The organism is Candidatus Binataceae bacterium (genome assembly GCA_035500095.1).
Classification (GTDB): Bacteria; Desulfobacterota; Binatia; order Binatales; family Binataceae; genus JAKAVN01.
The window spans coordinates 1-50,386 of the sequence record DATJXN010000148.1; the positions used below are offsets into that span (position 1 = coordinate 1).

General features: G+C 65.0%; 46 protein-coding genes. 27 read left to right on the top strand and 19 right to left on the bottom strand.

The features are described 5' to 3' along the window. From VMI09_16660 to VMI09_16670, 3 genes are all read left to right on the top strand, one after another. Positions 1 to 227, top strand: a 227-nt coding sequence (locus tag VMI09_16660) for a hypothetical protein (GenBank protein HTQ26322.1), incomplete at its 5' end; no start/stop codon positions are given. A 1,056-nt stretch (positions 228 to 1,283) separates the two neighbouring features. Continuing rightward, positions 1,284 to 1,736, top strand: coding sequence for an SRPBCC family protein (locus tag VMI09_16665; protein ID HTQ26323.1), 453 nt, complete (start codon positions 1,284 to 1,286; stop codon positions 1,734 to 1,736). Next, the gene (locus tag VMI09_16670) at positions 1,733 to 2,479 is read left to right on the top strand and encodes a glucose 1-dehydrogenase (GenBank protein HTQ26324.1); all 747 of its coding nucleotides are present in this window, start codon (positions 1,733 to 1,735) and stop codon (positions 2,477 to 2,479) included. The genes VMI09_16665 and VMI09_16670 overlap by 4 nt, the downstream gene beginning before the upstream one ends. Before the next feature lie 265 nt (positions 2,480 to 2,744). Here VMI09_16670 and VMI09_16675 read toward each other — a convergent pair whose 3' ends face one another. The 4 genes from VMI09_16675 to VMI09_16690 form a co-directional block, all read right to left on the bottom strand. Further along, positions 2,745 to 3,134, bottom strand: coding sequence for a hypothetical protein (locus VMI09_16675; protein HTQ26325.1), 390 nt, complete (start codon positions 3,132 to 3,134; stop codon positions 2,745 to 2,747). Between the two features lie 217 nt (positions 3,135 to 3,351). Further along, a complete protein-coding gene (locus VMI09_16680; GenBank protein ID HTQ26326.1) occupies positions 3,352 to 4,011 on the bottom strand; it encodes a glutathione S-transferase N-terminal domain-containing protein in 660 nt (219 codons plus the stop codon). 89 nt (positions 4,012 to 4,100) lie between these two features. Continuing rightward, complete coding sequence (locus tag VMI09_16685) at positions 4,101 to 4,682, bottom strand: ABC transporter substrate-binding protein (GenBank protein ID HTQ26327.1); 582 nt, start codon at positions 4,680 to 4,682, stop codon at positions 4,101 to 4,103. 84 nt (positions 4,683 to 4,766) lie between these two features. Further along, on the bottom strand, positions 4,767 to 5,330 hold the full coding sequence (locus tag VMI09_16690; GenBank protein HTQ26328.1) for a VOC family protein: 564 nt from the start codon (positions 5,328 to 5,330) through the stop codon (positions 4,767 to 4,769). Between the two features lie 280 nt (positions 5,331 to 5,610). Here VMI09_16690 and VMI09_16695 point away from each other — a divergent pair, with 280 nt between their 5' ends. Continuing rightward, entirely contained in the window at positions 5,611 to 6,573 is a 963-nt protein-coding gene (locus tag VMI09_16695) for a methyltransferase (protein ID HTQ26329.1), read from the top strand. A gap of 25 nt (positions 6,574 to 6,598) precedes the next feature. Here VMI09_16695 and VMI09_16700 read toward each other — a convergent pair whose 3' ends face one another. Both VMI09_16700 and VMI09_16705 read right to left on the bottom strand, forming a co-directional pair. After that, complete coding sequence (locus VMI09_16700) at positions 6,599 to 7,957, bottom strand: MFS transporter (protein ID HTQ26330.1); 1,359 nt, start codon at positions 7,955 to 7,957, stop codon at positions 6,599 to 6,601. Between the two features lie 111 nt (positions 7,958 to 8,068). Then, complete coding sequence (locus VMI09_16705) at positions 8,069 to 9,322, bottom strand: HAMP domain-containing sensor histidine kinase (GenBank protein ID HTQ26331.1); 1,254 nt, start codon at positions 9,320 to 9,322, stop codon at positions 8,069 to 8,071. Between the two features lie 395 nt (positions 9,323 to 9,717). On the opposite strand from VMI09_16705, the gene VMI09_16710 reads away from it, so the two are divergent. Beyond that, entirely contained in the window at positions 9,718 to 10,434 is a 717-nt protein-coding gene (locus VMI09_16710) for an alpha/beta hydrolase (protein ID HTQ26332.1), read from the top strand. Between the two features lie 3 nt (positions 10,435 to 10,437). Here the strand turns inward: VMI09_16710 and amrB are convergent, their stop codons facing one another. Continuing rightward, a complete protein-coding gene (amrB, locus tag VMI09_16715) occupies positions 10,438 to 11,703 on the bottom strand; it encodes an AmmeMemoRadiSam system protein B (protein HTQ26333.1) in 1,266 nt (421 codons plus the stop codon). Between the two features lie 111 nt (positions 11,704 to 11,814). Here amrB and VMI09_16720 point away from each other — a divergent pair, with 111 nt between their 5' ends. Then, complete coding sequence (locus VMI09_16720) at positions 11,815 to 12,255, top strand: Rieske 2Fe-2S domain-containing protein (protein ID HTQ26334.1); 441 nt, start codon at positions 11,815 to 11,817, stop codon at positions 12,253 to 12,255. Positions 12,256 to 12,294: 39 nt separating this feature from the next. Continuing rightward, positions 12,295 to 12,774: a hypothetical protein gene (locus tag VMI09_16725; protein HTQ26335.1), complete on the top strand. Its 480-nt coding sequence runs from the start codon at positions 12,295 to 12,297 to the stop codon at positions 12,772 to 12,774. A gap of 217 nt (positions 12,775 to 12,991) precedes the next feature. Here VMI09_16725 and VMI09_16730 read toward each other — a convergent pair whose 3' ends face one another. Both VMI09_16730 and VMI09_16735 read right to left on the bottom strand, forming a co-directional pair. Next, complete coding sequence (locus VMI09_16730; GenBank protein ID HTQ26336.1) at positions 12,992 to 13,243, bottom strand: hypothetical protein; 252 nt, start codon at positions 13,241 to 13,243, stop codon at positions 12,992 to 12,994. Positions 13,244 to 13,297: 54 nt separating this feature from the next. Beyond that, positions 13,298 to 14,536, bottom strand: coding sequence for a methyltransferase domain-containing protein (locus VMI09_16735; GenBank protein ID HTQ26337.1), 1,239 nt, complete (start codon positions 14,534 to 14,536; stop codon positions 13,298 to 13,300). A 171-nt stretch (positions 14,537 to 14,707) separates the two neighbouring features. On the opposite strand from VMI09_16735, the gene VMI09_16740 reads away from it, so the two are divergent. Beyond that, positions 14,708 to 19,483, top strand: a complete 4,776-nt coding sequence (locus VMI09_16740) for an NAD-glutamate dehydrogenase domain-containing protein (protein ID HTQ26338.1) — start codon at positions 14,708 to 14,710, stop codon at positions 19,481 to 19,483. On the opposite strand, the gene VMI09_16745 is transcribed toward VMI09_16740, so the two are convergent. Beyond that, on the bottom strand, positions 19,480 to 20,394 hold the full coding sequence (locus tag VMI09_16745; GenBank protein HTQ26339.1) for a hypothetical protein: 915 nt from the start codon (positions 20,392 to 20,394) through the stop codon (positions 19,480 to 19,482). The two genes, VMI09_16740 and VMI09_16745, sit on opposite strands and share 4 nt — an antisense overlap. 179 nt (positions 20,395 to 20,573) lie before the next feature. On the opposite strand from VMI09_16745, the gene VMI09_16750 reads away from it, so the two are divergent. The 4 genes from VMI09_16750 to VMI09_16765 all read left to right on the top strand — a co-directional run bounded on the left by VMI09_16750 (position 20,574) and on the right by VMI09_16765 (position 24,162). Next, complete coding sequence (locus tag VMI09_16750; protein HTQ26340.1) at positions 20,574 to 20,825, top strand: hypothetical protein; 252 nt, start codon at positions 20,574 to 20,576, stop codon at positions 20,823 to 20,825. A gap of 18 nt (positions 20,826 to 20,843) precedes the next feature. Then, positions 20,844 to 21,956 (top strand): N-acetylglucosamine-6-phosphate deacetylase, encoded by a 1,113-nt coding sequence (nagA, locus tag VMI09_16755; protein ID HTQ26341.1) that lies wholly within the window; start codon positions 20,844 to 20,846, stop codon positions 21,954 to 21,956. Between the two features lie 73 nt (positions 21,957 to 22,029). After that, positions 22,030 to 22,884, top strand: coding sequence for a MaoC/PaaZ C-terminal domain-containing protein (locus VMI09_16760; GenBank protein HTQ26342.1), 855 nt, complete (start codon positions 22,030 to 22,032; stop codon positions 22,882 to 22,884). Positions 22,885 to 22,902: 18 nt separating this feature from the next. Further along, positions 22,903 to 24,162: an ABC transporter substrate-binding protein gene (locus VMI09_16765; GenBank protein HTQ26343.1), complete on the top strand. Its 1,260-nt coding sequence runs from the start codon at positions 22,903 to 22,905 to the stop codon at positions 24,160 to 24,162. 10 nt (positions 24,163 to 24,172) lie between these two features. On the opposite strand, the gene VMI09_16770 is transcribed toward VMI09_16765, so the two are convergent. Beyond that, positions 24,173 to 25,453, bottom strand: a complete 1,281-nt coding sequence (locus VMI09_16770) for an alkyl sulfatase dimerization domain-containing protein (GenBank protein HTQ26344.1) — start codon at positions 25,451 to 25,453, stop codon at positions 24,173 to 24,175. Positions 25,454 to 25,648: 195 nt separating this feature from the next. On the opposite strand from VMI09_16770, the gene VMI09_16775 reads away from it, so the two are divergent. The 9 genes from VMI09_16775 (at position 25,649) to lptE (ending at position 35,789) form a co-directional block, all read left to right on the top strand. Beyond that, on the top strand, positions 25,649 to 26,356 hold the full coding sequence (locus VMI09_16775) for a riboflavin synthase (protein ID HTQ26345.1): 708 nt from the start codon (positions 25,649 to 25,651) through the stop codon (positions 26,354 to 26,356). After that, complete coding sequence (locus VMI09_16780) at positions 26,353 to 26,838, top strand: Rrf2 family transcriptional regulator (GenBank protein HTQ26346.1); 486 nt, start codon at positions 26,353 to 26,355, stop codon at positions 26,836 to 26,838. Before VMI09_16775 ends, VMI09_16780 begins: the two co-directional genes overlap by 4 nt. Positions 26,839 to 26,915: 77 nt before the next feature. Then, complete coding sequence (locus tag VMI09_16785; GenBank protein ID HTQ26347.1) at positions 26,916 to 28,076, top strand: GNAT family N-acetyltransferase; 1,161 nt, start codon at positions 26,916 to 26,918, stop codon at positions 28,074 to 28,076. Between the two features lie 14 nt (positions 28,077 to 28,090). Beyond that, complete coding sequence (locus VMI09_16790) at positions 28,091 to 29,650, top strand: glycosyltransferase family 39 protein (GenBank protein HTQ26348.1); 1,560 nt, start codon at positions 28,091 to 28,093, stop codon at positions 29,648 to 29,650. Between the two features lie 173 nt (positions 29,651 to 29,823). Continuing rightward, the gene (locus VMI09_16795; protein ID HTQ26349.1) at positions 29,824 to 30,384 is read left to right on the top strand and encodes a hypothetical protein; all 561 of its coding nucleotides are present in this window, start codon (positions 29,824 to 29,826) and stop codon (positions 30,382 to 30,384) included. A gap of 307 nt (positions 30,385 to 30,691) precedes the next feature. Continuing rightward, the gene (locus tag VMI09_16800; protein HTQ26350.1) at positions 30,692 to 31,108 is read left to right on the top strand and encodes a hypothetical protein; all 417 of its coding nucleotides are present in this window, start codon (positions 30,692 to 30,694) and stop codon (positions 31,106 to 31,108) included. A 13-nt stretch (positions 31,109 to 31,121) separates the two neighbouring features. Continuing rightward, positions 31,122 to 31,853, top strand: a complete 732-nt coding sequence (locus tag VMI09_16805; GenBank protein ID HTQ26351.1) for a hypothetical protein — start codon at positions 31,122 to 31,124, stop codon at positions 31,851 to 31,853. Between the two features lie 786 nt (positions 31,854 to 32,639). Beyond that, positions 32,640 to 35,072, top strand: coding sequence for an LPS assembly protein LptD (lptD, locus tag VMI09_16810; protein ID HTQ26352.1), 2,433 nt, complete (start codon positions 32,640 to 32,642; stop codon positions 35,070 to 35,072). 69 nt (positions 35,073 to 35,141) lie between these two features. Further along, a complete protein-coding gene (gene lptE / locus VMI09_16815; GenBank protein HTQ26353.1) occupies positions 35,142 to 35,789 on the top strand; it encodes an LPS assembly lipoprotein LptE in 648 nt (215 codons plus the stop codon). Positions 35,790 to 35,974: 185 nt separating this feature from the next. Here lptE and VMI09_16820 read toward each other — a convergent pair whose 3' ends face one another. From VMI09_16820 to mnmE, 7 genes are all read right to left on the bottom strand, one after another. Then, positions 35,975 to 37,054 (bottom strand): hypothetical protein, encoded by a 1,080-nt coding sequence (locus VMI09_16820; protein ID HTQ26354.1) that lies wholly within the window; start codon positions 37,052 to 37,054, stop codon positions 35,975 to 35,977. Between the two features lie 130 nt (positions 37,055 to 37,184). Then, positions 37,185 to 37,880, bottom strand: a complete 696-nt coding sequence (locus VMI09_16825; GenBank protein ID HTQ26355.1) for a TetR/AcrR family transcriptional regulator — start codon at positions 37,878 to 37,880, stop codon at positions 37,185 to 37,187. A 72-nt stretch (positions 37,881 to 37,952) separates the two neighbouring features. Continuing rightward, positions 37,953 to 38,912 (bottom strand): ParB/RepB/Spo0J family partition protein, encoded by a 960-nt coding sequence (locus VMI09_16830; GenBank protein ID HTQ26356.1) that lies wholly within the window; start codon positions 38,910 to 38,912, stop codon positions 37,953 to 37,955. Further along, on the bottom strand, positions 38,909 to 39,814 hold the full coding sequence (locus tag VMI09_16835) for a ParA family protein (protein ID HTQ26357.1): 906 nt from the start codon (positions 39,812 to 39,814) through the stop codon (positions 38,909 to 38,911). The genes VMI09_16830 and VMI09_16835 overlap by 4 nt, the downstream gene beginning before the upstream one ends. Positions 39,815 to 39,943: 129 nt before the next feature. After that, positions 39,944 to 40,696 carry an RsmG family class I SAM-dependent methyltransferase gene (locus VMI09_16840; protein ID HTQ26358.1) on the bottom strand — a complete coding sequence of 251 codons (753 nt, stop codon included), beginning with the start codon at positions 40,694 to 40,696 and terminating at the stop codon, positions 39,944 to 39,946. Between the two features lie 22 nt (positions 40,697 to 40,718). Continuing rightward, on the bottom strand, positions 40,719 to 42,614 hold the full coding sequence (gene mnmG, locus VMI09_16845; protein HTQ26359.1) for a tRNA uridine-5-carboxymethylaminomethyl(34) synthesis enzyme MnmG: 1,896 nt from the start codon (positions 42,612 to 42,614) through the stop codon (positions 40,719 to 40,721). Between the two features lie 71 nt (positions 42,615 to 42,685). Beyond that, positions 42,686 to 44,068 (bottom strand): tRNA uridine-5-carboxymethylaminomethyl(34) synthesis GTPase MnmE, encoded by a 1,383-nt coding sequence (gene mnmE, locus VMI09_16850; protein ID HTQ26360.1) that lies wholly within the window; start codon positions 44,066 to 44,068, stop codon positions 42,686 to 42,688. A 261-nt stretch (positions 44,069 to 44,329) separates the two neighbouring features. Here mnmE and rpmH point away from each other — a divergent pair, with 261 nt between their 5' ends. The 6 genes from rpmH (at position 44,330) to VMI09_16880 (ending at position 50,012) form a co-directional block, all read left to right on the top strand. Beyond that, complete coding sequence (gene rpmH / locus VMI09_16855) at positions 44,330 to 44,488, top strand: 50S ribosomal protein L34 (GenBank protein ID HTQ26361.1); 159 nt, start codon at positions 44,330 to 44,332, stop codon at positions 44,486 to 44,488. A 20-nt stretch (positions 44,489 to 44,508) separates the two neighbouring features. Next, complete coding sequence (gene rnpA / locus VMI09_16860; GenBank protein HTQ26362.1) at positions 44,509 to 44,946, top strand: ribonuclease P protein component; 438 nt, start codon at positions 44,509 to 44,511, stop codon at positions 44,944 to 44,946. A 49-nt stretch (positions 44,947 to 44,995) separates the two neighbouring features. Continuing rightward, entirely contained in the window at positions 44,996 to 45,226 is a 231-nt protein-coding gene (gene yidD, locus VMI09_16865; protein HTQ26363.1) for a membrane protein insertion efficiency factor YidD, read from the top strand. A 9-nt stretch (positions 45,227 to 45,235) separates the two neighbouring features. After that, positions 45,236 to 46,996: a membrane protein insertase YidC gene (gene yidC / locus VMI09_16870; GenBank protein HTQ26364.1), complete on the top strand. Its 1,761-nt coding sequence runs from the start codon at positions 45,236 to 45,238 to the stop codon at positions 46,994 to 46,996. Then, positions 46,993 to 48,114: an RNA-binding cell elongation regulator Jag/EloR gene (gene jag, locus VMI09_16875; GenBank protein HTQ26365.1), complete on the top strand. Its 1,122-nt coding sequence runs from the start codon at positions 46,993 to 46,995 to the stop codon at positions 48,112 to 48,114. The genes yidC and jag overlap by 4 nt, the downstream gene beginning before the upstream one ends. A 392-nt stretch (positions 48,115 to 48,506) precedes the next feature. Next, on the top strand, positions 48,507 to 50,012 hold the full coding sequence (locus VMI09_16880) for a hypothetical protein (GenBank protein HTQ26366.1): 1,506 nt from the start codon (positions 48,507 to 48,509) through the stop codon (positions 50,010 to 50,012). A gap of 46 nt (positions 50,013 to 50,058) precedes the next feature. Here VMI09_16880 and VMI09_16885 read toward each other — a convergent pair. Next, positions 50,059 to 50,386 (bottom strand): hypothetical protein (locus VMI09_16885; protein HTQ26367.1); only part of this gene is annotated, 328 nt, incomplete at its 5' end.

Sequence of the window (50,386 nt, forward strand, 5' to 3'; positions counted from 1 at the left end):
ACCATGTCGCGCGGGCCGTCGCCGAAAACGCGATAAGCGATGTGAACGTCACCGCTCTTGGCGTATTTTACCGGACTATCCATCGTCTACCTCCGGATCTTTTATTAAGGAGACGAATCGTCGCATCGATTAAACACCGGAGTGAAAAAATACATGCGCGCATCGGCGCCGCGCAAAGTTTGGTCCTATACCCGAATCAGCCACTTCGCAACCCACGCACCGAGTAACTCCGCCGTCGTCCGACCGCGCGGCGCGGTTGCCCAGTTGCGCCGCCAACACGGCCGCGTGATCGATCCGTCTCCGACGGACCGTCGCCGCCGTCGGCCTCGACGGGACGCGCGCCCGGGCCGACCGGACCGCGCATCGGGACGGGAGCGGGTATCACGCGCTCGACCTCGATCGGCCTCGCGGGCTCCCGCGGCGGCGGCACGAGCCCGGGATAAGGCGAGGTGGGGGGCACGCCGGCGATCGTTCGTTCGCTCATATCATCCTGAGCAACGCGAACAGGGCCGCCCCGAACGCGATCGCGACGGCGATGTCGGCGGCGATCAGCTTAATCCGCTGCATCGATCTTCTCGATCTCCTTGCGCAGGCGCAGCCGCTCCTCGAGCTCCCCCTCTTTGTATGGGTCGAGCGACTCGATCTTATTGAGGAGCAACGCTCTGCTGGTATGCTGGGTCAGGGCTCGCACGTGTTTCTATGGTTTGCTGGTCGGCTGCAAACATTGCCTGTTCAGCCTGGCAGGCCTGAGGGTCGCTTTGATGCGTCGCGAGGCAGGTACGCTGCGCCACTCGCGAGGTGTCCAACTTTCGCACATCCTCATCCATGGCGGCGGTGCGTGCGCCGAGCACAACAGCCACTGGCACCAACGCTAGGTACATCGTCAAACGCTTCAAAGTGCGTCTCTCTTTGCGTAGCCTACCGCGCTATCCTCAGCCTCCCCGAGCTGGCAAGCCTTCATTCGCAGCTGTTCGGCAAACTCAGGGTCGCGCTCTCTCCAATGATTGGGCCAGCAGCCATGCCGACCTCGCGAGTTGCGTCTCGAACGCTCGGTCTTGGAAGCCCGCTCCTCATCCTCCTCTACGGTTTTTATACCCCCCGGATTCGCTGAACGTGAGTCCAGCGGCATCCGCCAGATTCCTTGGCGCGCGATCTACAGGGCCGTCCAGTAATTTCACAATTCTTCTCTTCGCGGGGTTCTAGCTTCCAGCGGGACGGATGCCTCGCTTTCGAGCCAAGGGCTCGGGGCTGTCTTCGCGAGATTAACCGACAGGAGAGCGGCGATGACGCGAGTTTATTACAGCACCGTCTTCGAACAGACGGCCGACCAGGTGTGGCGCGCGATCCGCGACTTCAACAGCTATCCCGAGTGGGTGGCGAGCGTCAGCGAAAGTCACATCGAGGACGGCAAACCAGGTGACGCGGTCGGGGCGATCCGCAACTTCGTCGAATACGGCACGCGCATCCGGCAGCGCCTGCTCGCCCACTCGGATCTCGACCGCTCCTACACCTACGAATCGTGCGGCCCGCTCGGAGCTATCAGTTATTACCGGGGTACCGCGCGCGTGACGCCAATCGTCGATGGCAACAGGGCCTTCGTCGAATGGTCGGTCGGCGTCGAATGCCCCGACGCGGAACGCGAGCACTCCGCGGCGTTGCTCGAGCAGGCGATGCCGCAATGGCTGAACTCGCTGCGGGCGATGCTCCAAGGACGAACGGCGGAGGAGCGCGCATGAGCGAGCTTGCGGGGAAGGTCGCCGTAGTGACCGGAGCGTCGCGAGGTATCGGCCGCGCGACCGCCGAGCGCCTCGCGCGCGACGGCGTATCCGTGGTGATCAACTATGCCGTCAGCGGCGAGGAGGCTAAGGCGGCGGTGCGTGAGATCGAGGGGCAGGGCGGCAAGGCGATCGCCATTCAGGCCGACATCGCGCGCCTCGATGACATCGCACGTCTCTTTCGCGAGACCGTCGCGCGCCTGGGCAGGCTCGATATCCTGGTCGCCAACGCGGGTTACGCCTGTTTCAAGCCGTTCGCGGAAATCACCCCGGAGGATTTCGATCGAACCTACGCGCTCAATGCCAGGGGAACTTACTTCTGCCTCAAGGAGGCGCTGGGTCATATGGCGGACGGCGGCAGAATCGTCTGCGTATCGACGATCGGTACCGTCCTGAATGTTCCGGGCGGCGCGTGCTACTTCGGCAGCAAGGCGGCGGTCGAGCAATTCTGCCGCACGCTCGCGAAGGAGGTTGCGCCGCGCGGAATCACCGTCAATGTAGTTTCGCCGGGCTTCACCGAGACAGCGATGCTGCTCGCGAACATCGACGACGCGGCGCGCCGCAGCCTGATCGAGACGACGCCGCTCGGCCGTCTCGGACAGCCCGAGGAAATTGCCGACGTCGTCGCGTTCCTGGTCAGCGAGCCGGCGCGTTGGATCAACCGCCAGAATATCGCCGCCGACGGCGGAATCGTCAGCCGGTAGGCTGGGGAGAACGTGAGACCGCCCGCTTTCGCCTGATGGCTTTCGATCGCGACGCCACGAAGGACGCCGCGGCGTCGCCTCAACCTCCAGACGACACCGCTCGGCTGTCTCGGGGCAATCTGATTGGTAGCTTTGAGACCTTAGTCCTGGGCAGCGGCGTGATTCACCTGCTCAGCAACGACCGCTCGCGGCAGCATCATCTTGTTCTCCAGGCCTATCGTCCAGTTGGCATGATGCGCGGCGATTCCGCGAGGGCTGTGCGGGACTATTCCAGGTTCCACAAGCCCAATCCATGCAAGCCGTATGTCCAGACGATGGATGGCGGAAGCAGGATTGCCTCGGACCTCGTGATAACCTGATTCAACGCGGGCTGATCGGATTTCGCCTCAGGCAAGCGCGATTTGACCGATTCCAGCACTCCGAGAGCAACCTCTCTCCTCTCAAACAACATGAAGCCAGCGCACATCCCACCCGCTCCATCGTCCTGGAACGCATACTCCGTGCTTGTTTTTTGCATATGTTCGACAACGTCGTCCTCGAAGTGGCGGAACACCGTAATATCCACGTCGAGACAGGCGATGCTGCCTGAAGATGGCATGCTGCCCGCCAATTCGAGCAGTGCGTCTATCTTACCGGCGATTTGCGTGTCTTCCATCCGGGCTCGAAATAAGTCCCGCATTCACAAAGTTGCGGTACATGAGCGGCAGATAGGGTATCTCCCGGCCTCATCGGCAGATGGGTTACGAACCAATCGAGCAGTTGCCGATGTGTCGCCGAAAATGTAGTCAGCCAGTGCAACGCAATTCTCCTCCATCGAAGCCCTTAGAGCGCGCCGTGCGATCGACGTTCTCCCAACCCATGCGCTGGATTGCCTATGCAGCCGGCGAGGATTCCGGTGAAGATTTCGGCGACAATTCCTGCTCGAGCGCTCTCTTCACGGCGGGACGCTCGGACATGCGCCCAAGATGGCCGTTCACTTTAGGGAAGCGCGCCGAATCGACGCCATCGGCTTCCAGCCACCGCGCCAGCGTAAAGAGGTAAGGATCGCAGACCGTGTAGTCCTTCCCCATCACCCACGGGCCGGCGAACATCTCGCGCTCGATCAGATCGAAGCACTCGGCGACCGATTGCGGCACTTTCTTCTGCATCGCCGCGATCGCGGCGGCGTCGTCCGCGTCCACCCAGCGATAGCCGCGGACGCGGTGCGCATGGGCGACATGGACGGTCGAGCAGAGGTAGCTGTTGAACGCCTGCACCTGCGCGAACGCGAACGTGTCGACGAGCGGCGCGAGCCGGGCTTGCGGAAAAGTTTGGGCGACGAAAGCCAGAATTGCCGGAGTCTCGGTCAGGATGCCGCGATCGGTCACGAGGGCCGGCACGCGGCCTTTGGGATTGATCGCCAGGTAGTCCAGCTTTCGCTGATCGCTGGCGCGAAAGTCGAGCCGCACGGTTTCGTAGCGGGCGCCGGCCTCTTCCAAGGCGATGTGCGAGGCCAAGGCGCAGGTGCCGACGGCGTAAAACAACTTGAGCATATGCAACTCCTTCGCGCGCGAACGGCCGATTCGCGGCCGCCATTCGCGGGCCGAAGCGGCGCTCGCGGCATTAGTGCAGACGTCTCGCGTTACTCGCCGAGCATCGCCTCGAGCTTGGCCTGTTTCATCCTGAGCGTGGCTTCAAGCCCGCCAAGCCCCTCGGTGCGGATCACGCGATCGAACTGCGCTCGGTAGTTTGAAACCAGTGCGATGTCATCGACCACGACGTCGTACATCAGCCAGCCGCGCGGCCCGCGCTCCAGCAGGAAGCTGATTTCGATCGGATCTTCGCCCGGCTGGAGCACGGTGGCACCGACTCGGGCGAAATCGGCGCCCTCAAGCGTTTCCGCCCCGATCTCGATTTTGAGCTTGGAGTACTCCTGGATCTCGCCCAGATAGGCATCCTCCAGGAACGCTTCGAATAGCGGCACGAACTCCTGCTGCTGCGTGGGCGTCATCTCCGTCCAATGCGTTCCGAGCACGTTCTCGGCCATCCTCGCGAGGTCGAGGTTGCGCTCGGCGAGCGCGCGCAGTTCGCGTCTGCGCTGCTCGATGGGCATCGCGGTGTTATGGAGAAGCGCGACGGCGTCGTCGATGGCGCTGGTGACCGCGGCGCGCGGCGTCCCGACATCAGCGGGCGCGGCGACCGCGCCGGCACGCAGCGCTGGCAACGAAAATAACAGCGCCATGGCGAGCGCAGTCGCCCGGCTCATCATAAGGCGTGCGGCGGCTGCGGGGCGTGCCCCGCGATGCGCCTACTGCAGATGCTTCGCCTTTTCGTGGTCCGCACGGGCCGACGTGATCTCGTCGGCGTTGGCGATGTCGAGTCCGAGCGCCTTTATCGAAACCTCGAACCGCTCCTGCATCGTGGCGTCGTCCTGAGTGAAATTGCGGACCAGGCAGCAGTACTCGAGCGACATCCCGTTCGGATCCTTGAAGTAGATCGAGTGCGCCCATCCGTGATCGACCACGTCGGTCACCTGTACGCCCTTGTCGATGAGTTCGCGGCGCTTATCTTCAAGCCCGGCGATCGACCCGGCTTCGAAAGCGAAGTGATAAAAGGCCGCCGGCGTGCCTAGTCCGCGGTTGATGCCCGCGTCGTACTCGACTGGAACACCGGGAATGCCGCGAGGCTCCATGAAGGCGAGCAGCTGATCGCGGCCGGTATCGAAAAAAATGTGGCGGATGGCGCCGCCTTCCTTGATCTTGATCGTATCGGCAACCACGACCTTGAAACCGAGCACTTTCTCGTAGAACTCGCGGGTCTTGTCGAGGTCGAGCGTGGAAAGCCCGACGTGAGAAAATCCCTTGTTGGTCATCGCTGTTTCTCCTCGCAATACGATCGGGTACGGCGCCAGGCGGGTCAAGCTCCCGCCCGCTCGCAGTAGTCATCTCTTAACACTCGCGCTACGCTCCAACAAGCGCCGAGCCATATCCAGGCCGCGCCGCCCGTTGATCATAGGCGCCAGCTCGATGCTAATCATTCGCTTGGACTGAGCCATCGCTCACGCCGCAAGGGAGGACCCAACGATGCCATCGAGTCGGTCAACTTCGCGGTCAACTTCGGGTCCATCGCCCTTGCAGATATACGAAGAACTGATGAACTTCGCGTGGAGAGGCCTCGCGCTCGGCGCCGCAGTCGAACTCGACCTCTTCAGCCATATCGCGGCCGGCAAGACCGGCGCCGCGCAGATCGCGGGCGCGGCCGGCGCCTCGGAGCATGGAACGCGCCGCCTGCTCAACGCGCTCTGCGGCATGGGGTACCTGAAGAAAACCGCGAAGAACTACCGCCTTCAGCCGAGCGCCGCCGAGTATCTGGTGCGAACCAGGCCGCTCTACATGGGCGACGCGGCGATGATCGGAAAGATGCTGATGGGCCCCTGGTCGATGCTCGCCGAGGCGGTCAAAAGCGGCCGTCCGCTCCAGACCGGTGCGACCGCGGAGGAGCGCGCCGCGTTCTTCTCGAAGCTGGTTCCCGCGATCTTTCCCGCGAGCTTTCTTTCCGCCACCGCGGCCGTCAAGCGCCTGCCGGCTGCGGCGCGGCGCAGGATCGGCCGCATCCTCGATATCGGCGCGGGCGCGGCGCCATGGTCGATTCCCTTCGCCAGGGCGCTCAAACGCGCGCGCGTGACCGTGGCCGATTACCCGGTGGTCGCACAGGTCGCTCGCCAGTACGCCGAACGGTGGGGCGTGGCCGACCGCTTCGACTATCTCGAAGGCGACTTCCGCGAGCTCGATTTCGGAACAGGGTTCGACCTGGCGATCCTGGGCCATATCGTGCATGGCGAGGGCGCCGATTGGGGCAGGCGCCTGCTGAGGCGCGCCTGCGACGCGCTCGGCGACGGCGGGATGCTGCTCATCGGCGAGTTCGTTCCCAACGACGAACGCAGCGGACCGGCGTCAGCGCTGCTTTTCGGCCTCAACATGCTGATCAACACACCGGCGGGGGACGTCTTCACGATGCGCGAGTATCGCGAATGGCTGAAGGAGGCCGGCTTCAGGAAAGTGACGGCGATGCCGGCGCCCGAGCACGTGTCGCCGCTCATCCTCGCGACCAAGTGACGGCTGCGAATCCATCGAATCGCGCTCAGTGCGCCGATGATAGCGGCGCGGCGATTTTCTCGAGGCTCATCCGCTCCGCCGCGATCCCGAAAATGGCCTCGACCGTCGCCGCCGCAAGCATCAGGGCCGCGGCGACCAGGTAGCCCCACAAGAGCGCGGTGCGCGATTGGGAATCTATCAGGCGCCCGAAGAACCATGGCGCGACCACGCCGCCGACGGCAGTTCCGGCGGAGTAGAAGATCGCGATCGCCAGCGCGCGCATCTCGAGCGGAAAGATTTCGCTGACCGTGAGATACGCCGAACTCGCCGCCGGCGAGGCAAAAAAGAACATCACCGACCAGAGGATCGCCTGGGTGGTCGCGGTCAGGTCGCCGCGCGCAAATAGCCATCCGGTCAGGATCAGCAGGATAGCCGCGAGCGCGAAGGTCGCGCTGATCATCTGCCGGCGGCCGATGGTGTCGAAGAAATGGCCCAGGGTCACCGGCCCCAGGAAATTCCCCAACGCAAACGGCAGCAGGTAGAGCCCGGCCGCATGCGGCGACACGCCGTAGTAACGCGTCAGCACCAGCGCGTAGGTAAAGAAGATCGCGTTGTACATGAAAGCCTGCGCGACCATCAGCACAAGGCCTAGCATCGAGTGCGAGCGGTACTGCGTCACCATCGGCCACAGCACGGTGCTCAGGCCGAAGTGCCGCCGCTCATGCAGCCGCAGCGCCTCGTCGGCCGACGGATCCTCGAGCCGCGCGCCGGTCTCGCTCGCCACGGTCCGCTCGATCTCGGCAACAGCTGCGTCCGCCGCCTCGCGCTGGCCGTGAGTCACCATCCATCGCGGACTTTCCGGGATATAGCGGCGCAGATAGAGAATGCACGCGCTGAGAATCGCTCCGACGCCGAAGCCCAGACGCCACCCGAGATTGATCGGCAGGATCCGCGGATTCAGCAGGACCACCGTCGACGCCGCTCCTGCCGCGGCTCCCAACCAGAAACTGCCATTGATCATGAGATCGACGCGGCCGCGAAACCGCGCCGGGATAAGCTCGTCGATAGCGGAGTTGACCGCCGAGTATTCGCCGCCGATGCCGGCGCCGGTCACGAACCTGAACAGCGCGAAACTCCAGAGATTCCACGAAAACGCGGTCAGCCCGACGCCGGTAAGGTAGATGGCGAGACTTATGAAAAAGAATTCGCGCCGCCCGTGCCGATCGGTCAGATGGCCGAAGACCAGCGAGCCGAGGACCGCGCCTGCGAGGTAGGCCGAGCTTATCCCGCCGATCTGCGCCGCGCTGAAGTGCAACACTTCGGGGCTTTGCAAGACGGCGCTGATCGCGCCCATCAGCGTGACCTCAAGGCCGTCGAGCACCCAGGTGATGCCAAGACCGATCACCAGCAGCCAGTGGAATTCGCTCCACGGCAGCCGGTCGAGGCGCGCCGGAATCAGGGTTTCAAAGCTCTGGTCGATGTCGAAGCTCTCGTCGCCGATATCGATGCGTTGTTGTCAGGCGCTGCGAACCGCCTCGGGTGCAAACCGGATAGTGAACGTGGCGCCCTTGTCCTTCTCGCTCGCGACCGCGATCGCTGCGCCGTTGAGTTCGAGATATTTTCTGACCAGCGAGAGCCCCAGGCCAACGCCCTCGAATTTGCGGGTCAGGCCGGGGTTTTCCTGCGAGAAAGCCTGGAAGATGTGCGGCAGATAGCGGGGGTCGATTCCTACGCCGGTATCGCGCACCTGCAGGCGGAGCGCGGCGTCCTCGCCACGCCAGAGCCGCAGCGTCACCGCTCCGCGTTCGGTGAACTTGATCGCGTTCTGCAGCAGGTTGGTCAGCGTGTTCGAGAGACAGACTTCATCGAAAGTCACGACTGCCCCGGGCTCGGCGATCTCGGCGCCGAGCGAAAGGCCTTTTTTGGCGGCCAGGATTTTGAACTCGCGGAGCAGCCCTTCGATGAATTCGCCGAGCGCGATCGGCTTCGGATCGAGCCGGTACTCGCCCGCCTCGATCCTGGAGATTTCCAGGATCGAAGCGATGGTGCCGAGCAGCCGCTTGCCGGCGCGGCGCACCGGTTCGGCGTAGTCGCGCGCCCTGTCATCGCCGAATTCGGCCAGCCGCTCGGCCATCAGGTCCGCGTAACCCAGGATTATGTTGAGCGGAGTGTGGATCTCGTGGGTCACGTTGGCCACGAAGGCGGACTTGATCCGCGATGCCTCGAGCGCCGCGTCGCGCGCCTCTCGGGCTTCCTTGGCCATCAGCCGAAAGCGTTCTTCGCTCTCGCGCAGCTTCTCGGCGGTTCGCCGCGCATCCTCATACAAATGGCGCAGACGGTCTTCGCGCAGCCGAACGTAGACGCGGCCGATCGATTCGATCGCTTCGCTCCATAGCCGGTTGAACGGCAGTAGCGCGCCGATTTGCCCCTCGTCGCCTTCCAGGCTGCGGCCGATCTCCTGCACCAGCAGGCCGCGCACCGCGTGGGCGGAAGCGAATAGCGCCTCGATCGTGGCGCGCTGGCGTTCGGGTTCGTCGAGCTGGCTGCGGACTACGTTTTCGATGAATCTCTCATGAGCGGCGAGCGCACCCTTCGGATCGCGCTCGGCCAATCGCTCGAAGAACGCGTGCAGAAAAGGAACCGTCATCCCGCGCAACGTCTGGCGCATCCGCGGGATCTTGTCGGAAGGCGCGCTGAGTTGAATGCTTTCGGCCCATCGCTCCGCGGTCCTTTCGAGATTGGGAAGCAGGCGGCGCGCGACCTGCGCCATCACGTCGCATTCGCGGCTGGTAAATTCAGAGGATGGATGCTCTACGTTGTCCAAGGGCCGAACCAAGAAGACACAAAGTAGAGTGTGCCTTCAAAATTAGAATGTCTATGCGAACCGATCAACTTGATTGATGTTAAATTGACGAAGCAAAACAGAGACGGCCAATAGAGCTAAGTCATGCATCTCTGTGCCAATATTTAGCAATCTAAGCGTGATGCTTAGCGAGGTATCGAGTTAACGACCCAAGCGATGGAACGGCCTCGGCGCGGAATTGACGGCCGCGTCTCCGATCCGCGATTGCGGCTGCTATACCTTCTGCTATCGAGGACAAAGACCCGGGGCTATCTTGGCTTCGTCCCTGGGGGAGCCATTCCAGCTCAACGGGAGGTGAAATCATGCCGCTTTTCGAACGTGCGAACGTTTCGCTCTACTACGAGGAATACGGATCGGGGTATCCGCTGCTGCTGTTCGCACCTGGCGGGATGCGCTCGAGCATCGACTTCTGGCACCGCAGCCCCTTCGATCCGACCGCCGAGCTGGCGCAGGACTTCCGCGTGATCGCGATGGACCAGCGCAACGCCGGCCGCTCGCGTGCGCCCGTCGGCGCGGCCGATGGATGGGAGACCTATGCCGCCGACCATCTCGCCCTGCTCGACCATCTCGGAGTGCGCCGCGCCCACCTTCTCGGGGGATGTATCGGCTCCTCATATTGCCTGGGCCTTACCCGGCTCGCACCCGAGCGCGTTGGCGCCGCCGTGCTGCAAAACCCGATCGGCCTCAGCGACAACCGCCCGGCGTTTTACGAGATGTTCGACGGATGGGCAGGCGATCTGAGGAAGGAACGCCCGGAGCTAAGCCGGGCCGCGTTCGATTCCTTCCGCGCACGGATGTACGACGGCGACTTCGTCTTCTCGGTGTCACGCGAGTTCGTACGCGGCTGCCGCACGCCGATGCTGATCCTGGCGGGCGACGATCTCTATCATCCGGCGCCGATCTCCGAGGAGCTCGCGCGCCTGGCGCCCGACTGCGAACTCATCGCGAAGTGGAAGACGCCCGACGCGACGCCGGCGGCCGTCGCGCGCGTCCGCGCCTTCCTCAAAGCGCACCAATAGCGCTCAGTCGATGGCGAGGCTGGCGAAGGAGACCAGCGAATCGGTCTGCGGCTCGAGCGCGATGTCGTAGTGGAGCAGGCGCGCGCGCCGGCCGCTCAGCAGTTCGAGCTGCGTGTACATCGGCGCGAGGCCGCAAATCTTGCGCTGATCGCCGTCACGCGCGATGTCGGCGAAGAAGGCGCCGGGATCGCCCCCCTTGATGGTTTCGATGAGCGCAAGGTCCTCGCGCCGCACGCGCTCGGCCACGCCGTCGTCGAGGCCGAAGGGATCGCCGAACTTGCGCCCGACGTGGGCAAAATCGACACCGGCCAGAATCAGCACCCGGCGGCGCTCGGCCGCAAGCTCCTCGCGCAGCGCGTCGAGAAAGCGGGCGACTCGCGCCGCGCCCGCAGGACGCTCGTTCGCGCCAACCATCCGATGGAACGAGCTGACCAGGATCGGCGCGACCTGGTAGCCGCGCACCCCCAGCGCCCAGGCCAGAAAGAGCGCCTGGAACTCGATCGAGTGTTCGTTGCGATGGAGCATCTCGTCGGCGAAGAGATCGCCGCCGCGCGAACCCGCGTAGCGCGCCGCCAGCCGCTCTACAAAGGCGCGATCGGTCGGCACCGCACCGAGCGGAGTGACGTAATCCTTGCGCGTGGCGCTGAACAACTCGGGTCCCGCGCCGTAGTGCGAAGTACCCAGGATGACGATCAGCTCCGGGCGCTCGCACCGGCGAAGCTCGTTATAAGCCCATGCGTAAGCCGCGGCGCCCCGGCGCGGATCGATATGCGGCGCGATGAGGCCGGCGAGTGATGCGGCCTGCACCGTGGACGAAGGCGACGCCGCCGCCGGCGCAAGCGCGTCGCGGCCGGGCGCATGCGGACGTTCGAAGAACGACTCGATCTCGGCGCGCAGCCGCGAGGCCTCGGTTTCATAGCATAGCCCTGCGAACGCCGGCGCCCGCGACGGGCTTTGCCCGAACTCCTCGCGCATCGCACCCATCCGCTCCGCGAAGACCGGCGAATCGAGAAAACCGGCGCGGTCGAGCGTGGCGATGAGCTCGCCGATCTTCTCGGACGGGATGATCTCGCCGAAGCGGCGGCTGAACGCGGCCTGCAAATCGAGCGTCGAGTTGGTCCCGTCGAACAGCGTCACCAGGAAATAGGCGCCCATCCCCAACATGATCGGCTCCGGCGCAAGGCCTGACGGATCGCGCAGACAGATCAGCGTCTGGTCCTGTTGTTCCATCGGAAAGGCTTCGACCGGGCGAATTATCGGCTTGTCCATCGGCCTTGATGCTCCGCGGCGAGCGGCGCGGCTCGGTTAAGACTATATAATGATCGGCGCATCTGCCGATGGAAAGGCCGCAAACACCTGGATCGGGATCGGACGCGAGCGATGACGCACGGCAATAGCCGGGGCCGGAGCCTCAAAGGCACGGGAGGCGCCCGCGCGCGCCGCGTCGCGAAACGCGGCGCGGTCCGCTTCCGCGTATGCCGGGCGGATGCGCTTAAGCCCGGCGAGTCGATGAAATTCATGCTGCCCGTGCGGGGCGCGGATGAGGAATGTTTCCTGATTAATTTCCGCGGCGATTTTCACGCCTACGTCAACCGCTGCCGCCACGTGCCGATGGCGATGGACTGGATCGACAACCAGTTCTTTGCCGGGCAGGGGCGGTACCTGATGTGCCAGACGCACAACGCCTACTTCGAGCCGGCGAGCGGCGAATGTATCGCGGGCCCGCCGAGTGCCTGCGGAAAATTCCTATATCGCGTACCGCTCGAGATCGACGGCGGCCTTATCTATGCGCGTCCGCCCGAGCAGGATATCCAGGATTAGGACTTCGAGGACTAGCCGCGCCGCGCACTGGCCGCTCACGTGCTCGCGGGCCTTAATCGCGCCCGCATCCTTTATTATTCGGTAGTTGCGCCGGATCGAGTTGCGCCGGATCAGGGCTTTTTGGATAATGGCATCCGAAAAAATCTGCCGCCTGAACCGGGGAGGATCTACGGGATGAAATCCTGGAAGTTAGCGCTCTTGGGTGTCATGGCAGGAGCCTGCGTTACCGGTGCGTATTCGGTCCCCGCGCTCGCGCAGGCGGAAACCACCGCCGCGCCAACCGCTCCGCCGCCCGCGACGCACAAATTCCGCAGAGAAGATGTTTTCAACACGATGACCAAGGTGTCGCGCGACGTCTGGCGCGCCAAGATCTCGGGCGCCAGCGCGCAGCATATGCAGGAACTGTTTCTCGACGGCCAGCGCGCCTACTTCAAGGGCGACTACGATGCGGCGATGAGCGATTTCACGGCCGCCGAGAAGATCTACAAAAAGTACCCGAACGCGATCACTCCGGATTAGTTCCCTCGCGCCGGGTTCACCGCGTCCTGCCGAATCGGTTCCTCTTAGCCCCGCGGGCACCCGCGCCGCATCGGAACACTCGGCTGCGCGGCTCCATCTTCGCGTTCACCGGATCGATCTCGAGCTAAAGCTGTTGCACAAGACCGGCTCAGACCCGGAAGTTAAGACTGTCGGCAAAACGGGATGATCAGGCGGCGGCGCGAGACACGCGCCGCGCTCATTCGTATTCGTCGCCGAAATGCGCGCGCACGATGCGCGCCTTCAGATATTCCAGGGTCCCGAGGTCTTCGACGATGTCGCCGCCGGTATCGTAAAAGAACAGCTCGCCGTTCTTGGTACGCCCGACCGCGATAATCCATTCGAGCTCGTCGCGATCCTCGAGCAGATAGTTGATGGTTTGAGCGACGCCGCGGCCCGGAATAATCGTAATCTTCGGGCGCGGCGGCTTTTCCTTTTCCTGCTTCGGCATCGCTTTGTTGGCCCTCTGCCGGGTGGGAAAAAAGGGCCGGGTCGACAATCCACATTAGGAACGGGTCGGCGCCGAAGTCAATACCGCATGGGCAACGACCTCGACGTGATGCGTGTTCGGAAAAAAATCGAACGCGCGCAGCGCCGCGATCCGGTACCCGTCGGCGCAAAGCGCGCGCAAGTCGCGCGCAAGCGTCGCCACGTCGCACGAAACGTAGATCACCCGCGCCGCGCGCATCCGCATCAACGGCTCGATCAGGTCGCGCGCGCCGCTACGCGGGGGATCCATGATCACCACGTCGGGCCGGTAGCGCGCGCGGAGCAGAAACTGCGCCAACTCCGCCGCCGCCATCGCGGCGAACTCCGCCCGCTCGAACCCCAGACGCTTCGCATTGCGCGCCGCCGCGGCCACCGCCAGCGCCTCGGCGTCGACGCCCATCACTTCCGCGCCGCGCCGCGCCGCGGGCAGGCTGAAGTTGCCGGCGCCGCAAAACAGATCGAGCACTCGAGCGCCCGTTCCCGCCACCGCCATCTCCATCACCGCGGCGACCAGCTTCAGGTTCTGCGCGCGATTGATCTGGCTGAAAAGGTCGGCCTCGACCTCGAGTTCGAGTCCCGGCTCGAGCGCGACCGCGATCGAGGCTTCGCCAACCACCTCGCGCACGCGGCCCGAGCGCAGCACCGCGCCCGCAATTCGCGCGTCGCCTGCGACCAGCCGCCGCGCCCGCTCGAGCACGGCCGGGCCGGGCGGCCGCGCCAGATGCGCTACCAGCACTTCACGGCCGCGATCGGCGACAACCTCGATCTCTTCGCATTCGATCGCCGCGGCGAACTCGCGCGGCATCCGGATTTCCTGCGCCGCCACGATGCAGCGGTCGACTTCGACCAGGCGGCGGCTGCCCGATTCATAAAATCCCAGCCGTCCGCCGCGCGCGGCCTGGAACCTGATACGGGCGCGGTAACCGAACTCGGCCGGGGCCGGCTCGATCAGAGCCGCGGGATCGAATTGGAGGCCGAGCGCGCGATTGAGCGCCGCCGCAACGACCTCCGCCTTGAATCGCACCTGCTCCGGATAAGCGATTTGCTGCCAATCGCATCCGCCGCATCGCGGCAGGTAGGAACAGGGCGGCGTGCGGCGCGCGGCGCTCGCCTTGAGCACGCGCTCGACGCGCGCGACCAGATGCCCCGCGCGCTGCTCGGTAACCGTGACCTCGAGCAGGTCGCCCGGCGCCGCGTTGGGCACCATCACGGCTCTGCCGTCGAGCCGTCCGACTCCGAACGGCCCGAATGTCATCGCGGTTATCTCGACCTCTGCCATTGAAAGAGCGTATGCGCTGATGCGGTTCGATCTTATCCCATCGCCGACGCGATGTCCGGCGGTATAGCCGTGCGCGCCGCAGCCGACCTATAATTTCCGCACGGGTCCGTCCCGCATCCCTGCGATTCGGATTTCCAGGTGACAGCGTTGGCCAGCGAAGCACAAAACTCTACGACCGTCCCGGATGCCGCGCGCGAGAGCGCGCGATGGCTTGATATTTTCACGGAGCATCTGTTCGGTGGACTCTCTGCCGCCGCCGCGGCGCCAATCTCAGCCGAACGCCGCGCGCAGATCACCGCCCAGGCCTTCGAGTTTTTCTCGCTCCGCGCCGAGCGGATCAAGGTCCGCGTCGTGATCGAGCCGCGCAGCGACGGCGCCGGCGGCTTTGCCGAAACGGCGATGGAGGACTGCCCGTTCATCATCGACAGCACGCTCGAATACTTTCATCACCTCGGCCTCGGCGCCGGCCTGCTGATGCATCCGGTGCTCTCCGTGGCCCGAGACAGCGGCGGCCGCCTGGTCTCGCTCGAAGGCAAGCGCGCGGCCGAGAGGCCCGAGTCCTTCGTCCATCTTGAACTGCGCCTCGGCGGCGTGGCGCACGACGCCGCGCAGATCGCCGCAGGCCTCAAGCAAGTGCTCGAGCAGGTTCGCGAGGCGACCGGCGATTTCGAAGCGATGACCGCGCGGGCGCTGGAAATCTGCGAGGAGACCGCGGCGCAGCGCGAGCTGGTCGAGCTGCGCGACCTGTTGCGATGGCTGGTCGGCGGCGGCTTCGTTTTTCTCGGCTATCGGCGCTATCGGATCCGCAAGGAAAACGGCAGCCGCGCGCTCGCGGTCGATTTCGAGTCGCCCCACTCCGCGCTCGGCCTGCTGCGCGATGCGGGCCGCTCGCGTTACGCGCAGCCGGTCGATCTCAAGGAGCTCAAGCCCGACCATCGCAAGATGCTGTTCGAGGGCCCGGCGCTGATCATGGGCAAGACCCATACGATGTCGCAGGTCCATCGGCGCGGCCTGATGGACGACGTCACGATCCGGCGCACCGGCCCCGGCGGCGAGATAACCGGCTTCGACCGCTTCGTCGGGCTCTTCACTTCCAAGGCCTACTCCGAGGAGGCGCAGCACATCCCGCTGCTGCGGGCCAAACTACGCGAGGTGATCGAGGCCGAGCACGCCGCTCCGGGCTCGCACAACTACAAGGAGCTGGTGGCGGCCTTCAACAGCTTTCCCAAAGAGGAGCTGTTCCGCGCGCCGGTCGCCGAACTGCGCGCGCAGCTCCATCTCATCCTCGATCACAAGGACGAGGCCGCGGTCCGGGTGAGCACGCACTACGACCCTGTGCGCGGCGACGTCGTCGCGCTGGTCGTGTTGCCGCGCGAAAGCTTCTCGGCCGAAGTGCGCAAGCAGATCCAGGCCGCGTTCGGCCGCATCCTGGGCGGCGAGCTGGTCTACTACTACCTCGCGATGGGCGAGGGCTATCAGGCGCGGATGCATTTCTGCTTCGACGCGCCTTCGCCGTCGGCGGCGCAGTTGCGCGCGATGGAGACCGAGGCCTCGCAACTGGCGCGCACGTGGGAGGATCGTCTGCGCGAGGAGCTGGTCGAACGCTTCGGCCTGCGCCGCGGTCCGGTGCTCGCGCAGCGATGGCTCGGCGCGTTCAGCGCGCATTACAGGGCCGGCACCACCGCCGCGCGCGCCGCGGGCGATATCGAGCGTATCGAAGACCTGCTCGAGGGCGGCCGCAGCTTCAGCGTCGAGCTGGTGCGCCAGGGCGGCGGCGCGGCGCCGGCGGCGAGCGAGCTCAGGATGTTTGAAGTCGGCGAGTCGCTGCGCTTGAGCGACGTGATGCCGATGCTCTCGAACTTCGGCATCGTCGTGATCTCGGAAGAGGCCGACGAGCTCAAGATCGATTCTCCGGACGCCGGCTTGCGGGCTTTCGTCCAGTCGTTTCGCGCACAGGACAGCCGCGGCGCGCCGCTTGAGCGCACGAGCGGGGCAGCGATGGTGGCCGAGGCGCTCGCCGCCGTGCGCAGCGGTCGGGCCGAGGACGGCCCCCTCAATGCCCTGGTGCTCGACGCCGGGCTTGCCTGGCGTGAAATCGCGCTGCTCCGCGCGTACGTCGCCGCGGCGTTCCAGATGCGGCTTGCGCCCGCGCTCCCGGCGCTGCGCCGCGTGCTGCTGATGAATCCGAAGCTCGCGCGGATGCTGGTCGAGATATTCCGGCTGCGGATGGATCCCGCGGGACCTGGCAGCGGCAACGCGCATTACGCCGGATTGCGGGCGGCTTACCTGGAAGCGCTCGGCGTGATCGACAACATCGCCGACGATCGCCTGGCGCGGGCGCTGCTCGGGATGGTCGAGGCGACGGTGCGGACCAACTATTTTCGCGAACCGCCCGCGCCTTACATCACGCTCAAGTTCGAGAGCGCGCGCATCCCCAATCTGCCCGACACGCCGCCGCTCTATGAAATCCACGTCGACAGTCCGACCATGCAGGGATGCCATCTGCGCGCCGGGCGCATCGCGCGCGGCGGCATCCGCTACAGCGACCGACCCGAGGACTTCCGCACCGAAATCCTCGACCTGATGAAAACCCAAACGGTCAAAAACGCGATCATCGTGCCGACGGGAGCGAAGGGCGGCTTTATCGTCAAGCCGCGAGCCGGCCGCGGCGTCACGCGCGAGGACGTGGTCGACGCGTACAAGACGCTGATCCGCGCGATGATCGAATTGACCGATAACGTCGCCGGCGGCAAACGCGTGCGTCCGGCCATGGTCAAAGTGCTCGACGAGGACGGCCCCTACCTGGTGGTGGCGGCGGACAAGGGCACCGCCGCGTTTTCCGATCTGGCCAACGCGATCGCGGCCGAACACGACTTCTGGCTGGGCGACGCCTTCGCCTCGGGCGGCCGCTGCGGCTACGATCACAAGGCGCTCGGCATCACTGCGGGCGGCGCGTGGGAGTCGGTGCGCTGGCATCTGCGCCAGATGGGCATCGACCTCGCGCACAGCGCGCCGATCACGATGGTCGGAATCGGCGACATGTCGGGCGACGTTTTCGGCAACGGACTCTTGCAGTCGGACAACGTCAAGCTCGTCGCCGCGTTCGACCATCGCCATATCTTCATCGATCCCGATCCCGACCCTAAGAAAAGCTTCGCCGAACGCAGGCGGCTGTTCGAACTGCCCTCCTCGCAATGGTCGGATTACAACCCGGCGCTGATCAGTCCGGGCGGCGGCGTCTTTCGCCGCGGCGCCAAGAGCATCGCGCTCAGCCCGCAGGCCCGCCGCGCGCTCTCCTGCACTGCCGAGGTGCTCGACGGCGACAGCCTCATCCAGGCCATCCTGCGCGCCGATGCGATCCTGCTCTACAACGGCGGCGTCGGCACGTACGTGCGCGCGACCGATGAACGCGACGCCGAAGTCGGCGACCACGCCAACGACGCCTGCCGTATTGCCGCACACGAGCTACGAGTCAAAGCGGTGGCCGAAGGCGGCAACCTCGGCTTCACCCAGCGCGCGCGCATCGAGTACGCGATGGCGGGCGGAAGGATCAACAACGACGCGATCGACAACTCGGCCGGGGTCGATACTTCGGACCACGAGGTGAATCTGAAAATTCTGCTCCAGCCGGCGCTTACCGAAGGGCGCGTCGATCTGGATCGACGAAACCGCGCGCTGCTGGGCGTCGCCGCCGAGGTCGCCGCGGCAGTGCTGCGCGACAATCGCGACCAGGTGGTGCTGCTGAGTCTCGAGCAGCTGCGCAGCCGCACCAGGGCGCGGGAGTTCCGCGATCATTTGAGCGCGATCGAGCAGCGCGGCGCACTCCATCGCTACGAAGCCGCGCTACCGAACCACGAGGAGCTGCGCGACCGGCGCGGCCGCTTCGCCGGCCTGACCCGCCCGGAGCTCGCGGTGCTGAGCGCCTACACCAAGATCGATCTGTTCACCCAGCTCGAGACGTGCGCGCTGCTCGAGGATTCCTATCTGACCGCGCGCTTCCTGCTGCCCTATTTTCCCGCTTCGATAGCGCGCGACTTCGCGCTCGAAATTCCGCGCCACGGCCTGCGCCGCGAGCTCATCGTCACTCGCCTCGTCAACGAGCTGGTTGACCTGATGGGCGCGAGTTTCGTCTTCCGCCTCGCGCAGAGCCACGGCGCGCGGACCGAGCAAACCGTCCGCGGATGGATCTTCGCCGAGGGCGTGCTCGACCTGGTGGATCAGGCCGAGGTGCTGCGCGCCGGCGGCGGCCTGGACGCGCAGGCGGAGCTGGCCGGGCTGATGGCGCTTGCGGACGCGGGCGAGCGGGCCTGCGGATGGGCGATCGCGGGGCTCGACCCCAGCGTATCGCTCGGCGACGCGATCGCGCATTACAAACCCGGCTTCCAGAGCCTGTGCGGGGAATTCGAGAGCATGCTGGCCGACGATGAGCGGGAGCGTTTCGAGCGCAGTTACCGCGAATTGCGCGCGACCGTGCACACCGAACAGCTCGCGCTGCGGCTCGCCCGCCTGGGCTTCGCCGATCATCTGCTCAACGTATTGAGTTTGAGCTTCGCCCGCCGCGGCGCGCCGGCCGACTGCGCGCGGGCCTACTTTGCGCTAAGCGGTATCATCGAATTCGCGACCCTCGAGCGCGCGCTCGAGGCGATCGGCGCCGACGATCGATGGGAGCGGCGCGCGGCCGAAGAGCTTGCCGGCGATCTGCGCAGCGCGCGCCTGGCGCTTTGCCGAGCGGTGCTGCTCCGAAGCGACGCCCCACCTGCGCAAGCGGTGCGCGCGCTGCGCAACGGGCACGAGCATCCGTTCGACGCGATGACCGAGGTGATGACCGAACTGCGTACGCTGCCGGCGCTCGAATTGCCGGTGCTGCAGGTGGCAATTCGCGCGCTCGGGCGCCTCGCCGCCGCGCTGGGCGGCACGGCCTAGGCGCTGACCGAAGGCAGCGGCGCGGTCGGCGGGAGCGGCTGAACCTCGCCGAGCGCTATCTGCTCAGCCGCAACCGCACGCAGGTCCTCGTACAGGCGCAGGCCCGCGGCGAGCAGAAAAGCGAGCGTCGTATAGAGCACGGCCACTGCCAGCAGGTCGACCAGGAAAATCGATGCCCACAGCGCGCCCGTGATCAGCCCCACCCATCCGGCAAGCAGACTGACCGCAAAGAAAGTCCCGCCCGCCCACGAATTGAAGCCCGACCATACCGCGAGAAAGACCACGATTCTCAGCGCAACGCGAAAGAAGCCGCCCCGCGTCAGTTCGCGGCTGTAGAGCAGCGCCGACCATCCGCGGCGTCCGTCGAAAATCAGCGCATACTGCGAAAAATAAAGCCACACGTAAGCCAGAATTCCCGGCAGCACCAGCAGCACGGCACCTACCGCCATCGCCAGCACCTGCAGCACGCTCACCAGCACGAACGGCCCGAGCAGGCGCGCCGCCTCGCGGTAAACTTCGATTCCTTCATCGATCGGACGCGCCATCCGCTGCCCGGCGCGGATCCGCCTGAGCGCGCAGAGCACGATAAGGTTGACGCCGACTACCGTGATAAAGCCGTCAACCAGGTGCAGGATGGTCGTCATCCATGGCGGAAAGGGTGGCTTGGGCGCGGTGCGCGCGACCGGCGCGAACGGAGTCTGAGCCGGTTTGACGAACTCCACGCTGGTCACGCCGGGCTCGAAAGTCTGCACCAGCGAGTACTGGATGTTGAGCGCGTCGGGCAGCAGGCAGAGTGCGGAAGCCACCACCAGCGGCGCCAGTACCACGGCGACGACAGCCCAGGAGCCGCGCAGGTCGTTGACCGCATTGGCGAGATAAATGAAGCTCGAACGGAGCCGCGCTTGCGCCATCGCGCCAATGAGGTTGGCATCCCCTGTGCCCCAAGACAAGCAATGAGCGAAATCGAGGCGCGATGACGCAGCGGCCGCGGGCGATCGAAATGCACGCGCTGATGCTATATTCTGGATGGAACCCTTGAACCATGACGGGCGGCAGCGACCGTCCGCTTCCTGACCCCAGAGTAGCCGCCATGGCCGAAAACGATCGCGCCGCCCTTATCGCTCACGAAGATCTGCTCATCCGCAGGCTGCGGTTCCTGGTTGATCTCGTCTTCGCGACCATCGCGCAGGACGACTCGATCACACTCGACGAAGCCTGGGAGCACGTCCGCGGGCTCAAAGGCGCCGCGGTCGCGATGTTTCCGGGCAAGGAGGCGACTTTCGACCTCATCTATCTGCCGCGGTTCTCGCGCCTGCTAAAGGAGCGCTTCAACGCTAACTGAGCCGCCGCGGCCGTCGCCATGAAACGGTTGCGCGGCCTGATCGCACGAGCCGACGGCTCGACCGCGGCCGGCAGCGTCCGCTTCACCGCGACGATCGAAACGGTCGAAGCCGGCGGCGGCGCCGACGTTTCCGATCGCGGCGTATCCGACTACATCCTGCCGGGCTTCATCGACCTCCAGGTAAACGGCCGCGAAGCGGTGGACGTGATGAGCGCATCGCCCGGAGAGCTTGGCGAGCTTTCCGCCGCGCTCGCGCGCGAGGGTACGACCGCGTGGCTGCCGACCGCGATAACCGCGCCGCTTGCGCGAATCGAGACGGTCGCGGCCGCTATCGCCGAGGCGATGGTCGCCGCGGCCGAAATTTCCGGCAGCATTCTCGGGATGCATCTCGAAGGGCCATTCATAGCGGCGGCGCGGCGCGGGGCCCATCCGGCGCACAACCTCGAACCTCGCGGCGACGCGCTCGAGCGCGTCGCGTCGCTGCCCGCGCTGCGGATGATAACCCTCGCGCCGGAACTTGACGGCGCGCTCGACGCGATTGCGCGCCTTAGCGCGCGCGGGATCGCAGTGTCGATCGGCCATACCGACGCTTCGCTCGAGCAGGCCGAGGCCGCGGTCGGCGCCGGTGCGCGGATGTTCACGCATACGTTCAATGCGATGGCCCCGCTGGATCATCGAAGGCCCACGGCGGCGGCGGCCGCGATGCTGCCGTCGCGCGCGTGCGCCGCCGTGATCGCCGACGGCGTCCACGTGCATCCGGCGATGCTGCGTCTGCTCCTGCTCGCGCGCGGCGCGGGCGGAATCTGCCTCGCGACCGACCGCGTCGCGACGCGCGCGGCACGACGCACGGCGCCGCTCGCGCGCGCGGCCGCCGCGGGCGGCGCGGCGCGGATGCCGGACGGGCGGCTTGCGGGAAGCGTCATCTCGATGCTCGAGGCGGTGCGCGTGATGGTCGAGCGCGCCGGTGCGAGCGTCGGCGAGGCGGCGCTGATGGCCGCGGCGAATCCCGCGCGCGTGCTGGGTCTCGGCAACCGCGGCAAAATCGAAGCCGGCGCGATTTCCGATTTGCTCGTGCTCGGCCCCCGGCTAGAGTTGAAGGCGGTGTTTATCGGCGGCCGCGAGCTCGCCTGAGGAACTCGCGCGCCGCGGCGCCCGCCGGAATTATTTGAAACGCGATCCCAGGAACACGAACCCGGTCATTTCGATGCCGCTTAACAGGGAATTTATCGGCCGCAAATATCCGCCGCTCACTTCGACGGTCACGCTCGAAGCGCTGCAGAAATACGCCCGCGCGTACAACGACGACAACCGGCGCTACTTCGATCCTTCCGCCGCGGGCGGTATCGTCGCGCCGCCGATGTACGGTGTGGTGGTCGCGTGGATGTCGGTGGTCGGCGCAGTCGGCGATCCCGCCCTCGGCGCGGACCTGCTGCGCCTGCTGCACGCCGAGCAGGATATGGAATTCATCGCTCCGCTTCGCCCCGGCGACGAGATCACCACCGTCGCCCGCGTCGCCTCGATCGAGGCGCGCCCCGGCGGAGAGGCGATGACGCTCGAGCTCGACTCGCGCAATCGCGCGGGCGACCCGGTGCTGCATACGCTCTTCGGGATTTTGATCCGCGCCGCCCGCCGGGATCGAAGCGCCGCGGGGCGCGCGGAGCGGCCGGCCGCTCCGTCGGGCGATCCGATTCTCAGCGTCGAGCAGACGATCGATCGCGACCAGACCTTCCGCTATGCCGAGGCTTCGGGCGATCTCAATCCGATCCACGTCGATGAAAACGTCGCCAAGATGGCGGGCCTGCCGGGGATTGTCGTGCACGGGCTATGCACGATGGCGTTCACCTCCAAGGTCGTGATCGATGGCCTTTGCGCCGGCGATCCGGTGCGCCTAAAGCGCCTGCGCGTACAGTTCAGCCGCCCGGTTCTTCCCGGACAATCGATCACAACGAGAGTTTGGGCCGCTGGCGAGCACGGGGGTCACACCGCGTACGCGTTCGAAACCTACAACCCCGAGGGGATGGCGGTGATCCGGGGCGGAATCGCCGAGATCGCACCCTGAGCGCGCGCACGGCTCACGATGCCCGAGCGGCTACTTCTCGGTCTTTCGCTCTCGCTGAGCGGTGCCTACGCCGCGATGGGCCGTCAGGCCGAGGCCGCGGTCAAACTATTCGTCGACGATCTCAACTCCGCCGGGGGCGTGAACGTCTGCGGCCGCACGCACGAACTCGAGCTTCGATGCCTTGACGATCGGAGCGACGCCCGGCGCTGCGCGGAAATCTATCATGCGCTCTGCGGCGCCGAGCGCGTTCATCTGTTGCTCGGCCCGTATTCGAGCCGCCTCGCGCGCGTGGCCGCGCCGATTGCCGAAGCGGCCGGAATGATGATGCTCAATCACGGGGGCGCTGATGACGGCCTCTATACGCAAGGCATGCGGATGCTGGTCGGCGTGCTTACTCCGGCGAGCGATTATTTCGTCCCGTTCGCGCGGCTGCTGGCCGAACTCAAGTTCTGGCGCAAGCGCCTTGCGATCGTCACCGCGGCGACGCCTTTCGCGAGCGACGTCGGCGCCGGCCTCGAACGCGCCTGCCATGAGCGGCCCGCGCGCTGGCACGGAGTGCGTGTGCGCGTGAAGTACCGCGGCGATTTCGCCCGCGACGAGGCGCTCGCGCGATTGCTGCCGGCGCTTGGGCGCAACCGGATCAACGCGCTCGCCGCCGCCGGCAACTTCGCCCAGGACGTCGCCCTGGTGCGCGCGGTGGTCGCCGCCAATCCCAATCTCCCCGTGCTCGCCTGCGTCGCCGCCGGCGTGCATGGCTTCGGCGCGGAGCTGGGCGAAGCCGCCGAGGGTATTGTCGGCCCCAGCCAATGGGAGGCGCACGCGCGGATCGCGCCGGAACTCGGGCCGCCGCCGAACGATTTCGCGCGCCGGATGCGCAAAAGCGGCTTTCCCGACTGCGACTATACCGCCGCGCAGGCGTACGCCGCCGGGCTGGTCGGCGCCGCGGCGGTACGGAAGTGTGATTCTCTCGATCAGCACAGGCTGCGCGAGGCGATCGGCGAGATGCGCACCAGCACGCTCTTCGGCGACTTTGCGATCGACCGCGTAACCGGCCGCCAAATCGCGCATCAGATGCTCCTGGTGCAGTGGCACATGGGCCGCAAGGAGATCATCCAACCGCAATCGCACGGCGAAACCGCCGCCCTCGAGATCCCCTCCGGATGGCGCATGGTCGTCGCCGCGATCCGCGGCCACAAATATACGCTTGACGGCAGTCCGCGCTACGAAGCCGGATCCCGTCGCGACGACGAATCCGGCGATAACGGCGAATCGCGATGAACGACGACGCTCAGATCTTGCGCGGATCCTCCGGCGGCGGAACGCCGGCCCTGGCCGCCGATTCGATCGCCGCGGCGCGGAAAATCCCGTGCGCCATGGTCGAAACCGATTCCGCCGCGCGCGCCGCGTAGATGCGCATCCGAGCCTCGTGCGCCGCGCGATTCTCCGGCGCCGCGGCCACCGCCCAGTCGATAAGATGCGCCGCGAGCGCGAGCTCGCCGTCCGACAGCCTCTGCAGCGCGCGGCCGAGCAGCACGTCGGCGCCGCCCGCCATCGCGGCTATTTCGGCCGCCTGCGCGCAATGCGGTGCGGGTTTGAGATGCGACGCGATGCCGTCATACCATCCGCCCTCCAGCCGGCAGACGTTGCGCACGATGAACTCCGGCTCGTCGTAAACCGGCTGCAGGTAGGGCTTCTCGGCGAGCGCCGCCGGCGGCTTGACGCCCTGCGCGATGTCGTCGAGCGTCGCGCCCTCGTTCATCATCTTTAACGTCTGGTCGTAGAGGCTCTGCAAGTACTCGGCGGTGTCGTTCAGCACCTGGCGGATGCGGATCGAGCCGAACACGGGAATCCCGTGGCCGGGCAGCATCACCTCCGCCCCCGTCTTGGCCATCGCGCGCAGCGCCTCGGCCCATTCGCGCGCGTAGCGCTGCGCTTTTTGCGGATTGCCCGCGTTGGGCGCCGCCCAGATGATAAAGTCGCCGGTGAGCAGCACCTTGCGGCCGGGGATGAAGACCCAGCAATGGTCGTCAGTCTCGCCGCGCGCATGATGGCACTCGAAACGCCAGGTTCCGGCCGCCACGTTGAACTGATGATCGAAGTAGGTATCGGGATAGACGAATTCTTCGGGCCATGGCGCGCGAGCGCCGAACTGCCGCGAGTTGATGATGCTGTTGTAGCCGGCAGTGCGTTTGTAGCGGTCGAAACGCGCCGCGGTCGCGCGATGGCCGACCACGCGTGGGCGCGCGCGGCGGCTCTGCTGAGCCTCGGCCGCGAACCCGGTCATCCCGCCCGCGTGATCGACGTGGCCGTGCGTGTAAATCGCGGTGTTGACCCGGTCGGACGACCATCGCCGCACCATCGCCACCGTCTCGGCCTGATTGAAATGACTGCCGGTATCGATCAGCACGAGTCCGTCCTCGGTCTTGACTGCGGCCATATTCGCGAACCAGCGCCAGAACATCACGCCCGCCGCAACCTCCTCCGCCTCGCCGGTCGGGATCAACGGATGGTGCTCGCGGATCGAAAGTTCGCCGCTCAGAAGTTTTTCCGACTCTTCCTTGAATCCCATCTTCATACGCTCCGCGCGGGATTATCGGCCCGCCGCGCTGCGCGCCGCAACCGCCGGAGGGATCCGGGCACGCATCGCCTCGATCGGATGCGCCGCCGGGGCGAAAAAATAGTCAGTTGCGGAAGCGCGGGATAAAAAGTAGGATTTTTCTGGGTTTTTCCTCGCCCGCCTGAAGGGCATCACGGACAGACAAACTTGTTCACAGGCATTATCGAAGACCTCGGCACGGTTGCGGGAATAAAGCGCACCAACAAAGGCGCGCTGCTGAGTTTCGGCACCACGCTCCCGCTTGGCCGAATCTCGATCGGCGATTCAGTCGCGGTCAACGGCGCATGCCTGACCGTGGTCCGCAAGCAGCGCGGCAACCGGCGCGGAACGATCGCGATGGACGTGTCGGCCGAGACGCTCCGACGCACGACGCTGGGTGGGCTGGCCGTCGGCGACCGCGTCAACCTCGAGCGTTGCCTCACGCTGGATAAATTGCTCGGCGGGCACCTGGTGTCGGGCCACGTCGACGGCGTCGGCAAGATAGTTTCGATCGCTCCCGAGGGCGATTCGAAGCTCTACACATTCGAAGTCGCGCCCGCCCAGGCGCGCTACCTGGTCGAAAAGGGATCCGTCGCGATCGACGGCGTGAGCCTGACCGTCTTCGCGATCGCCGGCCGGCGCTTCAGCGTCGCGCTGATCCCGCATACGCTCAGGCTGACCACGCTCGGACAAAAAGGGCCGGGCGACGCGGTCAACGTCGAGAGCGACATGCTGGTCAAATACGTCGAACGGATTCTGGCCGGGCGAAGCAGTGGCGCCGCGCGTAAGGCCTCGCGCCGGAGCGCCACCGGCGCGCCCCTCAGCAAGACCGTCGGCGCCGCGCGTCACGCCCGCGGCCGGGGAGTACTGCCATGAGCCTGATGCAGATACCGCGCAAGATCGAGTACGCGCTGAGGGCCATGATTCACCTGGCCGACCATCCCGAGGGCGTGGCGCGCGGCACCGAGATCGCGCGCGACGAGCAGATTCCCAAGTACTACCTCGAGAAGGTGATCCGCGACCTGATGCATCGCGGACTCGTGCGCGCGCGCCGCGGGCCGGGCGGCGGCTATCAGCTCGCGCGCCCCGCCGACGAGGTCACGTTCAAGGACGTGATCGAGGCGGTCGAGGGGCCGATCACGCTCAACGTATGCGTCGACGGCTCGAGCTCGTGCGCGCTGCAGCCGACCTGCCGGATGTTCCGCGTATGGGAAGAGGGCCAGCGCGCGCTGCTCGAGATTTTCTCGCAAACCACGCTTAAAGAGATCGCCGCCTCGCGCCCGGCGCCGATGCGCTTCGCGCGAGTCCAGGTCGCGGCCGCCGCCGACAAGGAAGCCGCGGTCGCCGCCAAGGCCTGAGCGGTATCCTTTCGCCGCGTTTCGTCTGTCCCGCTGCCGGCGCCGACTGGATCAAGTTGACCGCGGACACGGAATTGATGCACGAACCGCTCGACGGGCAGGCCGCGGACGCCACCGCGCAGTTCGACGAGAAGTCGTTCTACCTCGAAGAGTTCTACGGCAAGAGCCTGCTTTTCGCGCTGATTCCGCCAAGCGGCGAGCGCCTGGGCGAGCTCGACTCCCTGGTGCGCACGCTGCGGATGCTGCGGCGCAATCAGACGCGATGCATCGTGATCGTCTCGGCCGACGCTTTGGCGCGCGTGATGCGCCGGCTCGGCAAACTCGCGCCGAGGGCCGAGCCGCCCGTGTTCAATCCCGGCGCCGGGCTGCGTTCGCGCCCGTATCCGCCCGATTCGGCAGTGGCGCAAATCTGGCGCGCGCTCAGCGCCAGATCAATCGTCGTGGCGGTGGCCGATACCGGCAAGCCCGCCGATTTCACCGTCTTCGCGCAGGAGCTGGCGAGCCGGCTCCGCGTCTTCAAGCTCATCCTGATCGATCGCCAGGGCGGCCTGAGCGGCGCCGACGGCGCGCGGATGTCGTTCGTCGAGCTCGGCCGCATCGCGCGCGAGGTGCGCAAGCAGCGCGCGGCGCGCCGGCGCGCGGAGCTGCGCGCGGTTGCGCGCGCACTGGGCAACGGCGTCGGCTCGGTCAACCTCGTCGCCCCGCGCGACGTCTATGACGAGCTCTTCAGCTTCGTCGGCACCGGCACGCTCTTCACCGAACGCCAGTACGGCTTCGTGCGCCCGGTTTCGATCGACGACTTCGAGGAAGTCGAGGCGCTGATCCTGCGCGGCCAGCGCGAGGGCCATCTGCTCGCGCGCTCGCGCGAGGAAATCGCACAACTGCTGCCGTCATGCTTCGGCTACCGCGTCGGCGACGAGCATCTGGCCGGCGTCTGCTCGCTGCTGACCGAGCGGTACCATCGCGAACGCGCCGGCGAGATCACCGCGCTCTACACGCTGACGCGGTTTGCGGGCGAGGGCGTCGCGGTCGAGCTGGTCAAGCAGATCCTCAACGAGGCGCGCGAGCGCCCCCTGCGCTACGTCTTCGCCTGCACCGCCAAGGAGCGGGCGGCAAAGTTTTTCGCGCGCCTCGGCTTTCGCCGGGTCGGGCCGCGCGACATCCCGCAGGCCAAATGGCGCGGCTACGATCGGGCGCGGATGTCGCGGCTCGATATTTTCCGCTACGACCTCGACTGATGCACGGCCGCCCAATGGATTCCACTTCCGCCAGCAGCGGCACGCATCAGCGCCGGACGGCACTCACACGATGGCATCTTCTTGCCGCCGCGGTCGTGCTCGCGACGGCTGCGCTGGTCCTTCATCAGCTCGACGCAAGCGAAGTCTGCGGCGCCAACGAGGCTATCGAGGGAGTCTTCGTCCAGCAGATGGTCGAGCACGGCGTGCTGCTCTTTCCACTGGAGAACGGCAGCGCGCCGATGTACAAGCCGCCGTTGTTCCACTGGACCGCCACCGCGCTCGACCGGATCGGGGCGGTCAGACGGGTTGACGCCTTCAATCTGCGGCTGCCGTCGGCGCTCTACGCGATCGCGGGCGTGGCGCTTACGATCGCGTTCGCGTGGACGCCTCTGGGCGCGCGCGGAGCGCTGCTCGCGGGGATGATCCTGGCGGCCTCCTACCAGTACGTGAGCGAAGGACGGGTCGGGCGGGTCGATATGACGCTGACGTTATTCGAGACGCTCGCGATAATGAGCTGTCTATGGATGCTGCCTGCCGCGCGCGCTGAAAAATCCTCAGGACCGGAAGCTCGCGCCGTCGCGATTCGCTACCTCTTCGCGTTGGCGCTCGGACTCGGCGTGCTCGCCAAGGGACCGGTCGCGATAATCCTGCCGCTGGGTGCGATCGGCGCGTTCCTGCTCCGCGAGCGACGGCTCGCCGAGCTCGGCGACCTGTTCACGCCGGGCAGCCTGTTCGTCGCGATCGTGACGAGTCTTGGATGGTACGTCGCGTGCGCGATGGGCCGGCGCTATGGCTTCCTTGGCCGCCAGCTCGAAAGCGAAAATTTTGGCCGCTTCTTCGGCGCGCTGGGTCTCATGGCGCCATGGTATTACCTCAAACCGATCCTGCTCAACTCGGTGCCGCTGAGCCTGATCGTCCCGTTCGCCGCCGCGGCGGCGCTGCGCCGCCCGGCCGATCAGGCGGGCGCGGCGCCGAGCGCCGACGGGCGCGATCTTCGCGCGCGTTTCGACGCTCGCCTCTTCGCGACGTTCTGGCTGCTCACCGTCATTTTCTTTACCGTCGCCGCGTATAAGCGGCGCGCCTATCTGCTGCCGCTCTGGCCGTCCTCCGCTTTCCTGCTCGCCTGGGGAGTGGGCGACATCGCGCGGCGCGGGCGATGGGGCCGCGCCGCGCAAAGCGGACTTGTGGCGCTCTGCGCCGCGCTCATCGCCTTCAACTTTGTCTATCTTCCGCGTCACGAGGCGGCCGGATGCGCGGGCGGATCGTTTCGGGACGCCGCGGCCCAGATCAATCACGCGGTCGGAAGCGACGAGCCGCTCTATCTATACGGCTTCGGCGATGATCCGGCGCCTTTGCTTTTTTACCTCGATCGCGACGCTCCACGGGTCGAGGGTAAATTGGGCGACGCGCCGCCCGGCTACGTCCTTGTGCCCGAGAGCGTGTGGCAGGAGCACGAAAGCGAGGCGCTCGATTTGAAGCCCGTGCTGAACGTCGATGCCGGCGTCGACAAGCTGCTGCTGCTGCGCCGCGGCGGCGCGATCGGGATGGCGGACCGGACATCACGCATGCCGTAGCCCTGCGCTGTCATCCTGAGCGAGCGCTGCGCGAGTCGAAGGATCCCGGATATTTTTGAGCGCATAAGACGAGGACGTTCGGCGAGCAGGGTTGCAGCAGGGTACGAGGATGACGGACAACGGCTTTCCTGGATAAGATCGATTCGGCTTTCTGTAAGGGGGAAGACTGCGCCGTGGAGAAGATGCATTTCACGCGGATGGACCGCGGCACCGACGAGGATTTCCAGATTCTGAAGCGCGTCCATGAGACGACGCTGGCCGAGTTGCCCGACCGCCTGATGGCCATGGTCAACGATCTGTCGGGCGACCAGGCCTACAACCTCGACCGGCGCGGCCACAGCCTGCAGGCCGCTACGCGCGCGCTGCGCGACGGCGCGAGCGAAGAGTTGATCGTCGTCGCCCTGTTCCATGATCTCGGGGAATCGCTCGGTCCGATGAACCATGGCGAGATCGCGGCTTCGATCCTGCGCCCCTTCATCTCCTCCGACCACTACAATCTGCTGAAGCATCACGGGCTCTTTCAGACTTATTTCTATGCGCGTCACCTGGGACTCGACCCCAACGCGCGCGAGCAGTTCAAAGACGAGCCGTGGTATCAGCTCACGATCGACTTCTGCGCAAAATACGACGAGGTTTCGTTCGACCCGGCCTACCCGAACGAGCCGATGAGCACCTTCGAGCCGATGGTGCGCCGCGTGTTGAACAAGCAGTGGACGCCGCCGGGAAAGTCGTAACCGAGGGCTGAAATTTCGGCGCTCGTCGCGGCGCTACCTCATCCGAATTTTTTCTCCGTGCCCAATTGTCCGGCTGCACCAAGCGCTGCGGCAGCTCGGAGATCGCCTTGGTCGATGTCGGGGCGACCCTCACTCGCCGAGGTGATCTGCAAATGCCCCAGGCTGGATGATGCAATTGACGGTGGAGGAGTGCCGTTGTGCCCGGCGCTTGTAACCGCCGCAGCGAAGAGGCGTCTTTTGTCAAGGGAGAGCCCGGTTCGCACGTTCGTTCTGAGAGAACCGCTGATGGCTGGTCGCGCGAAGTTTTATGAAGAAAGAAATCAATGTTTCAAACCACAGGAGCGATCTGAACCGGATCGCTCCACGCGTGGTTTTTGTTGCTTTTGCGCTGCTGACTCTAATTTTTAGCCAAGCGCATGCTCAAGGTCTTGGAGGTCTGGGACAGCTTCTCGGAGGCGGCAGCGGCAGCTCCAGATATCAGCAGCGGAATTCGAATTCCAATCAGCCGAGCACCGCCATCACCGTGGAGAGGAATATCGCGCCTTACGTGGGACGATTTGCCGGCAAGCAAAAAGCTTCTTCCTACCAGGGGGACCTCAACGCGAATTTCGCCTGCTACCCGGCGCACGACGCGGAGCTTCCGGAGTCCAGAACTTTTGTGTGTTACACGGCCGAGCAGCAACCGCGGGCTCCTGACGAGCAACAGCAACACCTGCCCGAATAGGCAGGTCGGCCAAATGAACGAACCAGACATGCAAACAGGGATTGAGGGCGGCCTGCCGCCCGATGGTGACCGGTCGGTCACCCGAATGCTGGAGCGCCTGATAACGGCGGCCGAACACAAGATCGAGACTGAAGAAAAGACCCGGATGAGACGGCAACCGCCATCCGCGCACGCTCGGCTTCCACGGATTGGCCCTCTCCGCCACGTCTCGCGTCCTCCCATATTCATCCGCTCCGCGCTGCTCTCCGGAGTCATCGCGCTCGCAGCCTGGGGCTGCGGTTTTCTTTCCCTTATCTTCAACGGCGAGGACCCACAGGCCATCCAGGCGTCGGAGGCTTGTGACCAGCTCTCTACGGGCCCCGTCTCGGAGCTTCCTATGCTCGTCGAGCTTCGAACGGATAAAAATGGCGTGACCAGCTACCGCGATATGCGGCTCGGCGGCAGCGACGTCGATCCGCAATGGATTCCGACCCAGAATGCAAGAGCGGATGCCCGCGGTTGGGTCCCGGCCGGAAACTTCATGACGATGGGTTTTCAGCCCCCGCTTCAACGCGCGTTGGCGCCTGATTCGGTGACCTTCGTGGCGTATGCGCCGTCCGACCCGCTCGACGACGCGGAACAGAACCAACTCCATGAGCTCGATTCGGTGTTCGGTCCTGAGCTTGGCACCTTCCGCTGGAAAGGTCGCGTGTTTCGTTATTCCGCTATCCAGAATCTGCCGTGCGGTCCGCCCCCGCAACAGTAAACCTCCGGTTAATCGGAGCGCCCCGTTTGTCTAAAAACCGGGCCGCGGCATCGGACAGGCCAATTCGTTCGGCTCACCCCAGACGGCGCTTAGCCTCTCCAGCGCTCAGAGGCAAAGGCTCTGTGCACAATGCACCTGCGACTGAAGTGACCAAAATCCAGGAAACCGCCGCGGGCGGAATGCGTACTAAGGCACGAATCCGCTCTGGACTGACGGAGGTCAAGGGTCTGTGCCTCTCGGTCCGATCGGGTGTGGATGGCAGGCATGAAGTTTTCGCCGCGTCCCTCAGTTTGCCTTGGTGATTTGGTATCTGATGCGTCCGCCGGTGCCGGGCGTCAACGCCGATTCCGTCCATAGAAACGCGGCTGGTCCTCTCGCGAATTGGGCGATCGTCGAGCGCTTTTCCACCAGGAAGGAATGTGAGGCCCGTCTGCGCGCTAGCCGCTGGGACGTATGTGTGCCGAACAATGATCCGCGTCTCAACCATAGATCGATCAACCGGGGTTCCTTCCGAAACTAGCGAAACGCCCGGCAGCGCAGACACATACTCCCGAAGAATCCGGCCATCAATATGCAGTGAACGGCCATCGCGGGCGACTGGAGTCACCTCAGCGCTTTTTTTGTAACCGTCACCGGCGGCGAGCGTAAGGCTGCTGCGCATAACTGAAGTTCCTCGGCTGCCGGAGCGCCATTGCCGACGGAAGCGCACAAGTCTGCTCTGCAGCCATCGCTTCCACGGCGGGGGAAGCGCACGACCGTCAACGGGCAATGTGGAAAGCCCGTCGCATGGGCAGGTTTCCGATGCGCCACGCGCCTTCGTTTTACCCAGATTTTCCCCGACCGTTCGGGATCCTCCTGATGACCCTGGCCGGGCTGCTCGTCTGTACGGCGGACGCTCACGCCGCGTCAAGAACGCGCCAGCCAAAAATGCCTACGGAGCAGCAGTTTCTCCAGAGGCAAATCCAGACTTTGCGCCCTGCAGGCGCAACTAGAGATCTGCCGGTCAATGTCGAAGGCCGCACCCTGGTTCACGACGCAAAAACCGATACTTACACCATCAGCGGAGCGGCGAGACTCGAGCAGGGCCCGACCACAATAACGGCGGACCAAATCGTCCTCCAGCACCGCTACCGCGGTGTGGCCGTGGGGCATGTCCATATCGTCGATCCCACCTCGGACACACACTCCAGCCGGGCCTGGTTCGACCTGCACAACGAGACCGCCAGGCTAGCCGATGCCCGTATTCTCGCTCTCAACAACAATTACTATTTGACCGGCAAAGACGTCCACAAACTCACCGGTCAGCACTACCAGGCTACCGATGCTTCCATTACAACCTGTACGGGCGACACGACGCGGCCGGACTGGAGCATCAGCGGAAAGCAGATCGACCTTCATCTTGGTGGTACAGCCACAACCCGTGATGCCTACTTCGACGTTTTGGGCCATCCGGTGCTGCCGGTCCCGTTCCTGGAATTCAACACGAACAGTGAGCGGCACAGTGGTTTCCTTACTCCGCGATACGGGTACTCGAGCTTGAACGGCGCGACATTTTTGCAGCCGTATTTCATCGACATTAGCAGAAGTCAGGACACGACGGCGCAGCTCGACGTCGAAACCTCGACGCGTATCGGCGGACAACTCGAATACGGTCTCATGCAGGAATACCTGACGCCGAGTCTCTTCACATACGGCAGCCTCGCTTACGGTAGCGATAGCCGATTTTTCAGAGAGATCCCCAGTGTCGCCCTATCGCATCAATATGGTTTGACGACCGACGGGTTGTCGGGCAGTGGGTTGTGGCAAACGGACCGCGTTGCAACCTCAAACCTTGGGCTGTTCCAGGAATTCGACAATAGCTACCTGCAACTGGAAGGGGTGTGGAACCAGGACCTGATTCAACCCCAGAGTTTCGCCCTGCAGACCTTGCCGAAGTTGCTGTGGAGCGGCTTCCAGGGTCTGGCCGGGGGATTGGCCTATCTCGACTACGACGCGTCAGCGGTGAACTACTGGCGGGAACAGGGAATCGACGGTTTGAGGGTTGATCTGAATCCTCGTCTGACAGTGCCTTGGACATGGAGCCGTTATCTCGATGGCTGGGTGACCGGGGGCCTGGACGCTGCCGCGTATGACGTCTCCGGACATCAGGTAAACGTGATTCCGGTGGGAACCCAAGGGCTGATTTACAATAATGGCCTGACGTTGGGCGGGCTGGCGCCGGGTGGTTTGATGGCGCGCGCCATACCCGACGCCAACCTGGGAATCCGCAGTGCCCTGCTGGACAGTTTCGATCTGGATAGGTTCGGCTTACGGAAGATCGAAACCCTGATCCAGCCGTTCGCGCAGTACAGTTATGTGCCGACCATCGACCAGAACCAATTTCCCCTTTTCGACAGTGTTGACCGTATAGAACCTCGCAGTCTTATCGATTACGGCGTAAGTCTTCGGATCTTCGGTCAGACGGAGGCTCGGACGCCCGGCTCGGGCCTCGGCAACCGGGTTTTGGCCATGCTGGGACCGAGCTTCACGACCGCGGGCGGCGGCTCCTCTTCGGAACTCCTGCGCTTCAGTCTCGAGCAGGCCTACGATACCTCTCATGCGGTGGCTGGCGACGGCTCCCATCTCTCCGATGTTGCCGCCATGGGCCAGCTTTTCCCCACCAGCATTCTTTCCGCAGCGACCACCGTCGATTGGAGCCCGCGCCCTAAGCAGGGTCTCGACGCGTTCAACTTCTCGCTGGCTTTTCAGCCGCCTGGGCAAACTTCGCCAAGCATCTATACGGGGCGAGCGTTGCAAGGCTCGTTCATGCAATTGTCGTATACATACGCCGCGCCGAACGCAGTATTGATAAATACCAGCAAATCCGTGAATGCCATCAGTGCGGTTTCGCTATCAACTTACATTGGCCTGTTCAACCGTCTCGGGGTTTTCTTCGCACCCGTATACGATTTGGCGGATTCACGAACGCTGTCGAGTGTGTTCGGGTTTCGATTGAAGTCCTCGTGTGACTGCTGGTTTGCCGACTTTGCTATTGACGATACTTACAATCCAAACAATACGAGTTACATTTTCCAGCTTACTCTTTCCGGGTTGGGCTCGTTGGGCAGCGGTTCCCCGTTCGGGAGCAACCCATTTCAACTCATGGGCCTGGTGCCAAGCCGTTCAATAGTCCCGCCATCCGACGCGGCTGAAAGATCTACGACTTCCAATTCCAACTAGGATGGCGGACTATCGCTCGCGCCAGGACGAGAAAACATTCAAAGGGGCAGAGGCTGAAGAGTCGAATCGATGAGTACGTATAGAGCCGCTGCGGTCTCCTGGCTGTTGGCCATCGTTTCGTTGACGCACTACGTCTTGCCATTGATGTTCTTTGGCTTGGCGAGCGCCGCAATTGACGGCTGTGCCCTGCACTTTGCCGATAACGGTAGCGCGCTGCCCAGCTCGGCGAAGACGATTTATGTTGCTCATTTCGAAAACCTGACTTACGTTTCGGGTCTTGACGACCAGTTCATGCGCTATATGAAAGACGCCATCGCGTCGCGTGGAAGGTTGGTGGTGGTGGACGATCCGGGCCAGGCGGATCTGCTGCTCTCCGGGAAAATTCTTTATGCAGGTGCGGCTCCTGCGAGCCTCAGCGGTGTATCCGAACCGCTGAGCTACGGCAACTCAATCATGGTCGCGGCAACGCTTACCGATCGGCGAACCAAGGCGGTCGTATGGAGCACCAAGGGTATTAGCGGCTCGTCTCAGGCTTCTGTAGTGGCGCAAGCTATCGTGCCTACCACGCCGCAGTTCTTGAAACAGAACCTTCGCGGCCCGGATATACTGAACATGACCGATATGCAGGTGGCCGCGACGCAAGAGACCGTAGCAAAGGGCCAAATGATGCAGCAGGTGGCGTCCGAGCTTTACACGGACATGTCTTGGGGTTTGTAGGTCGGCGCGCCCGCGCGGGCAGAGCCTTGTTCGATATTCAAGACAAACAAGGGGCGATTCTCACGGACATTCTCAATCGCCCGGACCCCCACCCTCCCCAGGACAACTGCGGAAGGGAATTTAAAAGCGAGACCAATTACTTAAGCGTCCGACGAATCAGCGAGAGCGTTTGAACTGGGCCTACCTCAGAATACCGGGATGATATCGGCGGCCGTGATGTTGCCGACGTCCACGCCCTCGATATCCAGCTCCGGTATCGCCGGGAACTTGATTCCCCAATCGCCCACGACCTTGCGCACCTTGGCGATCGCCATCCGCCAGTTCTCGGCCTGCTCGTCGTAGCTGAGCACGCCGAGCCCGGCCTGCCGCGCATACTGCATCAGCGTGCGATGGTTGGGCAGGAAGTACGGCGGCAGCTCCCAGAACATGTTGGGCGGCTCCCACAGGATCATCGACAGGAACACGAAGCCCGCGCGCAACTGCTTGGTGATCAGGTTCTTGTAGTCCTCGGTCAGCCCCGGCCAATCGTCCTCGAGCATCTTGAGACAGATCGCGAGATGGCGGCTCTCGTCCTGGCCGACGCGGGTAAACACGCCCTTGAAAACCGGCAGCGTGGTGCGCCGCGACATCCCGTAAAAGAGCGTCGAGGCTGCGACCTCGCCCAGCAGGAACGAGGTGAACAACACCGAAAGCGGATACTTGTCGAGCGAGTTCGAATAGCCGCGCCAGTAGCGCGCCCCGTTGAAGGACAGCCACTGGATATTGTTGAGCGCCGCGCGTTCGACGTCCGTGCGCGCCGCGAAGCGCAGCGGACCGCCGGGCACCAGCCGCTGAATCGCGCGCTGGCAGCACTCCTCGTGGTTCATCTCGTCGTGGGTGACGCTGAAGAAGCATTTGCGGATCGGATCCTCGGTATGCAGCTCGTAGGAATGGATCATCGCCTTGGCGAAGACCGCCGGCCCCGAGCCGTCGAAGACCGAGAGCACCGCGTACCAGTACATGATTCCCATTCGCTCTTCGGGCGTGAATCGCGCCGGGTCAAGGTCGTCCCACGGCAGATCGGAGGGGTTCCACACCGAGCGCTTGGCCTTCTCGTACAATGCTGCCAGCGGTTCCGTCTTGACCGGCCATTCCAGCGGAAAGATGTTGTTGGGTTCGATCTCGGGCGCCGGCGTGAAGCCGTCCCTGGGAACCATCAACGGCGGAATGACAAGATTGGAGCCGTTCGCGTCGATACCCGGCCGTGCGAGCGCTGACTTGGCCATGCGTATGAGCCCCCCCAGGAAATTAAATCGACCGCTCGGTCGATTTAATCAAGAATCGCGCAACCGCCGCTGTATGTCAAGATCCGGCAGCTCGCCGGAAAGACGAACCCGAAAGATGATGAAGCCGGCTCTACCCCTGCGCCTCGCGCCGCGGGCCCGCGACGATCCCTTCGAAAACCAGCCGCGTCATCGCTTGCGCGATCTGCTCGGGCCCCAGCCGGCCCTCGCGCCGATACCACTGCGTGATCGAATTGCCCATCCCGAAGATAAGCCGGGTGAGCAGCGCGGCGTCGGCGTCGGCGCGAATCTGCCGCGCGGCGGCGGCCTCTCTGACCAGGGTCGCGACCTCGCGATCGAAGCGCCGCCGCCGCGCCATCGCATCGCGTTCGGTCGGCGTATTGCCCTTGACGCGCTGGAGCAGTTCGACTTCCTGCACGAACTCGAGCGTGATTATGACGCTGCGGTAAACGATATGCCGCAGGCGCTCAAGCGGCGTCCCGCTCTTCGCCCCCGGTTCATCGAGCACGCCGAGCAGCCATTTGAATCCGCGCTCCAGCGCGCGGGCGAGCAGTTCCTCCTTGCCCGAGACGTGATAGTAAAGGCTCGATTTGGTAATCCCGGTTTCGCGCGCGACGTCCTCCATCGAGGCCGCTTCGTAGCCGCGGCGGTTGAAAACCCGCACCGCGGCGTTGGTGACGGTTTCGATATCGTAGGGGGCGCGATGCTTCTTCGACGGGCGGCCGATTTTCCGCGCGTCGCCGGGCGGCGGCGGATGACGCTCGCGGGCCGCCTTGGAACCCGCAGCCGGGCGCGCCGGTCTTCTCATCGCGTCGTCATCGCCGGTTCGTCATCCGCATTCGCTTGTCGGGAAGTCGCGCCCGATTGGCAGAGCGCTCGTTCAGGATAGCGACTGATGCGGGCGGGCGGCGGCGCCGAGCATCGCCGCCAGGGCGTTCAGGTCGTCGGTGCCGTAAAATTCGATCTCGATGCGGCCGGGCTTGCGTCCCCGCGCGCGCACGATCCGGACCTTGCGCTTGAGCCCGCGCTGGATTCCTTCGGCGAGCGCCGCCAGATTGGGATCGAGCGCGGCGGCGCCGCCGCCGCCTTTTGCGCCGCCGTGCGCGCGCCGTGCAACCCCGGCGAGCTCTTCCGCGCCGCGCGCCGAGATCCGCCCCTCGACGATCCGCCGCGCCGCAGCCGTCCGCGCCTCGGCCGAGGCGAGCGCGAGCAGCGGACGCGCCTGGCCCGCGCTGAGCTCGCCGCGCTCGAGCATCTCGAGCACCGCGGGCGGCAGTTCCAGCAACCGGATCGCATTGCTGACGTAGGGGCGGCTCTTGCCGATACGCTCGGCGATCCGGTCGTGGCTCATCGCGAAGCCCTGGACCAGACGCGCGAACCCGCGCGCCTCGTCGATCGGGTTCAGATCTTCGCGCATCAGGTTTTCGACCAGCGACATCTCGAGCGCCGCATGGTCGTCGAGCTCGCGCACGACTATCGGCACGGCGGCGAGGCCCGCGATCCGCGCCGCGCGCCATCGCCGCTCGCCGGCGATGAGTTCGTAGCGCGCGGTGGAGTCGGCCGAGGCGGAAGCGGCGCCGTCGGCCGCGGGCAACGGCCGGACCACCAGCGGCTCGATAATGCCCTGGCTCCGAATCGCCTGCGCCAGCTCCTGGAGCCGCTCGGAATCGAAGTGGCGGCGCGGCTGCAATACGCTCGGCACGATCCGGTCGAGCTCAACGCTCAGGGCGCCGCCGCCGCTCTCCAGGCCCGCGCGCGCCTGCGACAGATCGCCCGCGGGCGGCGCCTCGGTGCTCTCGATAAGCGCGTCGAGGCCGCGTCCCAATCCCCTGCGTATCATCCGTTCCTCCTCTCCCGTTCTGCCGAGCGCGCGAAGATGCTCCGCAGGTTCCATAGCGTACGCCGCGGCGTTCCCCCCTGCGCGGCTTCCTCCGGCGCGTCGCCGCCCGATGTTTGCGTGGCGGGGGGCGCGTTTTTCCCGGGCGAACCGACCCGCTCGAGCAGTTCGATCGCGAGCAGCCGATACGCTTCGGCGCCGACCGATTTCGGATCGTGCTCGATGACCGCCAGGCCGTGGCTGGGGCTCTCGGAAATGCGCACGTTGCGGGGGACCACGGTCTGGAAGACGCGCTCGGGAAAATGCTTGTTGACCTCGAGCGAGATCTCGTGGCTCAGCCGATTTCGTGGATCGAACATCGTGAGCACGACGCCCATAAGCTCGAGTTGCGGATTGAGCGCAGCGTTGACGCGGCGAATCGTCGCAAGGAGCGAGCTCAGACCCTCAAGGGCGTAGTACTCGCACTGCATCGGAACCAGCACGGAATCCGCGGCGACCAGGGCATTGAGCGTGAGGATGCCGAGCGACGGCGGCGTATCAATTAGAACAAAGTTATATTTATCCGATTGACTCGATAGCTCGGCCTTTAATCGACGCTCTCGCCCTTCCATCGTCGCGAGCTCGATCTCGGCTCCAACGAGATCCGTGCTCGAGGGCGCGAGATCGAGCGACGGGCGCGATTCGCGAATCACCTCGCCGAGCGGCCTGCGGCTTACCAGGGAATCGTAGATTGTGCCGGACTTGGTTGCCTCGGGCGTGAGGCCTGAGGTCGCGTTGCCTTGCGGGTCGAGGTCTATCAGGAGAACGCGCTGACCCGACTGCGCCAACGCGACCGCGAGATTAACGGCGGTGGTCGTCTTGCCGACACCACCCTTCTGATTGGCGATCGCTACGATACGCCCCACAGCCAGCCCAACCACCTTGAGGCGCCGACGCTGGAGTGCGTCACGCTCAAATCGATAATTGCATCGCCGCGATCGTAATGCAAAAGCGGATCGCGGCATCCGTCTAATTCGCCGATTACCGTGGAGTTTTCAGGGATCGGCTTTGCGGCGGCGGAGCACGGCGCTGCGCTTCGCGATTCGCTCGCCATGCGGCAGCAGATACGTCCACGTGATGCGCTCGTCGAAGAACCGATTCGCGGCGGTGGGAGAATCGCCTACCTGGTCGGCGCTTGCATACAGGAGAAGGAGGCCGCCCGGAGCGAGCGCGGCGGCAGCAATTTCAAAGAGCTCGGCGGAAGCGCCGAAGGCGCGCGCCGTAACCAGGTCGAAACCGCCTGCAATAGTCCGAGGACTCGCGCGGCGCCGCTCGACGATGACGTTCGAGAGCTCCATCTCCTGAGCGGCTACCTGGAGGTAGCTTGCGCGCTTGCGACGAGCCTCGGTCAGCCTGAATCGCGCCTCGAACGCCGCCGCCAGCACGAGGCCGGGGAAGCCTCCGCCCGAGCCGAGGTCGAGGACGTTTCCATCGGCCCCGAGCGCGGAATCGAGCGATTCACCGCCGGCGCCCGCGGCAAACGCGATCGGCGCGAGGCTGTCAACTATATGGAAAGCGATCTCGGCCGGATCCGAAGCGGCGGCGGTAAGATTGGTATGAGCACCCCAGAGCGCCAAGGCCGCGGCCATCGCCTGGATCCGATCGAGGAAGCCGGCGCGCGGACGCAGCGTCGTTTCGTGGAGCCATCGCGACACCAGCTCGCGGGTCTTGCCGGCTATCTTCTCCGGCGTCGTTTCACGTGAAACGGACGGCGCATTTGACCGCTCGTCGGGTCTCGGTTGTTTCACGTGAAACTCGAATCGCGTTCGATCAGGAATCGCTGGAGCCGCGAGACGCGCCGACCGCACGGTCGCGGCAGTTCCTCAAATGAATTGCGATGAGCGAAATCGCGGCCGGAGTTATCCCCGGCATCCGCGCGGCCTGTCCAAGCGAACGTGGGCGCACGCTCGTCAGCCGCTCGCGAACCTCGGTCGAGAGCCCGCTCACCGCCGAATAATCGACCCAGTCCGGGATGACCGCATCTTCGAGGCGCTTGAACCGATCGACCATCTCGGCCTGGCGTTTGACGTAACCCTCGTATTTGACGTCTATTTCCAGTTGCGCCGCCTCGTCGGGGTCGAGTTCCCGTTCAAGACCCGCTATCGCCAGCACCGCGGGATAAGAGACTTCCGGCCGCTTCAATAGTTCGAAGGCGCGCGCCGGATGCGCCAGCGGCGTCGAGCCGCAATCCACGAGCCTCGAATTTGCGGCCTCGCTCGCCACGACCAGCGTCTCGGAAAGCCGCGCTACTTCGCGCTTCACCCGCTCGTCCTTGGAGCGCAAGCGCTCGCCGGTCGCCGCACCTAGCAGGCCGATTCGCTCGCCGATCGGCGAAAGCCGCCGGTCGGCATTATCTTCGCGCAGCAGCAATCGATACTCGGCGCGCGACGTGAACATGCGGTATGGCTCGCCGCCGATTCCGCGCGTCACCAGGTCGTCGATCATCACGCCGATATAGGCTTCGTCCCGCCGCAGGACGAGCGGGGACTCGCCGCGAACGCTGAGCGCAGCATTGATTCCTGCCATCAGGCCCTGCGCGCCGGCTTCCTCGTAGCCGGTAGTGCCATTGATCTGACCGGCAAAGAACAATCCTTCGATTAGCTTGGTCTCGAGCGACGGATTCAACTGGGTCGGATCCGAGAAATCGTACTCGATCGCATAGCCCGGGCGCATGATTTCCGCGCGCTCCAGTCCCTTTATCGATCGCACCATCGCGAGCTGCACATCTAGCGGCAGGCTGGTCGAAAGTCCGTTGGGGTAAACCTCCATCGTGTCACGGCCCTCGGGCTCGAGAAAAACCTGATGCCGCTCCTTATCGCGGAAGCGCATCACCTTGTCCTCGACCGAAGGGCAATAGCGCGGCCCGCGGCTTTGGATAACTCCGGAGTACATCGGCGAGCGATCGATACCACCGCGGATGATCTCGTGCGTCCGCTCATTCGTGTAGGTGAGATGACACGGCACCTGGTCCTGCTCGATCCGCGCGGTGCGGAACGAAAACGGCGGTGGCGGAACGTCGCCCGGCTGAAGCTCAAGCTGCGAATAGTCGATACTGCGGCTGTCCAGGCGCGGGCACGTGCCCGTCTTGAGGCGCCCGAGGCGAAAGCCGAGTTGCGCCAGGTGCTCGCTGAGGCCCATCGCCGCGAAATCACCCGCACGGCCTGCCGAGTAATTCTTTAGCCCGATATGCACCAGACCCTTGAGGAACGTGCCGGTGGTCAGCACCACGCAATCGGCCTCGAACGTCTCGCCGATGAGCGATTCGACGCCGCGCACGCGGCCGCCCGCGACGAGCAATCGCTCCACGCTCGCCTGGCGAATCGTCAGATTCGGCGTCACCTCGAGCACGCGCTTCATCCGCGAGCGATACGCGGCCTTGTCTGCCTGGGCGCGGCGCGCCCGAACCGCGGGTCCCTTGCGGGTGTTGAGGAAGCGGAACTGGATGCCGGTTTCGTCTATCGCGAGGGCCATCTCGCCGCCCAGCGCGTCGATTTCGCGCACCAGATGGCCCTTGCCGATACCGCCGATCGCCGGATTACACGACATCTGGCCGATGTGGTCGAGATTGAGCGTCAGCATGAGCGTGGGGACGCCCATCCGCGCCGCGGCCAGCGAGGCTTCGATTCCCGCGTGGCCGGCGCCGACCACGATTACGCCGAACTTCATAGAGGTGGGAATTATGGCGCGCGCGCGGCGGCGGGCCAAGCGGGATTCATGCTACTAACTGTAATGAAATACTACTTCCCGATACAAAACTCGCGGAACACCGCGTCGAGCACGTCCTCCGCGCCGACCACTCCCGTGAGCGCGCTTAGCGCCATGGCGGCGGCCGCCGCGTCGACCGCGACGATTTCCGGCGGCATCCCCGCAAGCGCGCTCGCGCGAGCGCTCTCGAGCGCTTCCAGAGCCTTCGCCAGCGCCTCGCGATGGCGTTCGCGGGAAATCGCCACGCCGTCGGCGGGGCTCTCGGCGGCAAGCGTCTCGACCGCGCGCGCTAGCTCGTCGCGCAGCGCCGGCGCGCCCTCGGCGTCGAGCGCCGAAAACCGCATCACCGGCATCCCGATACCACGCCGCAGCAGATCGGCCGGCGCGAGCACCGGCGGTCGCAGGTCGGACTTGTTGAGCAGGGCGACGCCCGCGCGCCCCTGGCAAAGCCCGAGCACCCGCGCGTCTTCGTCCTCGAACGGGCGCGAGGAATCGAAAACCGCGATCAACAAATCGGCCTCCGCGACGCTGCCGAGCGTGCGCCCAATCCCGATACGCTCGACCTCGTCGGCCGCCTCGCGTACGCCGGCAGTGTCCTGAAGAACCAGCTGCCAGGGACCGAGCGTGACCGATTCTTCGATAACGTCGCGCGTGGTGCCGGGCGTCGCCGTCACGATCGCGCGATCGGCGCCGAGAATCAGGTTCAGCACGCTCGACTTGCCGGCATTGGGCTTGCCCACGATAGCGGCGCGTGCGCCGTCGCGCGCAAGACGCCCGCGCCTGAAGCTGTCATGCAGAAGCGCGACGTCGGCGGCAACTTGGGCGATTTCCCCGGCGACCTGTTCGCGCCCCGGCAGTTTCAGCCCTTCGTCGGCGAAGTCGATCTCGGCCTCAAGATGCGCCAGAACCCCGATTACCGTACCACGCAGATAGTCCACCCGTTGCGCCAGTGCACCGTCTAGTTGTGCTATTGCATGCTTAAGTGCGCTTTCACTCCGAGCATCTATCAGATCCGCAACCGCCTCGGCCTCGGTCAGGTCGATCCGTCCGTTGAGGAATGCGCGCCGGCTGAACTCGCCCGGCTCGGCCATCCGGGCGCCGGCCGCGATCGCCATTCCCAAGACGCGGCGGACGATATATGGGCCGCCATGACAGTGAAATTCGACGACATCCTCGCCCGTGAGGCTTGCGGGACCGGGCATGGCGACGCACATCGCGCGGTCGATAACTCCACCGGTTTGGGGGTCGCGAATCTCGCCCAGGGTGAGTCGGCGGGGGCGTGGCGCGCCCGCACGGAGGGGATGCCACAGACTCGAGGCTATCCGCGTCGCGTCGCCGCCCGAAAGTCGCACGATCGCAACGGCGCCCCTGCCTGGCGGCGTGGCGGGCGCGACGATAGTGTCCTCGGCATACATGTGGGAAGCAAATATAGCTCAATTTTGGATCGTGTAAGCTTCTCATCGCGAAAGCTCCTCCGTAAAAGCTCCTCCATGACTGCTTCGTCCGGGCGCCGCTTTTTCCGTACCATTTTCCACGGATGGGCTTGCCCGCGCGGCGCCTGTATGGTTCCATGGCTTGTTCAGCGTGAGGCCCGCGCCTCTTCGTGGAACAGTGGATAAATCAAGACATGGTGGGCTCGGCACGAGCCGACATCTGGCCGCTTTGGGCCGCAGGCGATGAAAAGGACTTATCAACCGCACAACCGCCGCCGTTTACGGACGCACGGATTTCGGGCGCGCATGGCCACGCCGGGGGGAAGAAACATTCTCAGACGCCGCCGCGCCAAGGGGCGCGTGCGCCTGACCATCACGATTCCTCCCAAACAGCCCGGCTAGACCGGCGGCGGCACGCCGTCGTGAACTCCAGTTCCGCGGGGTTCGGCAGAGCGGACCGGCTGCACAGGTCCGCGGAATTCCTCACTCTTCAGCGGCGCGGCACGCGATATCAGAGCGAACATTTCGTGCTTTACGGCGGCCTTGGCGGCGCAACCGGTGAACGCTCGCGGTTGGGAATCACGGTTTCGGGCCGGATCGGCAATGCCGTGGTGCGCAATCGCCTGAAGCGCCGGGTGCGCGAATGCTACCGGCAAAAGCTGCGCGGGATGCTACCCGCGGGAGCGGAGATCGTGGTAATCGCGCGCAGAGGCGCCGGCGAACTTCAGTGGGCGGCGCTCGACGCAGAGCTTCGAACCGGCGTCGCGAATCTGGGCCGCAGGCTCGGCGGCAATTCCGATATTCGGCAAAACGACGTCGGGCAGAAATCGATGCGCGGGACAGAGCGCGGCCGTGATTGAGCGGGCAAAGAACCGGCTCCGCTCCGCTCCGCTCACGGCGGCAATGGGAATGATTTCGCTCTATCGCCGCCTGATCTCGCCACTCGTGACGGCGACAGCCGGCCCCGCCTGTCGCTTCGAACCTACCTGTTCCGAGTACGCCCATCAGGCCCTGACTATTCACGGTCTGGGGCGCGGTCTTCATCTCACCCTGTGCCGAGTTTTGCGATGCCGGCCGCTCGGCGGATGGGGTTACGACCCGGTGCCATCCCGTGCGGCCGAGCAGCCGCATCACCCTTGAAGGAGTAATTTGGACAGCACACGTCAGATCGTCATCTTTGTCCTGCTGGTGCTGGCGGCGATCTTTTACGCCGATTTCATCCGCTGGATTCGCCCGCCGAAGGTTCCGCTGGGGCAGCACGCGCAGCGGCCCGGAACCGTCGAGTCGCCCGCGCCGGCCGCGTCGGGGACGGCGGCTGCGCCGTCTTCCGCGGGTCCCGCCTCAGGTCCTGCGGCAGGTCCCGTGGCAAGCGCGGCGCCGAGCTACGCCGCCGCCGGTGAGGGCGAGGAGACGGATACGACAGCGCCCGAGCCGCTGATGCCGCCCTCGACGAGCGCGAGTCCGCCGCGCACCATCGAAGCCGACACCGATCTGTATGAGGCGACGTTCACCGCGAAAGGCGCGCGGCTGCTGAACTTCCGGCTCAAGCGCTACCGCGAAACGGTCCGCAAGGACAGTCCGCTCTACGATGTCGTCGTGCAGGGTGCGCGCCTGCCGCTCGGACTGATCATAAGCCGCGGCGACAAAATCTACGCCGATACGGCCCTCGACTACACTACCGACGCTCCCGCGCGGGTCGAAGTGGGTCCGGACGGCGAAAGCGCGAGCGTGACCTTCACGGCAGACACCAGGGAAGGGCTGAGGCTTACCAAGCGTTTCACCTTCCGCAATGGCAGCTACGTCTATGGGGTGGACGCGGAGGTGAGCGGCGCGGCCGCCGACGTCAAGGCCGTCGGGTTCACGATGAGCCAGCCGCTGACCGAACGCGCGCCGGAACAGGGTTACCGGGACTACCCGGCGCTCCAGGCCGATATCGACGGCAAGGTGCTTAACGAGTACCAGAAGCAGCTGCAAAAGGGCGTCGCGCCCGTCACCGGCGAGATCGCTTTTGCCGGCTTCGGCGACCGCTATTTCCTCTCCGCCTTCATCCCCAAGGCGCCGGCCAAGGGCGAGCTGCTGATGGCGTACGGCGGTAACGAGGCTCGGGCGGAGATGCTGTTTGCGGGAGCGCTCAAGGTCTCGACCGCGGTGTACATGGGGCCCAAGCAGCTCAACCTGCTGGAGGCTGCGAGTCCCAACCTGAGCAAGGCGATCAACTTCGGATGGTTCGGCGTCCTCGCGATCGTCTTTGTGCGCGCGCTCCAGGTCTTCCACACCGTCGTCCCGAACTACGGCTGGGACATCATCGTGCTGACGATAGCGGTGCGGGTGGCAACGCTCCCGGCGTCGATCAAAGCCCAGCGCTCGGCGCTCAGGATGCAGCGTCTGGCGCCGCAGGTCGAGAAAATCCGCGCCAAATTCAAGGATGATTCGACGCAGCTCAACCGCGAGATGATGGAGCTGTACAAGCGCAATCACGTCAATCCGCTCGGCGGATGCCTGCCCACGGCGATCCAGTTCCCGATTCTCTATGGGCTCTATGAGGCGCTGCTCAATTCCATCGAATTGCGCCACGCGCCGTTTATGCTCTGGATCAGGGATTTGTCAGCACCCGACTGCCTGCCGATCTCGTGGCTGCCCAAAATGCCGGGTATCGATTGCCACGGCCTCCCGGTCGTGGTCCTGCTGATGGGCGCCAGCACCTTCCTGCAGCAATGGATGATGCCCAAGGCGGGCGACCCCAATCAGCAGAAGATGATGATGTGGATGCCCATCATGTTTACGGTGCTGTTTATAGCCCTGCCGGCCGGGTTGTCCCTCTATTACTTTGCCTCCAACGTACTGGGTATAATTCAGCAGTTTTTCCTGAATCGGGAATTCAAACAGTACACCCCAGTTGCCGCAGCATGAGCGAACCCAACGAAGCGATCGAGGTAACAGCCCCCAGCGTCGACGAAGCGATCAAGCAAGCGCTCGATCAGCTGGGGGCTTCCCAGGACGACGTCGTCATCCAGGTGCTGAGCACGCCGCGCTCGGGCGTGCTCGGACTGGGCGCGCGCCAGGCGCGCGTGCGCGTCGAGCGCCGCGCGCCCGAAGGCGCGAGCAGCGGCGTGATGTCGCCGCCGCTAGCTCCGCCCCCCGCTCCGCGCGAGCGCCATCAGCAGCGGCAACGCGAGCGCGCTGAGCCGCGTCAACGCGAGCAGCGGCCCGAACAACCACCGCCGCAGGCGCGAGCTTCAAGCGGCAGCGCCGACCGGAGCGGCGCGGAAAAGCGGAGCGCCGAGCCAGAACGGCGCCGCGCTCCGGACCGGAGTGCCGAAGCATCGATGCGCCGGGACGAAAGCGCGGCGCCAGGAGAGGACGAGGGCGCAGCGTCGCGCAAGGCGGTCGGACTCGACGAGCAGGCGCGCGAAGCGACCACCATCCTCGCGCGAGTCCTCGAGCTGATGGGCGAGAGCTCGGAGATCACAACCACCGAAGAAGATTCGGAAGGTATCGAACTGTCAATCAAGGGTGACGGTTCGGGGCTCCTAATCGGACGCCATGGCCAGACCCTCGATTCGCTGGAATATCTCGTCAATCGCGTCCTGGCCCGGCGGATAAAGGACGCCGTCCCGATCACGATCGACACCGAATCCTACCGCGAGCGCCGCCGCCGGCAGCTTCATCGGATGGCGCTGTCGATGGCCGAACAGACCAAGCGCGAGCATGTGCCGGTCACGCTTGAGCCGATGCCTCCGCGCGACCGCCGCGTAGTGCATCTCGCCCTCAAGGACGATCCGCTTATCACGACCCGGTCCACCGGCGAGGGCTTTATGCGCGTGGTCGAGATCATCCCGGTCGGCGAGCGCCGCGAGGGCGCCGACGCTCGAGGCGGAGGCCGCCCGCGCGGGGGCGGTGGCGGTGAAGGCGGAGGTGGCGGCGGCCGCGGCCGCCAGCGCGAACGCGCAACCGGCGAGCAGCGCGAGCGCGAACAGCCGGTCGGCCAACAGGGCGGGTTCAAGCACGGACAGAAGCGGATGTTCTAAAGCAAGTAGTCTGATGTCCCGCAAATAACTTGCATCCGGAAAGCGTCAAGGTGTCATTCCGAGGGAGTCAGCGACCGAGGAATCCCGGATCTTTGTTCGTTTTTCGTGGAAGCCGGGATTCCTCGCTGCACTCGGAATGACAGCCTTGAGACATCCTGGGATGAGACTTATTTCCAGGACACTCTAGCGGTCGCCCTCTGCCGCTCTCGTTTAAAGAAGCGTACGGGCTATCGCCGCCCTCCAAGACTCCGGAATCCCGGAGGAATCATAGCCGCCTGACCGAAAATCCCGCATCAAGGCGCGCTAAGTCGGGAGAAACCGGCCCTTGAGACCGACATATCGTTAATCGAGGCTCCGCGCTGGTTGATGGGCTGAGCTCGGAGGAGCTGACGATGAAGGGAATCACGAGTCTCATGGCAACCGCCGTGGTGCTGTTGATGCTGACGGCTCCAGCACTGGCGCAGTACGCCCCGTGGCCCGCGCAAATGCCTCCGGAGCCGGCGTGGGGTGAAAACTACAATGGCGCGTGGCAACCCGCATCATGGTGGTGGACGAACCAGCCCCAGTGGGTTCAACAGAATCATCCCGAATGGTGGGGCGACTACGACGCCGATCGCGTCTGGCATCCAGCCGACTGGTGGTGGGAAAACCAGCCGGCGTGGACGCAGCTCCATCATCCCGAATGGTGGGGAGACTTCTTCCAGGGCATCTGGTACCCGGCGTCATGGTGGTGGCAGTATCAGCCCGCCTGGACGCTGGCGAATCATCCTGAATGGTGGGGCTATAGGGACAATGGCGTCTGGTATCCGGCCTCGTGGTGGTGGCTGCACAAGCGCCAATGGATGCTCGCGAATCATCCGGACTGGTGGGGTGACGAATATCAGGGCACCTGGTATCCGGCGTCGTGGTGGTGGCAGAACGAGCCGGTCTGGGTGCAGGAGAATCATCCCGACTGGTGGGGCGACTACGACGGTGGCCACTGGTACCCGGCCGACTGGTGGTGGGCGCATCGTCCCGACTACGCCCGCGAGTACCATCCCGACTGGTGGGGCGATTTCGACCAGCATCATGTGTGGCACGTCGACACCTGGTGGCATCAGAACGATCCGACCTGGATGGCGCAGCATCATCCGGACTGGAAGGGCGACGTTGACGATCAAAAACAGTGGCGCGATCTTAACTGGTGGGCGGCCAAGCAGCCGCAAGTCGCCGCCGCGCGCCATCCGGACTGGCGGCAGCCGCTGCAGCAGTCGATCGAGCGTCAGCACGTCGAACAGCAGCATGCCGTCGAAAATCAGCATGATGCGCAGACGCAAATGATCGGAAGGCAGCACACCGAGCAGTTCCAGGCAATCGGCCGCCAGAACCAGGCACAGCGCCAGACGCTCGAGCAGCAGCACACGCAACAGATGACGGCTCTCGAGCGCGGGCAGCAGCACGCGGCCGCGCCGGGGCAGCAGCCACAACATCAGCCGGAGCAGCCGGGCCCACAGGCGCAACATCAGCCAATGCGGCCCGTTCCCGCCGAAGAGCAGCAACAAGTCCAGGCGCGGCAGCATGAGCAGCAGGTCGAGGCGCTCCAGCGGCAGCATCAGCAGCAGGTGCAGGCGCTGGCACAACGACAGATGCAGCAGGAGCAGGCCGCGGCGCGTCAGCACATGCAGCAGCAACAGGAGTTAGAGCGCACGCAGGCGGCGCGCGAACAGGCCGTCGAGAGCCGCCACACTCAGCAGCTGCAGGCCCTGGCGCATCCGAATCCCAACCCTCCGCCGCGGCGGATGGCGCCGCCTCCCAAGCCGCAGTTCCACGGCAATCCGGTGCCGCAGCATCCGGCTCAGGCGCCTCGCGAGGGTGGCGGCGCGGCGCCCCACGGCGGCGGCCAACAGAAGCATCGCTAGCACACGGGAGCCAGGGCCTTCGCGCGGCGCGGGACGTGCGCGAATCCTAGCCGAGACGTAAGAGCGGCGCCGGACACGCGACCAACGCGCGTCCGGCGCCGCTCTCGATTCGGGGATTAGCCGGTTGGGACGCTTCGATCGGTTGGCTGCCGCCTAGTTGTGGTGTCCTGGAAATAAGTTCATCCGGGCTCAAGGCTGTCATTCCGAGCACAGCGAGAAATCCCGGCTTCCACGAAAAACGAATAAAGATCCAGGATTCCTCGTTCGCTGACTCCCTCCGAATGACACCTTGACGCTTTTCCGGATATGCAAGGACATGACACTGATATGGAACGACCGTGTCAAATGGTATCTCCGCGATTTTCTTGGCGCGA

What these genes read in the sequence shown, in the direction of transcription:
- VMI09_16665 (HTQ26323.1), top strand. Translation starts at nt 1,284, where the DNA reads ATGACGCGAGTTTATTACAGCACCGTCTTCGAACAGACGGCCGACCAG.
- VMI09_16670 (HTQ26324.1), top strand. Translation starts at nt 1,733, where the DNA reads ATGAGCGAGCTTGCGGGGAAGGTCGCCGTAGTGACCGGAGCGTCGCGA.
- VMI09_16675 (HTQ26325.1), bottom strand. Translation starts at nt 3,134, where the DNA reads ATGGAAGACACGCAAATCGCCGGTAAGATAGACGCACTGCTCGAATTG.
- VMI09_16680 (HTQ26326.1), bottom strand. Translation starts at nt 4,011, where the DNA reads ATGCTCAAGTTGTTTTACGCCGTCGGCACCTGCGCCTTGGCCTCGCAC.
- VMI09_16690 (HTQ26328.1), bottom strand. Translation starts at nt 5,330, where the DNA reads ATGACCAACAAGGGATTTTCTCACGTCGGGCTTTCCACGCTCGACCTC.
- VMI09_16695 (HTQ26329.1), top strand. Translation starts at nt 5,611, where the DNA reads ATGAACTTCGCGTGGAGAGGCCTCGCGCTCGGCGCCGCAGTCGAACTC.
- VMI09_16705 (HTQ26331.1), bottom strand. Translation starts at nt 9,322, where the DNA reads ATGGCGCAGGTCGCGCGCCGCCTGCTTCCCAATCTCGAAAGGACCGCG.
- VMI09_16710 (HTQ26332.1), top strand. Translation starts at nt 9,718, where the DNA reads ATGCCGCTTTTCGAACGTGCGAACGTTTCGCTCTACTACGAGGAATAC.
- amrB (HTQ26333.1), bottom strand. Translation starts at nt 11,703, where the DNA reads ATGGACAAGCCGATAATTCGCCCGGTCGAAGCCTTTCCGATGGAACAA.
- VMI09_16720 (HTQ26334.1), top strand. Translation starts at nt 11,815, where the DNA reads ATGACGCACGGCAATAGCCGGGGCCGGAGCCTCAAAGGCACGGGAGGC.
- VMI09_16730 (HTQ26336.1), bottom strand. Translation starts at nt 13,243, where the DNA reads ATGCCGAAGCAGGAAAAGGAAAAGCCGCCGCGCCCGAAGATTACGATT.
- VMI09_16735 (HTQ26337.1), bottom strand. Translation starts at nt 14,536, where the DNA reads ATGACATTCGGGCCGTTCGGAGTCGGACGGCTCGACGGCAGAGCCGTG.
- VMI09_16745 (HTQ26339.1), bottom strand. Translation starts at nt 20,394, where the DNA reads ATGGCGCAAGCGCGGCTCCGTTCGAGCTTCATTTATCTCGCCAATGCG.
- VMI09_16750 (HTQ26340.1), top strand. Translation starts at nt 20,574, where the DNA reads ATGGCCGAAAACGATCGCGCCGCCCTTATCGCTCACGAAGATCTGCTC.
- nagA (HTQ26341.1), top strand. Translation starts at nt 20,844, where the DNA reads ATGAAACGGTTGCGCGGCCTGATCGCACGAGCCGACGGCTCGACCGCG.
- VMI09_16760 (HTQ26342.1), top strand. Translation starts at nt 22,030, where the DNA reads ATGCCGCTTAACAGGGAATTTATCGGCCGCAAATATCCGCCGCTCACT.
- VMI09_16765 (HTQ26343.1), top strand. Translation starts at nt 22,903, where the DNA reads ATGCCCGAGCGGCTACTTCTCGGTCTTTCGCTCTCGCTGAGCGGTGCC.
- VMI09_16770 (HTQ26344.1), bottom strand. Translation starts at nt 25,453, where the DNA reads ATGGGATTCAAGGAAGAGTCGGAAAAACTTCTGAGCGGCGAACTTTCG.
- VMI09_16780 (HTQ26346.1), top strand. Translation starts at nt 26,353, where the DNA reads ATGAGCCTGATGCAGATACCGCGCAAGATCGAGTACGCGCTGAGGGCC.
- VMI09_16785 (HTQ26347.1), top strand. Translation starts at nt 26,916, where the DNA reads ATGCACGAACCGCTCGACGGGCAGGCCGCGGACGCCACCGCGCAGTTC.
- VMI09_16790 (HTQ26348.1), top strand. Translation starts at nt 28,091, where the DNA reads ATGGATTCCACTTCCGCCAGCAGCGGCACGCATCAGCGCCGGACGGCA.
- VMI09_16800 (HTQ26350.1), top strand. Translation starts at nt 30,692, where the DNA reads ATGAAGAAAGAAATCAATGTTTCAAACCACAGGAGCGATCTGAACCGG.
- VMI09_16805 (HTQ26351.1), top strand. Translation starts at nt 31,122, where the DNA reads ATGAACGAACCAGACATGCAAACAGGGATTGAGGGCGGCCTGCCGCCC.
- lptD (HTQ26352.1), top strand. Translation starts at nt 32,640, where the DNA reads ATGGGCAGGTTTCCGATGCGCCACGCGCCTTCGTTTTACCCAGATTTT.
- lptE (HTQ26353.1), top strand. Translation starts at nt 35,142, where the DNA reads ATGAGTACGTATAGAGCCGCTGCGGTCTCCTGGCTGTTGGCCATCGTT.
- VMI09_16820 (HTQ26354.1), bottom strand. Translation starts at nt 37,054, where the DNA reads ATGGCCAAGTCAGCGCTCGCACGGCCGGGTATCGACGCGAACGGCTCC.
- VMI09_16825 (HTQ26355.1), bottom strand. Translation starts at nt 37,880, where the DNA reads ATGAGAAGACCGGCGCGCCCGGCTGCGGGTTCCAAGGCGGCCCGCGAG.
- VMI09_16830 (HTQ26356.1), bottom strand. Translation starts at nt 38,912, where the DNA reads ATGATACGCAGGGGATTGGGACGCGGCCTCGACGCGCTTATCGAGAGC.
- mnmG (HTQ26359.1), bottom strand. Translation starts at nt 42,614, where the DNA reads ATGAAGTTCGGCGTAATCGTGGTCGGCGCCGGCCACGCGGGAATCGAA.
- mnmE (HTQ26360.1), bottom strand. Translation starts at nt 44,068, where the DNA reads ATGTATGCCGAGGACACTATCGTCGCGCCCGCCACGCCGCCAGGCAGG.
- rpmH (HTQ26361.1), top strand. Translation starts at nt 44,330, where the DNA reads ATGAAAAGGACTTATCAACCGCACAACCGCCGCCGTTTACGGACGCAC.
- yidD (HTQ26363.1), top strand. Translation starts at nt 44,996, where the DNA reads ATGATTTCGCTCTATCGCCGCCTGATCTCGCCACTCGTGACGGCGACA.
- jag (HTQ26365.1), top strand. Translation starts at nt 46,993, where the DNA reads ATGAGCGAACCCAACGAAGCGATCGAGGTAACAGCCCCCAGCGTCGAC.
- VMI09_16880 (HTQ26366.1), top strand. Translation starts at nt 48,507, where the DNA reads ATGAAGGGAATCACGAGTCTCATGGCAACCGCCGTGGTGCTGTTGATG.